Below are 57671 nucleotides of genomic sequence, written 5' to 3' on the forward strand. Positions count from 1 at the left end.
GGAGAGTTAATGGTAACTTGGACATTTATGGATGATTGTCAAAGAGAGATTACAGCTACCAAAACAGTAACTGTATTACCAGCACCAGCAGCAGAGTTTGCACCAGTAGAAGATGAAGAGATTACATGTGAAGAAGCTAATGTATACGAAGCTACATATTTATCTTACACTAATGACGCTGGAACAGAAGCTTGTTTAATTGAAGGTGAAGTTTTAGGAGAAATCTCTGGTGAATACAATGAATGTGGAGGAACATTAACAGTAACATGGTTCTATAAAGATGATTGTGAGCGTGAAATCACAACTAGCAAAACAGTAACTGTATTACCAGCTCCAGTAGCTGAGTTTGATCAAGTAGATGACATAACTATTGCTTGTGAAGATTTAGCAACATATGAGCCAGCTTATTTAGCATACTCAAATGGAGGTACTGTTTCTTGTGAAATTAGTGGTGAAGTTCAAGGTGTTGCAGAGCCTTTTGATGGAAGCTGTGGAATGTTTGAAGTTAATTGGTCATTCACTGATGAATGTGGAAGAACGATTACAGCTAATCGTACTGTAACAGTTATCGATGAAACAGCTCCAGTATTAGTAGGTGAATTACCTGAAGGTATTTCTAATATTGATGCATGTTATGCTGATCACCCAACTGAACCAACTGAAGAAGAGATTGCTGCATTATTTGAAGACAATTGTGGTAATGTAAATGTTACTAAAACAGTTGTAAGTCTTGGTGATGATTGTGATTGGGCAGTTATGTTCAGATACGAAGTTCAAGATGATTGTGGTAATTTTGCAGCTCCAGTTAAAGTTTACTATAACGGAGGAGACAAAACTGCTCCTGAGTTAACAGGAACGTTACCAACTGGTGAAACAGGAATGGAATTATGTTTTGATGAAATTCCAGAAGCACCAAAATCAAGCAACTTAGCTGAGTTATATACTGAAAACTGTAGTGAAGTTATCGTAACTGAATTAGAACCAGTTATTACTGGAGATAATTGCTACTGGACTGCAACTTATACTTACACAGTAGAAGATGCTTGTGGAAATAAAGCTGAGAACATTGTAATTTACTACCAAGGAGGTGATACTACACCACCAGTACTTGAAGGAGATGTTCCAATGGGTCAAAATTCATTAGACTTATGTATAGATTCTGATTTAGGAGAGCCTTCTGAGGAAGATATCGCTGCGTTATATTCTGATAACTGTTCAGAGGTAATCACTGTAAACAAAATAGAAAAAGTTTACGGGACAGACTGTGAGTGGATTAGAGTATTTGAGTACATAGCTATGGATGAATGCGGAAATGAGTCTGATATCATCAAAGTTAACTATCAAGGTGGTGATCAGTCACCTCCAGTATTTGACTTAGAATGTCAATTAGAAAGTTTCGAAATATTTACATCTAATGGAGCTGATTGTCCTGCTGAAGCTGGAATATCTCTTAACGTTGGAGATGAAATAGATGCATTCACATCATGGACTGTTGGTGGTGTTGAAATACTACCTATTGGAAGCTGTGTAAGTGATAACTGTACTGATCTTGGAGATATCATTATACGTGTTATCGGTAAAACTTCTACAGATGACAATTGTATCAATATGTTATCAATTTCATTTGAAGCTGAGGATGCTTGTGGAAAAATTTCTGAGCCATTTACTTGTACTTACAAAGTAATTGATGATGAAGCTCCTGAAGCACCTGCAGATGAAGAATTTACTTATGAGTGTACAGATGATGTACCAGAAGCTATTGACTTAAAAGCTATCGATGCTTGTCAAGGTGAAATAGAAGGTGTGTTTAGTGAAACTAGTGATGGGCAAACTTGTCCTGAAACAATCACTCGTACATGGACATATGATGATGGATGTGGAAATGTTTCTGTAACTACTCATGTTATTACAGTGAATGATGTTACTGCTCCAGTATTAGAGTGTCCTGAAGATGTTGATTTTGGTGTAGTAACTGAAACTCCAACAGGGTTTGCTGATAAAGCATTCTATACAGATAACTGTATAGCTGATGGCGCAACTCATGATTATACTGATAGTGAAATAACTGAAACAGTTAATAGTTCTTCAGTAGAAGGTGAGTATATCTTCACTTTTGAAGAAGGTTACTTATTAAATTTAGGTAATGCTCCTACAGGAACTTCTAATGGATATCCACATTATACAGGTATTATTACAAGTCCAAGTGGAGATGTGTTACCTAACTATGGAACTATTTTAGTAGTGTACAATCCAAATAGTGGTGAGTATGACATTCTTCAAGACTTTGGAGGAAATGATATTCAGCCAGCAGGAAGTGCAGATGCTGATGCATTTGACGGATGTGATGCGGCAGCTTGGACATTTACATCTAACACTGGACATAACAAAGCATTTACTTTAGAGTGCCCAGTATATTCAAGTTCTGTAACTTACACATTTACTCGTACATTTACTGCTGCAGATGATTGTGGTAACGAAGATGAGTGTAGTGTAACTTACACATGGACAATTGAAGTAGGTTGTGATGAAGAAGCTCCTGTTATTGAGTGTCCAGACGATGCTAACTTTGGTGAAAATCCAGATTTAGATAATAATGGTGTTCCTTATGGTGTAGCTACAACAGCTAACTATACTGATAACATGGATGAAGATGGAGTAACTACTACATATACTGATGAATTATCATCTGAAGAGTACTATGGAGAGTCTACTAATTTTGATATCTCATGTATACAAAATGGTTCACTGTTTGCGCTTGTTCATTTCGAAAGAACTGGATATGCTGAAGATGGTTACGCAATATATGCTGATGGTTATAGAGAAGATTATCCACAATATACTTATGATTTATACTACAATCATTCAACTAATAGATGGGAAGTATATGAATATGATAATGGTTATCTTTTAGGTCTAGTTTGGTATAATGTTACTGAAGATACTGCTCCTTCATGTAATCCATCAGACTGGGATATTGATGGTAGTGTATGTGACGGAATTTATGTTGATTGCGGTTACTACTATCTTGACTATACAGAGTATACATTAACTAGAACTTTCACTCAAACGGATTCATGTGGAAATGAAGGAGAATGTTCAGTAACCTATACTTGGGTTGAAGGTACAGAAGCTGAAAACAGACAAAGTAATGAGACAACTTACTCTACTACATCTAATGGTGCACAAATCTATGCAGGTGAAGTATCAGAGGAAAGGGTAAGTGAAGCTCTAGACTTTACAGCTTATCCAGTACCATTTGACAAAGAAGTTAATATTTCATACACATTTGACTTTGAAACTAATGTAACTATTGAGTTATTTGACACTAAAGGATTACTAATCTTAAGTGATACTAATAACAGATACGTTGCTGGTTCAAAAGGAAATACTAGATTTGATTTATCTAGAACGTCTAACCAAATGTTCTATGTTAAGTTAACAACTAGTCAAGGTTCAGTAACTAAGAAGATTGTATCTTCATCAGTTAAGAGACACTAATTATTAGGCAATAGCCAAATAAATGTTGATAGAAAAAGGCAGCTAGAAATAGCTGCCTTTTTTATTTGTGTATATTCAATATATTAAACTGTAGGGTAGCTGTATTGGTAGTTACACTTTATTTAAATGCCCTTTCAAAGCAATAGTGTATTAATGATTATTTAAAGTATGTACTAATAGATGTTTGTACACAAACCTAAACCATAATTTCATTTAGGTAGGTTATGTTTAAGGTTTATTGCTTTAAGATAGTTTCACTATAAGACATAAAAAAAGCTCATTATAATAAATGAGCTTTTAGTTTTATATATTAAAGAATTAAGATTCTTCTGAGTGTTGTTCTGACTTTTCAATAGTTATGGTTAGTTCATTTGTTTTAGAGTCTAAATCCATTAAAATTGTGTCGCCTTCATGTAATTGAGAATTGATAATTTCTTCAGCTAATGCATCTTCAATGTATTTTTGAATGGCACGCTTTAATGGTCTTGCACCATAATCTTTATCAAAACCTTTTTCAGCAATATAGTCTTTAGCTTTATTACTTAATTTAAGATCATAACCAAGATCTTTAATTCTAGCTATTAGTTTTACTAGTTCAATATCAATAATCTTATCTATATCTTCTTTTTCAAGAACATTAAATACCATTACATCATCAATCCTATTTAAGAATTCAGGAGCAAAAGCTTTTTTAAGTGCATTTTCTATAATACTTCTAGAGTTATCTTTAGCTTGAGATTCCTTAGCTGATGTACCAAAACCTACACCTTGACCAAAGTCTTTAAGTTTACGAGCACCAATGTTAGAAGTCATTATAATAATGGTATTTCTAAAATCGATTTTTCTTCCAAGACTATCGGTTAAGTAACCATCATCCAATACTTGTAGCAACATATTAAATACATCTGGATGCGCTTTTTCAATTTCATCAAGAAGCACTACAGCATAAGGTTTGCGTCTTACTTTTTCAGTTAGTTGTCCACCTTCTTCGTATCCAACATAACCAGGAGGTGCTCCAATTAATCTAGAAATAGCGAATTTTTCCATGTACTCACTCATGTCAATTCTTACAAGTGCTTCTTCGCTATCAAATAACTCTCTAGCCAATACTTTAGCTAACTGCGTTTTTCCCACACCTGTTTGACCTAAAAATATAAACGACCCAATAGGCTTGTTGGGATCTTTAAGTCCAGCACGATTACGCTGAATAGCTTTAACAACTTTTGAAACAGCCTCATCCTGACCAATAACTTTACCTTTTATAAGTTCAGGCAGTTTAGCTAATTTGTTACTTTCAGTTTGAGCAATTCTATTAACAGGAATTCCAGTCATCATAGATATTACATCTGCAACGTTATCTTCAGTTACAATTTCTCTATGCTGTTTGGTTTCTTCTTCCCATTTTTCTTGTGCTATGGCAAGGTCTTTTTCTAAACGCTTCTCGTCATCTCTAAGTTTTGCAGCTTCTTCATATTTCTGCTTTTTAACCACAGAATTTTTAGTAGCCTTAACTTCTTCAAGCTTCTTTTCTAATTCAAGAATTTGCTTAGGTACATCAATATTGGTAATATGAACTCTAGAGCCAGCTTCATCTAAAGCATCTATAGCTTTATCTGGAAGGAAGCGTTCAGTCATATACCTATTCGTTAATTTCACACAAGCTTCAATGGCTTCTGGTGTATAATCAACATTATGATGGTCTTCGTATTTTTCTTTAATATTGTTTAAAATTTCAATAGTTTCTTCAACGCTAGTAGGCTCAACAATTACTTTTTGAAAACGACGCTCTAAAGCACCATCTTTCTCGATGTATTGTCTATACTCATCTAGTGTTGTAGCACCAATACATTGAATTTCACCTCTTGCTAAAGCGGGTTTAAACATATTTGAAGCATCTAAGCTACCAGTAGCTCCTCCAGCTCCAACTATGGTATGAATCTCGTCAATAAAAAGTATGATGTCGTCGTTTTTTTCTAACTCATTCATCACAGCTTTCATACGCTCTTCAAATTGCCCACGGTATTTTGTGCCAGCAACTAAGCTAGCTAAGTCAAGCGTTACAACACGTTTGTTAAAAAGTATGCGAGACACTTTACGTTTTACAATACGTAAAGCTAACCCTTCAGCAATTGCAGATTTACCAACTCCTGGTTCTCCTATTAAAAGCGGGTTGTTCTTTTTACGTCTGCTTAATATTTGAGATACACGTTGTATTTCTTTTTCTCTTCCAACAACTGGGTCGAGTTTACCATCTTCAGCAAGTTCAGTAAGGTCTCTTCCAAAATTATCTAAAACAGGTGTTTTAGATTTTTTTGTTGTTTTTGATGAAGATTGTCCAAAAGGGTTTTGTTTAGAATCATCCTCGTCGTTAATATCATCGTCTGAAAAAGACTCAGCTTTTGGCGATTCTATAAAATCATCATCGTTTGTAATCATAAATTTAAATTGTTCTTTTACGTTATCATAATCTACTTTAAGCTTATTTAAAAGCTTAGTAGTAGGGTCATTTTCGTTTCTTAAAATGCACAATAATAAATGTGCAGTATTAATTGATGTACTTTGAAATAGTTTAGCTTCTAAAAAAGTAGTCTTTAAGGCACGTTCAGCTTGCCTAGTTAAATGTAGGTTTTTCTTTTCGTTTGAAGCAGATGATATATTTGAATTTGCAGGGCTTAATATTTCTACCTTGCGCCTTAGATGATTTAAATCAATTTCTAAAGCTCCAAGTATATCTATCGCTTTTCCATTACCATCACGAAGTAGCCCCAACATTAAATGTTCGGTACCTATAAAATCATGGCCAAGGCGTAATGCTTCTTCTTTACTGTAAGCAATTACATCTTTGACTCTTGGGGAAAAATTATCATCCATGTTTAAAATCCTTTCTGCATTAAAAATAATAAAAACAAATAGATAATGTCAAAAACTATACCTTAAATGTTTTTATAGTAGCTAATAGAGTGAAAAAACTTCAAAAGTTCAAAACATTTAACAGCATACTTATTAACTAAAATAGTAGGTAATATTGTTAATAAAAAATGTCAAAAAAGGTGCTTAAAGGTGGCTCAAACACTATCAAAATACTTATATTAGCACGATTTGAAAACCTACAAAATTCTAATAATTTTTATATATGGCAGAAGGAGAAAAACTCATTCCAATTAATATTGAAGATGAAATGAAGTCGGCTTACATTGATTATTCAATGTCAGTCATTGTGTCACGTGCATTACCTGATGTAAGAGATGGTTTAAAGCCTGTACACAGACGTGTTTTATATGGAATGCATGAACTAGGTGTTAGATCTAATACCGCACATAAAAAATCGGCAAGAATAGTTGGTGAAGTTTTAGGTAAGTACCATCCTCATGGTGATACCTCTGTTTATGACACTATGGTACGTATGGCTCAAGAATGGAGTTTGCGTTATATGCTTGTTGATGGTCAAGGAAACTTTGGTTCTATAGATGGAGATAGTCCTGCAGCAATGCGTTATACTGAAGCGCGTATGCGTAAAATATCTGAGGACATGTTGGCAGATATTGACAAAGAAACTGTAGATCATAAATTAAATTTTGATGATACTCTACAAGAACCAACGGTTCTTCCAACAAGAATACCAGGACTTTTAGTTAATGGAGCATCTGGTATTGCAGTTGGTATGGCTACAAACATGCCTCCACATAACTTAAGTGAAGTTGTAGATGGTACTGTAGCTTATATAGATAACAATGATATAGAAATTGATGAACTAATTACTCATATTAAAGCACCAGATTTCCCTACAGGGGGAACTATATATGGTTATGATGGTGTTCGTGAAGCTTTTAAAACTGGTCGTGGGCGTATCGTAATGCGTGGTAAAGCCAATATTGAAGAAGTTCAAGGTAGAGAATGTATCATTGTATCTGAAATTCCTTATCAAGTGAATAAAGCAGATATGATAAAAAAAACTGCTGATCTTGTAAATGATAAAAAGCTTGATGGTATTTCAACCATTCGTGATGAGTCCGACAGAAATGGTATGCGTATCGTTTATGTACTTAAGCGTGATGCTATTCCTAACATTGTTTTAAATAAGCTTTATAAATACACTGCGTTACAATCTTCTTTCAGTGTAAACAATATTGCACTAGTAAATGGTAGACCGCAATTATTAAACTTAAAAGAGTTAATCCATCATTTTGTGGAGCACAGACACGATGTAGTTGTACGTCGTACTACTTATGAATTGCGTAAGGCAGAAGAGCGTGCTCATATCTTAGAAGGATTAATTATAGCTTCTGATAATATTGATGAAGTTATTGCATTAATTCGTGCATCTTCAAATGCTGATGAAGCTCGTGAAAAGTTAATTGAACGCTTTAAGCTTTCTGAAATACAAGCTAAAGCAATCGTAGAAATGCGTTTACGTCAATTAACAGGACTGGAGCAAGACAAGTTACGCTCTGAGTATGATGAATTGATGAAAACCATTGAAGATTTAAAAGATATTCTTGACAAAAAAGAGCGTCGTATGGATATCATTAAAGAAGAGCTTCTTGTTGTTAAAGAAAAGTATGGTGATGAGCGTCGTTCAATAATTGAATATGCAGGAGGAGATTTAAGTATCGAAGATATGATTCCTGATGAGCAAGTAGTAATAACTATTTCTCATGCTGGTTACATTAAGCGTACATCGCTTACTGAATACAAAACTCAAAATAGAGGAGGAGTTGGTCAAAAAGCTTCAACCACTCGTAATGAAGATTTCTTAGAACACCTTTTTGTTGGTACTAACCACCAATACATGTTGTTCTTTACCCAAAAAGGAAAATGTTTCTGGATGCGCGTTTACGAAATTCCAGAAGGTAGTAAAACATCTAAAGGTAGAGCAATTCAAAACCTAATAAATATTGAGCAAGATGATAAAGTAATGGCTTTCATTTGTACTCAAGATTTAAAAGATGAAGATTACATCAATAGTCACTATGTAATAATGGCGACTAAAAATGGTCAGGTTAAAAAGACAGCTTTAGAGCAATATTCTAGACCTCGTACTAATGGTATCAATGCCATTACTATTAAAGAGGATGATGAATTGCTAGAAGCAAAATTAACTACAGGAAACAGTCAAGTTATGCTAGCCTTAAAGTCTGGTAAAGCAATTCGTTTTGAAGAAGCTAAAACAAGACCAATGGGTAGAAATGCATCTGGAGTTAGAGGTATTACTTTAGCTAATGATAAAGATGAAGTAATAGGTATGGTTGCTATTGAAAACCCTATGGAAGAAACAGTTCTAGTTGTTTCTGAAAACGGTTACGGAAAACGTACTTACATTGATGATCCTGAAGATGGAGAAGCAGTTTACCGAATCACCAATAGAGGAGGTAAAGGAGTTAAAACAATTTCTATTACTGAAAAAACAGGTCATTTAGTAGCTATTAAAACAGTTACTGATGATGATGACTTAATGATTATCAACAAGTCAGGAATAGCAATTAGGTTAAGTGTTTCTAACTTAAGAACTATGGGTAGAGCAACTCAAGGCGTTAGGTTAATTAACTTAAAAGGAAATGACTCTATCGCTGCTGTTGCCAAAGTAATGAAAGATGAAAACGAAGAAGAAATTGACTCTGAAGTTGAGAATTCAGAAGCTCAAACTGAAGATGGCACAACTCTTGATAATTCACAAGACGAAAACAATTAATAACACTAAACATTAACTAAAAATGAAAAAACAAATAGTAGTTGCTTTAGCACTTTTACTAGGTTCTTTTACATATGCACAAAAGGATGAAATAAAAGCAGCTGAAAAAGCAATTAAATCTGGTAATTATGCTGATGCTAAATCGGCTATTAATTCTGCAGAAGCTTTAATAGCAAATGCAGATGATAAGACCAAGGCTAAATTTTACTTTATAAAAGGTCAAGCATTGTATGCTAATGGTAATAGTTCAGATGCTGATATGGATGCTGCAATTGAGAGTTTTGATATGGTTAAAACCATTGAAGAACAATCTGGAAAATCTAAATACTCAGGCGATGTAGATGAAATCAAGCAATCTATGTTATCGAAATTTTTAAGTGCAGCTAACAGTGCCTTAGAAAAGAAAGATTATATCAGCTCATCTAAAGGTTTTGAAAAAGCATACAAAATGTCTCCAAAAGACACGCTTTATTTGTATTACGCTGCATCTACAGCTGTAACTGCAAACGATTATGAAACATCTTTAAAGTATTATGAAGAGCTAAGAGATTTAGGGTATTCTGGTGTTGAAACAAGATATGTTGCAGTTAACAAAGAGACCAATGAAGAAGAAACTTTTGACACAGCTACGTTAAGAGATATTTCTGTAAGAGCAGGTTCTCATATTAAGCCTGGAGTTAAAAAAACTGAATCAAAATCTGCTGAGATCATTAAAAACATTGCATTAATTTATGTAAACAATGGTGATAATGAAAAAGCTGCTACTGCAATAAAAGATGCAAGAAAAGAAAACCCAGATGATTTAAGTCTTTTGTTAACTGCAGCAAACGTTCAGTTAAAAATGGGAAACAAGGAAGAATTTAAAAAACTGATAGAAGAAGCAACTTTAAAAGATCCTGATAATGCTGAGTTACAATATAATTTAGGTGTTATCGCTGCTGATGCTGGAGATATAGATGCTGCAAAAAAATATTACTCTAAAGCTTTAGCATTAAATCCAGGTTATGTTGACGCTAATAATAACATGGCTGTAGCAATATTAGGTGAGGAGCAATCAATTATTGAAGAGATGAACTCTTTAGGTAGTTCTGCTGCTGATAATAAAAGATATGATGAACTTAAAGAAGCACGTTTAAGCATTTACAAAGAAGCTGTTCCTTATTTAGAGGCTACTTTAAAGCTTAAACCAAAAAATATTGATGCTGCTAAAACATTAATGCAAATTTACAGTGCAATTGATAATACTGTGAAGTTTAAAGAAATGAAAGCTTTAGTTGAAAAACTTGAGAGTGGAAACTAAACATCAATAATAAACATAAAAAAGCCGCTAATTAATTAGCGGCTTTTTTTATATAATCTTTTTAATAACTCTTAGTTTATGTGTGTGAATGCGTCTATCAGTATTATAAATACCACTATGATCTAACCTATCTATTCTTACTTTTCCATGAGCATGGATAATGTAGTTGTTTTCCATAATAATACCTACATGTACAATGTTGCCTTCATCATTATCAAAAAAAGCTAAATCTCCTGGTTCACTTTCTTCAATGAAGCTCAAAGCTTGACCTTGTGTTGCCTGTTGAGAAGCGTCTCTTAATAGTTTATAACCATTTAGCTTATAAACCATTTGAGTAAATCCAGAACAATCAATACCAAAGGGTGTTTTTCCTCCCCATAAATAAGGAGAGTTTAAGTATGTAAATGCTGTTGAAATTAAATTTTCCTTAGGAGTTACTTTATCAATAACATTTCCGTCATGCGAATGATTAAGAATGGATAGTCCGTTTAAGCAAGAACCTATAGGAATAGTAAAAAGGTTTTTAGCATCATCTTCTACGAATTCAACTAAATCAGAAGAAAGGATAGGGGTTTGACTTTCTAGTGTTGAGTAAGATTCATTATCAATCTCAACATATTGTTTATTGTCAATCCATCCCTCATATTTATCATGAGCTAGACGAATTCTACTCCAAAACTTACGTTGTTCTAAAACTTTAAAGAATTCTCCATACAACACTTGAGAGACCAACTCACTTCTATCTGATGGCTCAAGTCTAAGAGGGATAATGCTTAAATTACAAATTCCGTATTGCATTAAATGTATTTAGTTGCGTTCAACTACAATTGCCGATGCACCACCACCACCATTACATATAGCTGCAGCACCAATTTTTGCATTGTTTTGTTCTAATACGTTTAAAAGTGTAATTATAATTCTAACACCAGAGCATCCTAATGGATGACCTAAAGATACAGCACCTCCATTTACATTTACATTACTATCATTCAACCCAAGAAGTTTAATGTTAGCTAAACCAACAACCGAAAATGCTTCGTTAAATTCAAAAAAGTCAACATCGTCAATAGCAATACCAGCTTTATCTAAAGCTTTTGGTAAAGCTTTTGCAGGAGCTGTAGTAAACCATTTTGGTTCTTGTGCAGCATCAGCGTAACCCTTAATAGTCGCTAAAGGTTTTAAACCTAAAGCATCAGCTTTTTCTTTACTCATTAATACCATTGCTCCAGCACCATCATTAATGGTTGATGCGTTAGCAGCTGTTACAGTTCCATCCTTTGTAAAAGCAGGACGTAATGCAGGTATCTTCTCCATTTTCACATTGGTAAATTCTTCATCTTTACTAATAACTATTGCATCTCCACGACGTTGAGGCACTTCAACAGGAACAACTTCATTATCAAATTTTCCTGCTTCCCAAGCAGCAGCAGAACGTGTGTAAGATTGAATTGCATAAGCATCTTGGTCTTCACGTGAGAAACCGTATTCAGTAGCACATGCATCAGCACAAACTCCCATTGCATTTTGGTCGTATGCATCTACTAAACCATCTTTTTGCATACCATCTACTAATGAGGTAGGTCCAAATTTAGTACCAGTTCTTGCATGTAAATAGTGAGGTATTAAACTCATGTTCTCCATTCCACCAGCAACAACAATATCAGCATCACCTAGAGCTATAGATTGAGCAGCTTGCATAACAGCTTTCATACCTGAAGCACAAACTTTGTTTACGGTAGTACATGGAACAGAATCAGGAATTCCAGCAAAAATTGCGGCTTGTCTTGCTGGTGCTTGACCAGTTCCTGCCTGTACAACATTTCCCATTAAAACTTCATCAACTAATTTAGGTTTTAAATTTATTTTATCTAGTGCGCCTTTTATTGCTACAGCTCCTAGTTTTGGAGCTGGTATTGTAGATAAACTACCTAAGAAACTACCTATTGGAGTTCTTGCTGCAGATACAATTACTACCTCTTTACTCATTATAATATACGTTTGTTTTTTATAGGTGTAAAATTAATCATTTTTTTGTAGAGTTAAGAATGAAAACACTATTATAAAACTAATATTACTTTCAAATTTTATTACATTTGATAGCATAGTAAAAAGGCTTTATGAAGGAATTGATAAACAAATGGTATAGAAATCACGCACTTATCTATAAGGTGCTTTTATTTTTAAGTACTACATTTTTAATAGTGTATTTGTTTCCTAAAAGTGGAAAGTTTAAATACAATTTTGATAAAGGAAAACCTTGGCAGTCAGAAAATTTATACGCTCCTTTCAATTTTGCAATTAAAAAAACTGCAGAAGAATTAAATGAAGAAAAAGCTACAATTGAAAGTAATAGTACTGTTTATTTTAATATAAATGAAACTACTAAAAAAGATGTTTATAAAGCTTATATTGAAGAGTTTGACAAGGTTTTTTCCGACAGTATTTCTATGGCAAATACTTCATTATACTCAATAGGAGAGTCTGTTTTAAATCAAATTTACTCATTTGGTGTTTTAGATGAAGAATATAATTATGACTCTAATAAAAAAGTAGTTTTACTTAATAATCAAAAACAAGTTGCTACCACTTTTTATTCTGAACTCACAAAAACTGATGCATTTAGGTCTATATTAGAAAAGGCTTTACAAAACTCTAATAACGCAAGTTATACAACAAATTTTGTGTCTTTGTTTTTTGATATCGTAAAGCCAAATTTAACTTTAAATAGTTCAATAACTGATAATGCGCTTCAAGAAGAACTAAATAGAATATCACCAACAAGAGGAAGTGTTGAAAAAGGAACACTGTTAATATCAAAAGGAGAACTTGTTGAAGGTAAAAAATACGATGTTTTAAAATCTTTAGAGTCCGAATATGAATCTCAAGTTTGGAGTGAGTCTAACTATAATTGGGTAGTTTTTGCCTATGCTTTACTAGTTGCTTTAGCGTTATTGATGCTGTTACTGTTTTTAAGAAAATATAGAATGAAGGTGTTTTTAGATAACACTAAGGTGACATTTATTTTCTTCAATATTATTTTAATGGTATTGCTTACAACATTGATAATTAATTACAATGCTAAATATGTTTATGTAGTTCCGTTATGTGTTTTACCACTGGTTTTAAAAGCATTTTTTGATGCACGTTTAGGTTTATTTGCTCATGTACTAACAGTTTTATTATTAGGTTTTATAGTCCCTAATAGTTATGAATATATGTTTTTGCAAATTATTGCAGGAATTGTAACCATACTTACAGTTTCTGAATTGTATAAAAGAGCAAATCTATTCATATCTGTTGGTCAAATTACCCTCATATACATTATAGCATATTTTGCGTTTTTTGTAATTCATGAAGGAAGTATAACCAATATTCAACCAGAAACATTTGGTTTATTCATTTTATGCGGTTTAGCAACCTTGTTTGTGCAACCGTTAATATATATCTATGAAAAAGTGTTTGGTTTAGTATCTGACGTATCATTGTTGGAATTATCTGATACAAATACAAAATTACTGAAAGAGCTTTCAAATAAAGCACCAGGAACGTTTCATCACTCCTTAAACGTTGCAAATCTAGCCGAAGCGTGTGCAAACGAGATAGGAGCCAACGCAATGTTGGTAAGAGTAGGAGCATTATATCACGATATAGGAAAAATGAAAAATCCTACTTACTTTACAGAAAATCAATCAACAGGAATTAATCCTCATGACGAATTATCGCCTAAAGAGAGTGCTAAAATTATCATTGACCATGTAATTGATGGAATAGAAATTGCTAAAAAAAATAATCTTCCTGATAGAGTTATTGATTTTATTAGAACACATCATGGTTCAAGCTTGGTGTACTATTTTTATTTAAAAGAAAGAGAATTAAATGAAGATTTAGAAAAAGATGATTTTAGATACCCTGGACCAAAACCATTCAGCAAAGAAACAGCTATACTTATGATGTGCGATAGTGTTGAAGCTGCTTCAAAGAGTTTAAAAGAACCTACATCTACTAAAATAGATAAGTTTGTTGAAAACATTATAAGTAAGCAAATGGAAAGTGGTCAGTTTTTAAATGCTAACATTACTTTCAAGGAAATTCAATCTATCAAAAAAATTCTAAAAAGTAAACTCGCTAACATTTATCATTTAAGAATAGAATATCCTGAATAAAAAAAAAGCCATATCAATCGATATGGCTTTTTGTGATCGCGACAGGATTCGAACCTGTGACCGTCTGCTTAGAAGGCAGATGCTCTATCCAGCTGAGCTACGCGACCCTTCAAGAATCTAATCGATTCTGAATAAAGTCGGGGTGGCAGGATTCGAACCTGCGACCTCCGCGTCCCAAACGCGGCGCGATAACCGGGCTACGCTACACCCCGAAAATTGCGGAGAGACGGGGATTCGAACCCCGGCAACACTTACGCGTTGACAGATTAGCAATCTGCTCCATTACCACTCTGGCACCTCTCCAATGCATTATAAAAAGAACGTTCCTTAAATGCGGATGCAAATGTAACTTTTCATTATAAAGAACGCAACTATTTTTTAAACTTTTTATTCAAAAAAATATTTCGAAACCTCATAGTTTATCTCATTAAAACTGCTAATCACTTTATTAGCTTTAGAGTAGTCCTGATTTTTTGAGTGTTTGCTATCGTATCCAACACAAAAAATATCAGCTGCATTTGCTGCTAAAATACCGTTTGTCGAATCTTCAATAACAATACAGTTCTTTTTATCATGACCAGAAAGTTCTGCGGCTCTCAAAAATATTTCAGGATGTGGTTTTGAAGCTTTTAGTTCTGCACCACAAATTTTTGCTTTAAAATATTTATCAAGGTCAAATTTATCAAATACCTTGTTTATAGTGCTTCTAGATGCTGAAGAGGCTAAAACTAAAGTGATCTCATTGTCATGATAATCCTTAATAAGCTCATAAACGCCATCTAACAATTGTAAGCTATTGTCAGTGTCAAATAAGGTGTTAAAATGTTTACGTTTAGTAAGTTCTAAGTCAACTGGATCTTCATCTAAACCAAAATGAGTACATAAAGCTTTACATACATTTTTTGTGGATTGTCCTGTAAAAGATTCGTAGTGTTCAGTGGTAACATTTAAACCAAAGTCTGAAAACATAGAATGGTAAGCTTTATGGTGTAAAGGTTCGGTGTCTACAATTACACCATCCATATCAAATAATACAGCTTTTAACATGTTGTCAATTTTTGTGCGAATATAATGATGATTATAGCTTTAGTCATCAATCAAACTCATTTAATCTAAGTTTTTGTGTTAATTGTGACTTATAATTAATTGAAAAAGAGAACGCTAAACTACTTATTTATGTTAAAAAATGGTAATCAAATGCTTAAAAAATGGTTATTTGTCGAATAAATTAAACACTTTATCGAATATTTTGACCAGTTGAGAACTTTTTTAACATATATTTGCTGCAAATATTTTCATTTAAACCCCAAATCGAATGAAACCTAACTTAACCAACAAAGCTATTGCTTTTGCAATAGTATGTACTACATTTTTTAATTGTTCTATAGAATCTATAGACAATTCACAATCAGAATCATTGATAGTTCAAGAAGAGATTCAAACTGTAACAGAATCTACTACATGTAGTGGTTCTAATCCAACAGCTAGAATAACAAACAATGGAACTGTTATTGTCGATTTTGAAATACTTACAATTGATGGAACATTATTGGACAGTGAGTATAGTTTAGCTCCAGGAGAAAGTTCTTCATGGAAAACTTTTGATCAAGGAGATATTATTTTTTCAATTACCAATGAAGATCCAAACATAAACGACTTGAAAGTTGCTTATAACATGAGCGCTTGTATGGAATTTGATATGGAGATTGGACCAGATAACTTGCTAACAACAGCAACACCTGAATCACTTTAAGATACTTTTTTACAAATAATCACAATTTTTTCATTGTGAAGGTTTGTTGTAAAAAAGACATAAGTATCGCCTCCATCTTTAATTTTGAATTTTTTTCGAATTTGCTGAACCGCTTCAGGAAAGTTTCGAGTACTGATATTAGCTTTTTCATGCAGCTCCTTTTTTAGGAGCTGCTTGTTATATGGTAATACACGTTCAATTTTAAAGCGTCTTCCTGGAAATTCAACCAAGTCTTGTAAAGTGTATAAATGAGTATGTTGATGAAGCTTTAAAACATTTAATTGTTTTGAAACAGATTTGAAACCACCAGATTTTAATACTGCTGCATTGGGCTCGTATAAATAGGTTAGTGGCTCACTAAAGTTGGTTGTTATTGCTTGTTCTTCATTTAATTTAAAATCAAATGTTTCTTCAGCAGTTTTATTAATGTTTACTGTTTTAATCGTGGTTTCTGCTTCAAATCCTTTTTCTAAAATCCAAAGTAGCTCTTTAACCTCGTTGTTAACAGCAATAACATGTATGGTTTTCACGTAATTCAGTTCGCTAATTCCAACTGATATATCTAATAATGGAGAGGTTTTTATCATTACATTATTAGTATGATTGAAAATAGTGTTAAGGTGCTTTGGTACATCAGGTAGGCAATCTTTTAAAAAAAACACTTTACCCTTTGTGTCATGTCTTCTTGAAGGATCAATATAAACCCAGTCGTATTTTTTATTATTGTTTAATAATTGAGAAACTCCATCATTAGTTATCGTTTCAATAGTATTAACTCCTAGTTTTTTATAGTTATGCGAGACAAGTTCAGAAAGCTCACTGTTAATTTCGCAGTGAGTAACTTCTTTGAATTTTTTTGAAAAATAATAACAGTCAATTCCAAAACCTCCTGTAAGGTCTATGATAGAATCACCAGTTATTAAACTCGATTTATATTTAGCAGTTATTTCAGAAGATGTTTGCTCAATATTTAGCTTGTTTGGATAGTATATTTTTTTGGTATTAAACCATGTTGGAAGCTTTGTTTTACAGCGTTTTTTTGCTTCTATTTGCTCTACTAGTAGTTTTATGTCAACATCAGAATGATGATTCTTTTTTAATAATAAATCGGCAGTGTTAGAATTTATGTTTTCATTTATAAATTCTTGATTTATAGTATTTAAAATATTTTTATTCAAAGTAAAACTACAAGTCTTTAGTAAGTTTTTTTACGACTTTATTTTCTGAAAGAAACTCTTTTAAAATCACTTTTATAGCAGTGTAAGCAGGTACTGCAATGATAAGACCTACAACACCAAAAAGGATTCCAGCAATTAGAATAACCAAGAAAATTTCCAATGGATGGGATTTTACACTTTTTGAGAAAATTATTGGCTGACTTCCAAAGTTATCAATCAGTTGTCCTATAATAAAAACTAGAAGTACCCAAAACGTTTTTGGCATAATCACTTCGCTAAAGCTTGCACCAAGATTACTTGTCATTGTTAGCGTAATCATTAAAGCAGCTCCAACCAAAGGACCAACATAAGGGATAAGGTTAAGTAATGCACATAAAAAAGCAATAACTACAGCGTTTTCAACACCAATTATTAATAATCCAATAGTATAAATTATAAACAGAATTAAAATTTGAAATATAAGGCCAACAAAATAACGCGAAAGCAAGTCTTTAATTTTGGTTGAAGAATTGCTCCATCTAGTTTCCTTATCGTCTGGAATAAAGGTCATAATTCCGTTTTCAAAAAGACGACTATCCTTTAAGAAGAAAAACGAAATGAATAAAACCGAAAACAGTCCAATTCCAAAACTACCTAATCCACTAGCTAGCGAGTTTAAAAAATTAGGAATTAGTGCGTAATCAATCTTATTTAAAAGATTAGATTCTTTTATAGACTTTTCAACATCAATATTATTAATTTCAAAATAGGTGAGTGCCTGATGGTATAAATCTTGAATGTTACTCTGTAACTGATCAATATCTAATAATGACAAATTATGACTTTGCTTAGTAATTAAAGGAATAAACAATCCTATGAGCCCAATTAAAAGCCCTAAAAAAATAGCCATTGTAGTAATAACAGCTACAGTATTATTGAATTTTAATTTCTTTCTTAAAAATAAAACTATAGGTCTACCGATTAATGAAATAACAGCTGCAATAGCAATGTAAACTATTACGGCTTGAATTTTATACAAAAAAAACAATGTTAGCGCTATGCCTAAAACAATAGCTAATGCGCGTAAAATTCCGTTGGAAATAGTTTTTGAATTCATAAAGTAAAGATATAAAATCTACTACATTAATTGCTTGGTGATTTCATATAAAGCAATTGTTGTGGCTTGTACCACATTCATACTGCTGTTTTGTCCAAACATATTAATATGCAATGCGTGGTCACATTGTTCTAAAAGTGACTCTGAAACACCAAAATTTTCATCTCCAATGATTAGAGCGATAGGTTGATTTTGTACAAATTGATGATTATGTATTGGTTTACTAATAGATGTAATTTCTAAAGCAATTATTTGGTAACTTTTGGCTTTTAGGGAAGTTATTATCTCGAGCGTGTTTTTTGCAAACTCGTAGTTTACAAACTTTTCGGTTGAGCGTGAAGTTTTAGTGACTTTTCTGCCAATGGTAATGCCTTCACCACAAAACACAATATTTTCAATTCCAAAAGCATCAGCTGTTCTAAACAAGCTGCCAATATTTGGTGCGTTGTTAATGTTATCGCAAACAATTGTTATTGGGAACGTACGTTTTGCAAAGTTGCTTGAGTAATAATCTAATTGCAATGGATAAAAATTAATACGAAATTAGTAAGCAACCTGAATCCGTTTTACAAAAATCATGATCACAATCTAAAATTATGGTTACTTCATTTGTTTTAAAAACATGATTATTTATAGAATAAAGAGGAAGGATGATAAAAAAGATTCCTAATAGAAAAAAAGTAAATCTTAAAATTAGTGATGTAGATTTTTCTTCAGGTATTTCAAAATTAAATGGATTTTGCGAATTAAAATGCATAATATCAAAAATACTAATTAATTTCAATAATAAATATAATAATTATAGGTATTACAATGCATAATGTAGCAACTAAATAAGCAATCTTCTTTTGCTTCTTTGTTAATTTACTATGCGAATCTTTATTTAAAGAATATTCTGAATAAAAATCAAATATTGAAAATATTATTTTCAGAATATCATTCATAAATTAAATTAGTTTTCAAAAGCATACTTTACAATGTTTGCTCCCATTTTTAAAGATTTTTCTCTTACCTCTGGTGGGTCGTTATGAACTTCTGGGTCTTCCCAACCATCACCTAAATCGCTTTCAAAAGTAAACAGTAAAACCAATCTACTTTCATGAAAAATACCAAAAGCTTGCGGACGTTTGCCATCGTGTTCATGAATTTTTGGTAAACCGTCAGGAAATTTATAAGCAATATTGAATATATCGTGTGATTTTGGCAATTCAATCAATTCTGCGTTAGGAAACACCTTTTTAAGTTCTTCAGTAACATAAGGTCGCATTCCGTAGTTATCATCAATATGTAAAAAACCTCCTGAAATAAGATAGTTTCTAAGGTTTTCGGCATCTTCATCACTAAAAAACACATTTCCATGTCCTGTCATGTGCAGTAATGGATATTGAAAAATATCAATGCTACCGACTTCAACAGTTTGCGGATTTGGATTTATTCTAGTATTAATGTTGTTATTGCAAAAGTTAATAAGATTAGGTAATGCTGTTGGGTTACTATACCAATCGCCACCACCTTTATATTTTAAAACAGCTAATTCTTGAGATAAACCCAAAGTAGAGTATAGAAAAACGATGATTAAAATTAGGTGCTTCATATTATTGATTTACAAAAGCTACAGAATGGCAAGCTACAATTGCAGCAGTTTCTGTACGCAATCTTGTGTCTCCCAAAGTTACAGGAATAAAATTATTTTGAAGTGCCATTTCAATTTCTTTAACACTAAAATCACCTTCTGGCCCAATAAGTATAATGATGTCTTGAGTTGGTTTTAAAAGGTCTTTTAAAGATTTTTTATCAAGCTCCTCACAATGTGCAATAAATTTTTGTCCGTTAAACTCTTGAGAAATGAAGCTTTTAAACGATATAGCGTCATTTAATTTTGGCATAAAAGCACTCAACGACTGTTTTGTAGCAGATTGAATAATCTTTTCAAAACGCTCTGATTTTATGACTTTACGTTCGCTATGGTCGCAAATAATAGGAGTGATGGTGTCTATTCCTATTTCGGTAGCTTTTTCTAAAAACCACTCGTACCTATCATTCATTTTTGTTGGAGCAACCGCTAAATGCAAATTGTAGTTGTGTTTTTGCTGTAGGGTTTTAGATATAATTTCTGCCATACAGTTTTTTATATCTGCTACCTGTATTTTGGCAGTGAATATATAACCGTTTCCGTTGGTAATATGGAGTTCATCTCCAACCGATTTTCGCAATACCTTTATAATATGGCGACTTTCATCTTTTGGAAACGTAATTTGAACAGCGTCTTCAGTTAATTCAGGATTATAAAATAACTGCATTATTAGTAAGTTGGTTCGGTAATTTTAAGCACTTTAATTTCTTCAATAAGCTTAGTGTCATACGTTTTTACGACTACGTAATAAGCGTTTTGAGTTGGCACATCAACTGAAAAAATATCATTTACACTATGCTTTCCATTAATAATTTGATCTTCAAATTCTGGAAACATATCACCTTGTGTAAACCACCCTAAATCACCTCCACGTTTTGCATTATCATCCATTGAGTAGTGTTTTGCAAGGTCTTTAAAACGGTAGCCTTCATTGTATTTTGAGATAATATCAGCTCTCATGTCATCAATATCTTCCATTGATTTTTTATTGCCATCAAGAAAAATATAACTCACTCTATAATACGGAATCTCTTGTTTTTCAATAACCTTATAATGGGTTTTATCCATTTCGTTTTTATAGACTTTTTTTCCACCTTTATTAAGCTTAAAAAGATCTTTGGCTAACCTGGTATTATGTTTTTCTTTATTGAAGGTTATAATTTTTCCTTTAAGCGCTTTATTGCTTTCAATAAATTTGGTAGCAAGCGTTTCATCTTCAATAGAATCTAATTTCTTTTCGATGCTATTTTGCCCAACAGCAATCATTGTAAAAAAGCCAAATGCAATACACAGTAAGTTTTTTGTCATAATGTAGGATTGTTAAGGTTTCAGTTCAAAATTAAACCTATTGTTGAAACATAAAAGGTCTTAGGTTTTAAGTTTTTAAGAATTGATTGTTTATAACTTGATTTTGAGCCACTTTTTATTTTAAACTAATCAAAACTAAAAAGTTCAAAAATCCTAAAAGTAGCTTGCATGATTTATAGTTTTAATCGAGCAGAGGCAACAACATTGTTTTGTGAAAATTCACCCTCTAAAAACTTTAAATGCCCAACAATAGCAATCATTGCAGCGTTATCTGTGGTGTATTCAAATTTTGGAATATAGGTAGTCCAGCCAAATTTCTTCTCGCCATCTTTTAGTGCTTTTCGTATGCCAGAATTTGCAGACACACCACCACCAATAGCAATGTGTTTGATACCAGTTTCTTTACTGGCTAATTTCAGTTTATCAATTAAAATACCAATAATAGTATATTGTATAGACGCACAAATATCATTGAGATTTTCTTCAATAAAATTTGGGTTTGCTTTGGTTTCTTTTTGAATAAAATAAAGAATTGCAGTTTTAAGACCAGAAAAACTAAAGTTTAATCCGTCAACTTTAGGTTTGGTAAACTTAAACGCTTTTGGGTTTCCTTGTTGTGCTCTTTTGTCAATTTCAGGACCAGCAGGATAGCCCAAGCCTAATATTTTTCCACTTTTATCATAAGCTTCACCAACAGCGTCGTCAATAGTTTCTCCAATAACTTCCATGTCAAAGTAGTTAGACACTTTTACAATTTGTGTATGTCCACCAGAAATGGTCATTGCTAAAAACGGAAATTCAGGTTTATTAAAATCTTCTTCATCAATAAAATGAGCTAAAATATGTGCTTGCATGTGGTTAACATCTATTAAAGGAATGTTTAAACCATAAGCCAATGACTTTGCAAAAGAGGTTCCTACAAGTAGCGAGCCCATTAAACCAGGACCACGAGTAAAAGCAATAGCATTAAGCTGAGATTTTTCAACACCTGCTTTTTTTAGTGCTTGTTGTACAACAGGAACTATATTTTGTTGATGTGCTCTCGAGGCTAATTCTGGTACAACACCTCCATATTCTTCATGAATTTTTTGGTTTGCAACAACATTGCTTAAAATCCTTCCGTTAAGCATAACCGAAGCTGCTGTATCATCACAAGATGACTCAATTGCTAGTATGTAAATATTTTGTGAAGCCATTAATATAAATTAGGCACAATAATTGTTAATTTTGGCTTCAAAGTTATAACTTTAAAACGTATCAAAAAATTTTTAAAAATAGTATCAAAGCTCCTGGCAATTCTTTTGCTATTGTTCATCATTTTGGTGTTGATACTTTCTATTCCTGCTGTACAAACGCGTTTAGGTAAACATGCAACAAAACTGGTTAACGAAGAATTTGGTACAAATATCAATATTGAAAAAGTAGGATTACAGTTTAATGGAGATGTAGAGTTAAAGCATATTTATGTTGAAGACTACAAAAAAGATACGCTTATTAATATTGCCGAATTAAACACATCAATCATTAATTTTAGAAATCTTTACAATGGCAAACTTGCCTTTGGAGATATTGATATTATTGACCTTACCTTTAATATAAAAACTTACAAAGGCGAAGACCAAACTAATTTAGATGTGTTTGTTGCAAGGTTTGATGAAGAAAATCCTAGTAATGAAAAAAGTGGATTTTTACTTTCATCCAGTGACGTGTCTATTTATAATAGTACGTTTAGAATGCTAGATGAAAACAAGGAAAACCAAAAAATACTTGAATTTGATAACCTTAACATTAATGCAACTGACTTTTTGATTGATGCAAGTGATGTAAGTGCTCGAATCAATACTTTATCGTTTAGAGATAGTAGAGGATTGTCAATTCAAAATATGGTTACAAATTTTGAGTACACATTAGACCATATGTCGTTTAACGATTTGAGTATAAAAACTGAAAACTCAAATCTTAACGGAAATGTACGATTTGATTATAAGCGTGAAGATTTACAAGAGTTTACCGATAAGGTGAATGTCACTGCAAATTTTGAAGATTCAGAGCTGTTTTTAAACGACCTTAATACATTTTATAACGAGTTTGGTGTTTCTCAAAAAGCAAACTTTACCGTTGATTTGTCAGGAACACTTAATGATCTTTATGCTGAAGAGCTAAAGCTTAATACAAGTTCGCGTACTAGAATTTACGGAAACATCAATTTTAAAAACTTGTTTAATAGCGAAGATGATAACTTTTCAATGGACGGAAAGTTTGATAACCTTTCATCAAATTACTACGATTTAAGAGCATTATTACCAAATATATTAGGAGAGTCTATTCCTTCAATATTTTCTAAACTTGGAGATTTTAATATCAATGGTACATCTCACATAACATCTACAACTATTGATGCCGATTTAGATATTTATACAGATTTGGGTGAAATAAGTTCCAATCTAGAAATGACTCGTGTTAATGATATTGACAACGCGAGTTATAAAGGTAATGTGGTGTTTAATGATTTTGATTTAGGAAAATTGCTAGATAATCCTGAAATAAAAACCACCTCATTTAACCTTGATGTGGACGGAAAAGGATTTACGTTAAAAAACCTTTACACCAACATTGAAGGTCAGATTTATGAATTGGATTTTAACGACTACAATTACCAACACATAACCGTTTCAGGAGAGTTAGGGAATAATATTTATAATGGTCTTTTAAAGTCAACTGACAAAAATTTCAAGTTCACGTTTGATGGTTTAGCAGATTTATCTAATGAGATTAAAGCTTTAGATTTTAAAGCTAATGTTGAGTATGCAAACCTTAATGCATTAAACTTTATTAAGTCCGACAGTATTTCAGTATTTAAAGGAAATGTTGAAATGTCAATGAAAGGTTCAGGGATTGATGATGCTTATGGTAGTTTAAATTTTAAAAACACCACCTACATCAATCAAAATGACGAATACTATTTTGAAGATTTTGACATCTCATCTACATTTCAAAATAAAAAACGAACAATAGCTATAAATTCTCCTGATATTATTGAAGGTACTATCAGTGGCGATTTCAAGTTTAAGGATATTGGTAAGCTAGTTGAAAATTCAGTGGGAAGTATTTATACCAACTACGTTCCTAATAAAATTGAAGGTAACCAGTACATGGACTTTAATTTTAAAATCTACAATAAAGTAGTTGAAGCCTTTTATCACGATTTAGAACTTGGTAAGAACACTTTTGTAAAAGGTAGAGTAGAGAGTGATGAAAAAGGCTTTAAGCTAACATTCAAGTCGCCTCAAATACGTTTGTTTGATTATTTTGCTAACGACATTTCGTTAAGTATCGATAACAGTAACCCTTTATTTAATACTTATGTAGAAATCGATTCGCTCAACACAAAGTATTATAATGTGTCTAAATTCAGTTTAATTAACGTTACACAACGCGATACGCTTTTTGTAAAATCTGAATTTAAAGGAGGTAAGGACAATACAGATGAGTTTGACCTTAATATGTATTACACTGTTGATGAGAATAACAAATCGGTTATAGGATTTAGAAAATCAGATGTCGTTTTTAAAGGCAACACTTGGAATATTAATGACGAAAAAGATAATCTGCATAAAATAGTTTTTGATAGAGACTTTAAAGAGTTTGATATTGAAAAGCTAGTAATGAATAATTACAATGAGCAAATTGAGTTGTCAGGTGTGGTTAGAGATTCTACCTACAAAAATATAAACCTAGGATTTACTGATGTTGACCTTTTAAAAATAACACCAAGAATTGATAGTTTAAACCTTGAAGGTTTAGTAAATGGAAAGGTAAATATTCTACAAGAAGATGGTGTGTACTTACCAACATCAAACCTCGACATCACTAACCTTAAGGCAAATGATTATGATTTAGGGTCTTTAAGTGCTAACATTACAGGAAATCAATCTCTAACCAATTATAAGGTTGATGTTAAACTTATTAATGATAATGTAAAATCCTTTGTGGCTAATGGTAATATTGATGTTGGCGACTCATCATATATAGATTTAAACTTAAGTTTTGATGAATTTTTACTTAATCCGCTAGATCCTTTTGGAGAAGGTGTTATTACCAATATTCGTGGTTTAGCAACAGGACGAGCAACTGTAACTGGTAATCTCAAAAACCCTGATATAAATGGTCGATTGTTATTAGATAATGCAGGATTGAGTATCCCTTATTTAAATGTAGATTACAGTTTTGATTTTGATTCTGAAGTAGAGCTCAAAGAGCAAAAATTTATATTCAATGATGTGGTTTTAACAGATTCTGAATATTTCTCTAAAGCAACACTTAATGGATTTATTGGTCATAATAGTTTTTCCGATTGGACTCTAGGGCTAGATTTAGAAACCAATCGTTTCTTAGTTTTAAATACTGATGATGACGAAGAAGCACTTTACTATGGAACCGCATTTGCAAGAGGTTTTGCAAGCATTTCTGGGCCAACAGACCAATTGGTTATTGACTTTGAAGGAAGTACCGAAAAAGGAACTGTCTTTAAAGTACCACTTAACGACTTGGAAACTTATGGAGACAACTCATACATTCACTTTTTAAGTCCTGAAGAAAAGGAAGCACGCAGAAAAGGAGAGGAGTATGTTGAGACCGAAATAAAAGGATTGGAACTCAATTTTGACCTAATTGTAACTCCTGATGCTGATATTGAAATTGTTATAGACCGAAACTCTGGTAGTACTATTCAAGGTTCAGGAAACGGATACTTATTTTTTGAAATAAACACCAATGGTAAGTTTAATATGTGGGGAGACTTTGTGGTAAACAAAGGTGTTTACAATTTTGCTTATGGAGGTTTAATACAAAAAGAACTTGTTGTTGAACCAAACGGAAGTATTCGTTGGGAAGGCGACCCAATGAAAGCACAAATAGACTTAAAAGCAATTTATAGTACATCTGCTAATCCTTCAGTATTATTAGACAACCCAATTAACAGAAGTATTGATGTAAATGTCGAAATAAGCCTAACAGGACAATTGGAACAACCTGAACCTAATTTTGCATTTAGTTTTCCTAATGTAGACTCTACAATTAAATCAGAGTTAGAATATCGATTAGAAACAAGAGAAAGTAGAGAGTTTCAAGCCTTAAACTTATTGTCTTTTGGTGCATTTGCTAGTGAAATCAGTTTAGGTCAACAAGCCTATGGTACCATTGCAGATAGAGTAAACAGTTTATTTAATAGCTTGTTTGAAGACGAAGATGGTAAACTACAAATAGGTGTCAATCTTCAACCTGGAGAGCAAACTCCAGACTATCAAACAGATGATAGATTAGGCTTTACATTAAGCACTAAAATTAATGATAAAGTATTCTTTAATGGTAAGGTTGGTGTGCCAATAGGTGGTGTTAACCAAACAGTAATTGCTGGTGATGCTGAGATAGAAGTACTATTAAATGATGATGGTACGCTTTCGGCAACGTTTTTTAATAGAGAAAACAGCATTAGAAACTTTGGAGAAGAAATTGGATACACACAAGGAGCAGGTTTATCATACAATGTCGAATTTGATACATTTAAAGAGTTAATCAACATTATTTTTTCTGGAAAGAATAAAAAGAAAAAGAATGCAAAAAAGACATCTGATAATGGCCCAAAAAAGAAAGACGACAACTTCCCAGATTACATCAATTTGAAGTCAGATTCGCAAAATAACGACTGATTTTTCAACTCACTTTTTCACATTTTTAATTTTTTTGTTAACGAAATCGTTTGAATTTTAACATACCGATAAAAATTTGCAGAAACCTTATTTTTATTGCTATATCTTTGCTAAGTTTACTTTTTATAATGTCGAATTTAATGAATAAAAACATAAAAAAAATTGCTGTTTTAACATCAGGTGGAGACTCTCCAGGAATGAATGCAGCAATTCGATCTGTAGTTAGAACTTGTGCATATCATAATATAAATTGTGTAGGAATTTATAGAGGATATCAAGGTATGATTGAAGGCGATTTTAAAGAAATGGATGCTCGTAGTGTAAAAGGCATTATTAACAAAGGAGGTACCATATTAAAATCGGCAAGATCAAACGAATTTAGAACTGTAGAAGGTCGTAAAAAAGCTTACGAAAAACTTAAAGAAGCTAATGTTGATGCGCTAGTTGCTGTTGGAGGTGACGGAACGTTTACAGGAGCAATGATTTTTAGTAGTGAATATGATTTTCCAGTAATGGGAATTCCAGGAACTATTGATAACGATATCTTTGGTACTTCACACACTTTAGGTTATGACACTGCTTTAAACACTGTAGTAGATGTCATTGATAAAATTAGAGATACTGCAAGTTCACACAACCGTTTATTCTTTATTGAAGTAATGGGACGCGATGTTGGACATATAGCACTAAACGCTGGAGTTGGTGCAGGAGCAGAAGAAATTTTAATACCTGAAGAAGATTTAGGATTAGAACGTTTACTAGAGTCTTTACGTCGTAGTAAGCGCTCAGGAAAATCTTCAAGTATTGTTGTAGTTGCTGAAGGTGATAAAATAGGTAAAAACGTATTTGAGCTTAAAGACTACGTTGATGAAAACTTAGCCGAATACGAAGTACGAGTATCTGTTTTAGGTCATATGCAAAGAGGTGGTTCACCTTCTTGCTTTGACAGAGTATTAGCAAGTAGAATGGGAGTAAAAGCTGTAGAAAGCCTTTTAGAAGGAAAATCAAACTACATGGTTGGTTTACTCAATGATAAAATGGCACTTACACCATTAGACCAAGCTATAAAAGGACAATCAAAAATTAATTTAGAATTACTACGTGTGTCAGATATCATGACCACTTAAACCTTAAAATAAGAATATGTCAAATTTAAAATTAGGAATCAACGGATTCGGAAGAATAGGAAGAATAGTTTTTAGAGCAACTATTAACAGACCAGATGTAGATGTTGTAGCAATCAACGATTTACTAGACGTAGAACACTTAGCGTACTTATTAGAGTATGACTCTGTTCATGGTAGATTTGATGGTACAATTGAAGTTAAAGATGGAAACTTAGTTGTAGATGGAAAAACAGTAAGAATTACTGCTGAAAGAGACCCTAAAAACTTAAAATGGGACGAAGCTGGAGTAGATATCGTTGCTGAGTGTACAGGTATTTTCACAACTTTAGAAACAGCTAACTATCACATTGAAGCTGGAGCTAAAAAAGTAGTAATTTCTGCACCAAGTAAAGACGCTCCAATGTTTGTAATGGGAGTTAATGATAACGAATTAACTGCTGACCACAAGATTGTTTCAAATGCTTCTTGTACTACAAACTGTTTAGCACCTTTAGCTAAAGTATTAGACGACAACTTTGGTATTGAAGAAGCTTTAATGACAACTGTTCATGCAACAACCGCAACTCAATTAACTGTTGATGGACCTTCACGTAAAGATTATAGAGGCGGAAGAAGTGCTTTATTAAACATTATTCCTGCATCTACTGGAGCAGCTAAAGCTGTTGGTAAAGTAATTCCTAAACTAAACGGTAAACTTACAGGTATGGCATTTAGAGTACCTACTGCAGATGTTTCAGTGGTAGACTTAACTGTTCGTACTCAAAAAGAAACATCTTTAGAAGAAATTAAAGCTGTTTTCAAAAAAGCGTCTGAAGGAGACATGAAAGGTGTGTTGGGTTACACTGATGAATTAGTAGTATCTCAAGACTTTGTAAGTGATGCTCGTACAAGTATATTTGATGCTGATGCAGCTATTGAATTAAATTCAAAATTCTTTAAAGTTGTATCATGGTATGATAACGAATTTGGGTATTCCAACAAACTTGTTGACTTAGCTCAAAAAGTACACTCGTTATAATAATAATTTAATTCCGTAGAGTTTATAGTGCTTTACGGAATTTTTTTTACATAAAATTTATGATATTAATTGTTGATAGTGGTTCTACCAAATGCGATTGGATAGCAGTAGATAACAATGGTAACCAATTACTAGAAAAGATAAGGACCAAAGGGCTCAACCCAGCAATATTAAAAGAAAAAAAGCTTTTTAAGATTATTAAAGCTAGCGAAGAATTAATGACTGTTAAAGATCAAGTAACAGACATTTATTTTTATGGAGCTGGTTGTGGTACAGAAAACCCAAGATTACTACTTACCCAAGTATTACGCTCTTTGTTTTTAAAAGCAAATGTAGAGGTAAAAGAAGATACCATGGCTGCTGTAAGAGCTACTATTAATACTCCAGATGAAGCTGCCGTTGTTTGCATTATGGGTACTGGTTCTAATTGTAGTTATTACGATGGTAAAGAATTACATCAACGTGTTAAATCATTAGGTTACACCTTAATGGATGATGCTTCTGGTAATTATTATGGTAAAGAATTAATACGAGATTATTATTATAATCATATGCCAGAGCAAATAAAAGTGGCTTTTGGAGATAAGTATAATTTAGAAGCCGATTATATCAAATACAATTTATATAAGCAACCAAACCCTAATGCATATTTAGCTAATTTTGCTGAGTTTATGATTCTTAATAAAGATTCTGAATACATAAAAGAACTAATAAAAAAAGGTGTTAGGAGATTTGCAAAAAACATGATTCTTCAGTTTAAAGAAGAGTTGAAAACTGCACCTGTACATTTTGCAGGTTCAATAGCATTTTTCTGTCAAGATGAAATTAAAGAAGTTGCTGAAGAGTTAAACTTTAAAGTAGGAAACTTTGAAAGAAGACCAATTGAAGGTTTGGTTAACTTCCACACAAACGCTTCATAATTTAGTAATACAATGGAAATAGCAATAATTGCTCATGATGGTAAGAAAGCTGAAATGGTTCAGTTTTTAAATCAGCATAAAGACATATTATTAAGCAAGAAAATAAATTTAATCTCTACAGGAACCACTGGAAAAAAAGTAAAAAAAGCAGGTTTTGAAGTTACAAGACTGCTATCTGGTCCTTTAGGTGGAGATGCTCAAATTGCTGCTAGAGTAGCAGAAGGACAATGTAATATGGTATTGTTTTTTAGAGATCCTCTTGAAAAACATCCTCACGAACCTGATGTGCTTATGTTAATGCGTTTATGCGATGTACATGATGTACCATTAGCTACCAATCCAGCAACAGCAGAACTTTTAATGAAAGCACTTTAAATTAATAAAGTGCTTTTTTATGTGTAGAAATTAAGGATTATAGACTTGATTTTCCTGTTCGGCAACTCTAATAAACGTAGTGCGTTTAGTAAGTTCCTTTAAGCGTTCAGCACCAACATAAGTACAAGTGCTTCGTAAACCACCTAAAATATCTTGTAGCGTGTTTTCTACATTCCCTCTATAAGGGACTTCAACTGTTTTGCCTTCGCTAGCTCTGTATTCGGCAACACCACCAACATGTTTTTCCATTGCAGTAGAAGAACTCATTCCGTAAAACTGTTTATAAGGTTTACCATTGCGTTCTATAAGTTCGCCACCACTTTCATTGTGTCCAGCAAGCATGCCACCAAGCATTACAAAATCTGCAGCAGCACCAAACGCTTTAGCTATATCACCAGGAATGGTACAACCACCATCACTAATAATTTGTCCACCTAAACCATGAGCAGCATCAGCACATTCAATAATTGCAGATAACTGAGGATAACCAACACCTGTTTTTACCCTTGTGGTACAAACGCTTCCTGGTCCAATACCAACTTTTACAACATCAGCTCCAGAGAGCAACAGTTCTTCAACCATTTCACCAGTAACCACGTTACCAGCAATAATCACCTTATCAGGATATTGGTCTCTGGTGCGTTTTACGAAATCAACAAAGTGTTCAGAATAACCATTAGCTACATCAATACAAATGAATTTATATTGCGGATTAAAATTTAAAATTGAAGCTAGTTTTTCAGAATCTTGTTGTCCTGTTCCTGTGCTAATCGCTAAATAATCTTCAATACCTTCTGGTGCATTAGATGAAAACACGTTCCAGTCGGTAATAGAGTAGTGCTTGTGTATTGCAGTAAACAATTTATGTTTTGACAAGGCCAAAGCCATATCAAAAGTGCCAACGGTATCCATATTGGCAGCCATAATTGGGATGCCTTTCCAGTTGACTTTACTGTTTAAAAAGGTAAATTCTCTTTCTAAATTAACCTGTGAACGACTCTTTAGTGTAGAACGTTTTGGTCGAATCATAACATCTTTAAAACCTAGTTTTATTTCATATTCAATGCGCATAATGGATATAATTGGGTTACTATCAAAAATACAAAACTCAAGTGGATGTTTTTGGTTGACTTATTAACAATTTATACAATAAGTTAGACCGATAAAATGTATATTAGGCATTGTTAAATATTGTAATCGACAAATAGATTAGCTTTTAATATGACTAAATATTATAAGGAAAAAGCACTTTTGGCAACAAAAAATAAGATTGATAGCATAAAGCGAGATGCTGATTTTTTTAAAAGAAATTTAAACAGATTTATTGTTTTTGGAACTTTAGCTTCTTTTGTAGCTCCAAATTATGGAAAAGACAAACCGCTTTATGCAGAATTAAATGTGTCGTATTATGATTTAGTAGTCTTTTTTGTAATTGTATTTGCTTCAATTTGTTTTATTAGTTACATCATATGGAAAGTTCAAGATAGGACAAGAATGCGTAAACTACTAAAGCGTAAAAAAGAATTAGAAGAAGAAATAAAGAGTTATGAGTGATTTATTAACAGCTATTAATGTTAAGTTTGATGTCATGAAATTTTAAGATTGAATTTTAAAAATAAAAAAACTAACTTCGTTTAACTCTCGATATAAATTATTAAAACAATTCATATCTAATTATTGGCAACCATTTAAAATCACTCTACTCATTAAGAAATTTTGAAGATTATTAATTTCATTTGTAGCAAATCAAAATACTTTAAAATATAAATAAATCATAAATATTTCACTTATAAGTAAAATAACTATATATTTGCAAGCCGTATGTTCTCGAAATGTCAATTAATTAAAATACCTCAATTCAGTGGACCAAAGGGTTCTGTTTACACTATATTAATTGACGATGAAGAAATTACAGCGTTCAAAAATTTCGTAATGATGAATAATTCATTTAAAAGTGAAATAAAAGATATAGTTGGACGTTTAAAAACTATGGGGTTTAAAACTGGTATGAGAGAGGACTTTTTTAAATTGTACGAAGGTAACCCTGGAGACGGCGTTTGCGCATTGTTTGACAAAGAAGACAGTAACTTAAGATTGTATTGTGTTCGTTACGGCTCTCAAATTGTAATACTTGGAGGTGGAGGTCACAAACCAAAATCCATTAGAACTTTCCAAGAAGATGAAAATTTAGAGAAACAAAATTTTATCCTAAGAGACTTATCAAAACTAATTACTGAAAAAATGCAAGACAAAGAAATTTGGTTTAGCGAAGATGGCTTAGATTTTGAAGGTGACTTAACAATTGAAAACTATAATTATGAATAAATCTGCACAAGAGAATTTTGACTTTATAGACGATATTTTGGAAGAAATATCGCCTGTAGAAATGAAAAAAATCGAACAACGTATGCTTAATGCTGAAAAAATCCGTAAAGCTATGGATGCCAAAGGTTGGAACAATACCAAATTATTAGAGGCATTGAATATGAAAAGCCTAAGCATAATAACTAAATGGCTAAGTGGAACTCATAATTTTACTCAAGACACTTTAGTAGAAATTGGTGAAGTTTTAGGGATTAATTTCTTTGAACCAGCAGAACAAGGAATTACTATAGAATTTAGTTTTCCAGTATTAAAAAATAAAACAAGTGGATTTGATTCATACAGCAGTCTGGATTATATTTTAAATGCTAATCAAATTAATTTGTCAAATTCATTTAATAATAATTGCACAGAATATCAAGCTTAAATTATGTCTGAAGAAAAACCATTTAATTTTCAAATAAAAGGTATCGAAATTCTTGATACGAGTATTATAAGACCAAAAAATAAAATTGATGGTAATACGGTATTTGGATTTGACTTACAGGCACAGCACAGTTTTAATTTAGAAAGAGAATTAGTTATAGTAACTTGTAATATTGATGTGTTAGATAACAATTCTAAGGATAAATTAGGTCACGTTAATGCAAGTTGCTTATACTATGTTGAGAATTTCAAACAGTATTTTGACGAGAAAACAAGCGCACCAAGTTTACCTCAAGGTGTTGTCACAATGCTGAATTCTATTTCAATTTCTACTGTTAGAGGTGTTATGTATGGAATTTTTAGGGGAACATTCTTAAATGGAGCTATTTTACCTGTTGTTAACCCTAATATGCAAATAAAAAAATAAAAAACGGTAGCCAACAATGGCTATAAGTAATTGTAAGTAATCGCATACTTACGAAAATCCTCGCAGATTTTCAGTTTGGTGCGTACTTGCAAAGTTTTGTGTTAAACCACGCAACTACTCATAGCCGAGACCGTTCAAGCACATTCGGCTAAAGCCGACCAATGTTGCTACATTGCTTCGCAATTCTCGCCCCATTGGAAATGTGCTTGAACGCTGCGCTATGCCAAATTGCTACTAGGTATATCAAATAACATCGACTTTAACCGCACTTCGAGTGAAAACGTGCAAGAACAATAGCTATACGCAATTTGATGTGGTTTAACCTGTATTTTTAAAAATTTGTGAATAAATTCACTATTTTTAAAATCCAAAACCACACTACGCATAGCGCAGCGTTAGCATTCATTGGTAAAAACACTTAAAACATCAACAATCTATTTGACTTATTCTATGAAAAAGCACTTTGTTTATATAATAATTTCGATACTTTTTATTATAAGTTCAATATTTCGTCTCAATTACATTGTTAATACTGTGGCTTGTAGACACGGATGCATACCTGTAATCGCTTTTTTACTTTTCATAATTGGAATAATATTGTTGTTAATTGGTATAATTTTATTCTTTAAATCTAAAAGAGTGTAATTATATTATTTGGAAAATAGAGATTGTGGAATCGGAAATTAAATTTAAAAACCGAATAATATGCGGAATTTAGCAAGTTGCAGAATTGCTTACTCAATCGGAATTGAAAAAGTTTACGGAATAAATCGCTGACCGAATTCACTCAAACGCTAGAAAAATAAAAAACGGAATTGAATCAAATAATTAATAGTCTGAATAAAAACAACGAAATGCCAACAACGTGTATAGCTCATTGTGGCTGAATTCCTAATCGGAATTCATTGCAATTTGCTATCTTTCGGTTACGGCGGAAAATCCTCGCGGATTTCCCGCAACAAGCCATACACAAGACCGTTAAACGAACCTCGTGTTATTTCACTGCAATCATGCTAATTTCCACGTTTACAAACTTAGGTAAATTGGCAACTTCTACAGTTTCTCTTGCAGGAGCAGTGTCTGGATTAAAATAAGTTCCGTATACCTCATTTATCTTTGAAAAGTTATTCATATCACTAATGAATATTGAGGTTTTTACTACGTTTTCAAAGGTCATATCTGCAGCTTCCAAAACCGCTTTCATGTTTTCCATTACTTGCTTGGTTTCGGTTTGAATGTCATCTAAAACCAACTCCATAGTTTCAGGATGCAATGCAATTTGCCCTGAAGTATATAAAGTGTTTCCTACAAGTGTAGCTTGGTTATAAGGTCCAATAGGAGCAGGAGCTTTGGTAGTGTTGATTATTGTTTTCATAACGTAGTTATTATAATTGTTGGTCACGTTGTTTACGCTTATCGTATTTAAGGTCTTTAAGCAAGCTAGATTTTATTCCAATAAAGAAATTCCATGAACTTCTGGTGCTAAAAGGAATCCAGCTAAAGTTCATTCGCCAACTCAATAAATCTCTTTCAAATCGTAATTGCGTATAAGTAAATCCGTTGTTTTTAAAATCATAACCAGACGACGCACCAACGGTCCATCTAGGAGAAATTTCTACATCACCAGAAAACATTAACGAGTGTGATGATATTTCGTTTTGTCTAGCAGAGTTGGAGTAATTTACAGCGTAGGCTAAACGCAAGTTCCAAGGAATGACATAGTTGTATAATTCGCTTGGTTTTTCTTCTCTGTCATCTCTATCATCATCAGTTAAACGTTGGTCTGCAAAATCTTCGGGTTTACCAAAAAGGTCATCGGCACGACCACCACTTCTTATGGACTCTTGTATAGCTCTATCGTTTGAATTATCGTCATCACTTTTTCCTGAAAAACTCTTGTTTGAAAGGCTATAACTCATGTTTATACTTGCTGAAGTTAACCTAAACAGACTTCCTCCATTATTAATATTGAGCTTATCTATTCGTTGATTGTTATTGTTTAAGGCATAAGGATCAAGTGTTGCTCCAAAGTTAATACTCATTTTATTATCGAATATTTGAGTACCACCAGACATACGTACAGGACTTAATTTAATAGAGTCTGCAGCAAAATTATATGACGTAGAAAAATTAAGGTTGTTAAGTAGTATGATTTTTTTAGGTTCTGTTTTGGTTGAATCCCTATCTCTTACTTTTGCTTCAATATTGTTGGAAAGTGATATTCCCATTGAGCTTGCGTAGTTTTTATTAGGAGATCCAAAAATAGATTGTTCAAATCTGCTATATTCTACTTCTCTAGATGTGGTTCCATCTGCATCAACAATTTCATAAGTGTCATAATATTGATCAAAAGCAGGATTAATACTATAACTTATTGATGGTCGCATAACATGTCGTATCGCCTGAATTTTAGTGTCCTTTCCTTCTTTGGTAAAATCGTACATACCATAAATAGTAGTACCAATACTTGTGCTAAAATTATAAGTCCTAAAACTATCAAAGGTGTTTTTTTGAATAGTTACTTCTTCCTCAAGAGCTGCATCGTAGTATTTTCTAACAGTATTAAAGGTCCAGTTTTCTTCAAAATTTGTGCTGGCACTCATACTAAAGTATTTAAACACTTTAAAGTTTGTGGTTAACGGAATACTGTGTTGTACACCCATTTTGGCATCATCAAACATTTCTTTTTTAAAGAACAACGAATCGGTAGTTTGAATTCTGTTTTCAGCTCTTACATTATACTGAAAGTTGATGTTATCTATAATTCCTTTTTTAGTTCCAACTTTAGGTTCAAAAGGATAAATTCTACTCACACTACCTTGAAACGTAGGTAATGTCATGTTGATTTGCTGAGTGTTGGTGTTTTGCGAGTGTGTCGCAGTCATATTCAAATTTACTTGTGGCTCGCCTTGAAAAGATTTTGAATATGAAATAGAGGATGATAATGTGTTATTTAAAAAGTTAGACGAGTTTAACTGATTAATAGACTGCTGATAATATCTACTACTACCTAAGTTTACAGAAGCCGAAAAACGCGAACTTGGGCTAGATTTTCCATCTTGTGAGTGTGACCATCTTATATTGTAAACCGAAGTTTTTGAATAATCAGGGAATCCTCGTTCGCTACTAATTAGGTTTTCATACCTAAAACTCAAGTTACCTCTAAACTTGTAGCGCAACGCATAGTTAGATTCTATTCGCATTCCGTAACTACCATTAGTGTAATAATCTCCTAAAACTGCTAAATCAACATAATCATTAATAGCAAAATAGTAACCACCATTTTGTACAAAATACCCTCTGTCATTCTGTTCTCCAAACGAAGGAAAAATAACACCAGACGTTTGTTTCTTAGTCATTGGGAAGTAAGCAAAAGGCAAACCAATAGGTAGTGGCACATCATAAATAAACATGTTGGTAAGACCTGTTACCACTTTTTTACCAGGTACAATTTTAGCTTTACGCATTAAAAAGTAATATTCAGGGTCGTCAAGATTTTCTGAAGTGGTAAACTTACCGCGTCTTATAAAATATACTGAGTCGTTTTCCTTTTTAGTTAAGTCAGCAATAATAGTTCCTCCGCTTTGTTCAGTCTTGGAATTAAATATTAATGCTTTTTTAGAATCGGTATTAAAGATAATAGAATCAGGTTCTACAACATTTTGACCTTGTTTAAACACAGGAGCTTGACTATATCCTGTAGAATCTTTTAATCGGCCTGCATACACTAGATTTTTATTGTAGTCAATTACAATAACTCCAGCTTTTATTTCCATATCTTCATAATACACTTCTGCTTGATTATAGAGATATATTTTGTTTTCCTTTTGGTTTATAGATACGTAGTCTTTGGCTTTATAGTTAACCTTACCGGATAAAAACTCCTTTTTCTTAGGAATACTATCAGAAGTAATGGAGTCGTTTTCTTTTAAATTTAAAGGTTGACTAAATAAAGAGTCCGATACTAGCGACAAAGTATCTCTTTCAGTTTTTGGAGTAATGGGTTCGGTAGATTTTGGTAAATCTTGAGAAAAGCCCAAAGTGTTAATAAACACTGTAAAACTTAGGGTAAAAAGTATTTGAAAGATGTTTGTACGCAATGCTTTTAAATGTATTTTTGTAAAAGTATGGCTCGGTTTTTGAATTGCCAAAATTACATATATTTTTTTGTGATTACAGTTAATTCGACCAAAATTTAAAAATTAAAATAAACCAAGTTAGTCAGCCGTTTAAACACATATGAGAACGTACATATTTTCCATAATCGTATTATTTATAGTTTATTTAACACCTGCACACGCATTTCAAAAGGATAAAGACCATTTTGTAGTGGTTTTAGATGCTGGTCATGGTGGTCATGATCCTGGTAATTTAGGAAGTGGTTATAAAGAAAAAGATATCGCTTTAAAAATTGCTTTAGAAGTAGGTAAGGAGTTATCAAAACATAAAGACATAAAAGTAATTTATACACGTAAAACAGATGTTTTTATTGAGCTTCGTGAACGTGCAGCCATTGCTAATAGAGCAGATGCCGATTTGTTTGTGTCTATTCACTGTAATGCACATCACTCTAGTGCAAATGGCACCGAAACGTTTGTTTTAGGAGCAGCAAATACGCAACGAAACTTTGAAATTGCTAAAAAAGAAAACGAAGTAATTTTCTTAGAAGCTAACTATGAAATACACTACGAAGGGTTTAACCCTAATTCTCCTGAGTCATCAATAGGCTTGGGTGTAATACAAGAAGTATATACTGAAAACAGTATTAAATTAGCAAGACTTATTGAAGATAATTTTTCTGGGAAATTGTCACGAAAAAGTAGAGGCGTAAAGCAAGCTAGTCTTTGGGTGTTACACAACACCTATATGCCAAGTGTGTTAATTGAAGTTGGTTTTTTAACCTATAAACCTGAAGGAAAGTTTTTAAATTCCTCTAGTGGTCAAACATCAATGGCTATAGGTATTAGAGATGCTATTTTAAGTTATAAAGATGAATTATCATTAAATGTAGGTGAAAGTATTTTTTCTGATAAATTACCAGATAAACTACCACCTATAGAAAACGAAACCATACCAGAGACTAAAGAAGTCTTCCCAAATATTGTGTTTAAAGTTCAAATAGCAGCAAGTTCTAGACAACTAGAGCCTAAACCTTACAACTTTAAGGGACTAGATAATATCTCTAGAAAAAAGGAAGATGGCTTGTATAAATATTATTACGGTTATACTTCAGATTATAACGAAGTGCAAAGACTTCAAAATGAAGCTAAAGCTAAAGGCTATACTACCTGCTTTATAGTAGCTTATAGAGACGGAAACAAAATAGATGTTTCAGAAGCTATTAAAAGTACCTCTAATTAGAAACATTCTTTATATATTTATCATTAATTTTGTGTAACCAAACACACTGAACATTGAAAATATCAAGAGAAGTTAAAACAGCTATACTGGTCATATCAGGAATTGTTCTGTTTATTTATTTATTCAATTACTTAAAAGGTGAAAATCTTTTAGATTCTTCAAGAACCTATTATACTGTTTATGATAATGTTGAAGGACTTGCACCTTCTACGCCTGTAACCATTAATGGCTTTAGTGTAGGTAAGGTTCAAGATATCTCTTTTACTGATGATGGATCAGGAAAATTATTGGTAAAATTACTTGTTGACAATGATTTTAAATTTTCTAAAAATAGTAAAGCTCAACTATACGATTTAGGTTTAATAGGAGGAAAAGGAGTAGCAATTATACCAGCGTTTGATAATGCCGAAATAGCAAAAAGTGGTTCGTATTTAGAGTCTAGTGTTAAAGGTGGTTTATCTGAATTGGTTAATCAGCGTTTAACTCCTTTACAAGAGAAAATTGAAACTATGATGGTGAGTGCAGATTCGTTACTGTCTAATTTAAATGATGTGTTTGATGAAGAAGCTAAAGCAAATTTAAGAGGTAGTATTGCTGGTTTAAACCAAACCATTTCTTCTTTCAAAAGCACGTCTGAAACCATAAACAAATTATTAAAAGACAATCAAGAAAGTTTAAACAGTACGTTAGCCAATGCTGAAAACTTAACCAATAACTTGTCAAAAATAACCGATTCAGTTGCCGATGCCAATTTAGGTGCAACCTTAAAGAATTTACAACAAACCGTTAACGGACTCAATAGCGTGTTGGCTAGTATAGATAATGGTGAAGGTACTATTGGTAAGTTATTAAAAGACGATGCTTTATATAAAAATTTAGAAGGCGCTTCAAAAGAAATGGAGTTATTGCTATTAGATATAAAACTACATCCTGCACGATACAGACGTATTTTATCTAAAAAGGAAATCCCTTACCAAGCACCTACTGAAGAACAAATGAATTAGATTATTTCTACTATGCAATTTATACCAAACATACTTTTTGCTATAGCACTTATTCTTGGAATAGGATTTTTTGCAAAAAATGTCAAAAAACTTATTCGTAACATCAAACTAGGACAAGATGTTGATGTAAGCGATAATAAATCACAACGATGGAAAAATATGACCATGATTGCTTTAGGGCAAAGCAAAATGGTAAAACGTCCAATTGCAGGTGTACTTCACGTTATTGTATATGTAGGCTTTGTAATTATCAATATTGAAGTACTTGAAATAATTATCGACGGACTTTTTGGAACGCATCGCCTATTTTCAAAAATGGGAACTTTATATGGTGTTCTTATAGGCACTTTTGAAGTATTAGCAGCATTAGTATTTGTATCAGTTGTAATATTCTGGGTTAGAAGAAATGTTATTAAACTACAACGTTTCTGGAAATCTGAAATGAAAGGTTGGCCAAAAAATGATGGTAACTTCATTTTATATTTTGAAATGGTATTGATGACTTTATTTTTAGTTATGAATGCTACCGATGTTCATTTTCAAGATATGAATTCAGGTAATGTGATTAGTCAATACATAGCGCCTTTGTTTTCTGGATTAGCAGAATCTACATTGCATATTATAGAGCGTAGTGCTTGGTGGCTGCATATTTTAGGAATTTTAGTGTTCCTTAATTACTTATACTATTCAAAGCATTTACATATTTTACTTGCATTTCCAAACACTTACTACGGAAAAGTAAATCCAAAAGGACAATTAAACAACTTAGAAGCAGTTACTAACGAAGTTAAAATGATGATGGACCCAAATGCAGATCCATTTGCAGCACCTGAAGAAGGCGCAGAAGACGAGGTTCCTGCAAAGTTCGGTGCTAGTGATGTGCAAGATTTAAACTGGGTACAACTACTTAATGCTTATACATGTACTGAGTGTGGTAGATGTACAAGCGAATGTCCTGCTAACCAAACAGGAAAAAAATTATCGCCTCGTAAAATCATGATGGATACTCGTGATCGATTAGAAGAAGTTGGTAAAAATATCGATGCTAATGGAGGTGAATTTAAAGATGATGGAAAACAACTCTTAGGAGATTATATCTCTACCGAAGAACTTTGGGCATGTACAACTTGTAATGCATGTACAGAAGCGTGTCCTGTAAGTATCGATCCATTATCAATTATTATAGAAATGAGACGTTATTTAGTAATGGAACAAAGTGCTGCTCCAATGGAGCTTAATAATATGATGACCAATATTGAAAACAATGGAGCACCTTGGCCATATAACCAAATGGACCGTTTAAATTGGGCTAACGAAGAATAATATTAGGGTATGAGCGAGAAACTAAAAGTGCCTACAATGGCAGAGTATATGGCAGAAGGTAAACAACCAGAAATTTTATTTTGGGTTGGATCTGCTGGTAGTTATGACGATAGAGCAAAAAAAATATCAAGAGCTTTTGTTAAAGTACTTCACAAAGCCAATGTTGATTTTGCAGTATTAGGAACCGAAGAAAGCAATACTGGAGACGTAGCTAAACGCGCAGGAAATGAGTTCTTGTTTCAAATGCAGGCAATGACTAACATTGAAATACTTAATGCTTACGAAATAAAACGCATAGTAACTGCGTGTCCACATTCATATAACACCTTAAAAAACGAATATCCTCAATTAGGTGGTGTGTACGAAGTATTACACCACACTCAATTTATTGAAGAATTGATGAGTTCTGGTCGTTTAAAACTAAAAAGTGACTCTACTTTAAACGGAAAGCGTATTACGTTTCATGACCCTTGCTATTTAGGAAGAGCTAACGAGGTGTATGAAGCACCTAGAAACCTACTTAAAAGTTTAGGTGTTGATTTAGTAGAAATGAAACGCAACCGAAGTACTGCTTTATGTTGTGGTGCTGGAGGAGCTCAAATGTTTAAAGAACCTGAAAAAGGTGATAAGGACATTAACGTGCTACGTACTGAAGACGCACTTAAAACAAATCCGAGTATAATTGCTACAGGTTGTCCGTATTGTAATACAATGATGACTGATGGTGTTAAAGCTAAAGAACGTGAATCTGATATTAAAGTATTTGATATTGTTGAAATCATAGCAAATAGCGAGGAGCTTTAATAAATTAAAACAAAAAAATGCTAGTAGATTTTGATACATTACCAGACGAATCTAGAGTTTGGATATACCAAGCCAACCGTTCATTCAATGACGAAGAGCTTGCTCAATTAGAAGAACAATTAAGTCAGTTTATTCAAAACTGGACTGCTCACGGAAGCAATCTTCAATCAGGATACAAAATTGTTTATAAACGATTTATAGTAATCGCATTAAACCAAAACTTTAATCAAGCATCAGGATGTAGTATTGATGCTTCAGTGCATTTTATTCAGCAATTAGAAAAGCAGTACGATGTAGATTTAATGGATAAAATGAATGTGTCTTACAAACAAGGAGAGTTTATAGCATACAAGCCACTTATGGACTTTAAAAAGATGGCTAAAGACAAAGCTGTGTCTAAAAACACCATTGTATTTAATAATTTAGTGACTAACATTGCTGAGTTTAAAGACAGTTGGGAAGTACCTGCAAGCGAGAGTTGGCATAGTCGATTTTTAAATTGAAAAATTAACCTTGTTTTTACACGCCAAAACTTTTATAATTCAAATAGTTTAGTCATTTTTACTTCTCTTTTTAACGAGATACATAGTTCAAATGGCAAACGACATCTTTTTACTTAACATTTCAGGACAAGATAAACCAGGTTTAACTTCAGCTTTAACAGGTGTTTTAGCACAATATGGAGCAAAAGTTTTAGATATTGGTCAAGCTAATATTCATGATACTTTATCCTTAGGTATTTTGTTTGAAATAGGTACAGGTAAAAAATCGGCTGCAGTTTTAAAAGACTTACTTTTTAAAGCTTATGAACTTAATATCACTGCTAAGTTTACACCTATTTCTTTAGAAGATTATGAAAGCTGGGTGAACCTTCAAGGTAAAGACCGTTACATTGTGACTATTCTTGGTGAACGATTAGCAGCAGAACAAATCTCAGAAGTCACCAAAATCATTTCTGATAAAAATTTAAACATTGACTCTATAAAACGTTTAACAGGGAGAACCTCTTTAGTTAAAGAAGAAGAATATCCAAGAGCATCAATTCAGTTATCAATACGAGGAAAAATTGATGATAAGCAAGAGCTAACAGCTAGATTTGTTCAGATTTCAAAAGATTTGGATGTAGATATCGCTTTTCAGGAAGACAATATATTTAGACGCAACAGACGCTTGGTGTGCTTTGATATGGACTCTACCTTAATTCAAACTGAAGTTATTGATGAATTAGCAGAACTTGCTGGTGTAGGAGAAGAAGTAAAAGCTATCACAGAATCTGCTATGCAAGGTGAAATTGATTTTAATGAAAGCTTTAAAAGACGTATGAAGCTATTAAAGGGACTTCGTGAAGAAGTGCTACAAGACGTTGCTGAAAGATTACCGATTACAAAAGGCGCAAGACGATTAATTGATACACTACACAACTACGGATTTAAAACAGCAATCCTTTCAGGTGGATTTACATATTTTGGAGATTACCTTCAAAAAAAGCTAGACATAGACTACGTGTTTGCAAACCAATTGGAAATTAAAGATGGTGTCTTAACAGGTGGTTATCTTGGAGAAATAGTTGATGGCAATAAAAAAGCTGAATACTTACAGTTATTGGCTAAAAAAGAAGGAATAGATATTAGTCAAACCATTGCTGTTGGTGATGGAGCCAATGATTTACCAATGCTAAATCTTGCTGGTTTAGGAATAGCGTTTCACGCTAAACCTAAAGTAAAAAATAATGCACAAAGTTCAATTTCTAGTATTGGTTTGGATGGTGTATTGTACTTATTGGGTTATCACGACAGACATATTGACTTGTTGGATTAGAAGAATAATAAAAGTAAAATGAAAAAAACAGTATTTGAAATTACCAAAATGGATTGTCCATCAGAGGAAAATCTCATTAGAATGAAATTAGATGGTATTTCAAGTATTGCAAATTTAGACTTTGATATTCCGAATAGAAGGCTTTCTGTATTTCATACAGAAGAAATTAATCTAATCGAAAAATCTATTGCTGAGCTTAATTTAGGAGCAAAGAAAATTTCAACAATTACTACTAGTCAAACCACATTCAAGGAAAACAAAAACCAAAGAAAAGTACTTTGGTCAGTACTAGTAATCAATTTTGTCTTTTTTGTTGTAGAAATGACTACAGGCTTGATTTCGAAATCTATGGGACTAGTAGCTGATAGCTTAGATATGCTTGCAGATAGTTTTGTGTATGGTATAAGCTTATTTGCAGTTGGAGGCTCAATGACAAAGAAAAAGAGTATAGCTAAACTTTCTGGTTATTTTCAAATTACACTTGCAATAATTGGTTTTGTAGAGGTTTTAAGACGTTTTTTTGGAGCAGAAAATCTTCCTAATTTCACAACAATGATTTATGTGTCAATTCTTGCATTGATAGCCAATGGTATTTGCCTATATATTTTACAAAGGTCCAAGAGCAAAGAAGAGGCACATATGAAAGCAAGTATGATTTTCACTTCAAATGATATAATAATTAATTTAGGTGTTATTGTAGCTGGAATTCTAGTTAATTGGTTGAATTCTGGTAAACCAGATTTAATTATCGGTTCGGTTGTTTTTATATTAGTAGTTCAAGGTGCTTTTAGAATTTTAAAATTAAGCAAGTAGATAATATATTGTTAATTATCTTCTTTATAAATCTATCTTAAAGTCCTTCAAACTTCTTTGTAAAAATGGTATTTTGGCATAGTTTTTAATTCATTATACCAAAAACTTTAATGTATGAGATGCATTTTCTCCCTTATATCTATCATATACCTCTCTTTTACTACTATAAGTTGTGCTCAAGAAGAGAAACAACAAGCATTACCACAGCAAGATTTAACAAATCCATTGCTTCATAAAGATGTTGAAGCACAACAAAAATGGGTTGATAGCATTTACAATGCTATGTCTTTGGAAGAAAAGTTAGGGCAATTGTTTATGGTTCAAGTGTTTTCTAATCAAGATAAAGCGACAAAAACCAAAATAGTTAAACTTATTAAAGACCAACACATAGGTGGATTAATTTATTCAAAAGGAGGACCAGTACGTCAAGCTAGACTTAATAACGAATTGCAGGCTGCTGCTAAAGTTCCGTTGTTAATTGGTATGGATGCAGAATGGGGTTTAAGCATGCGTTTAGATTCTACTTATGCATTTCCTTGGAATATGACACTAGGAGCTATTAGAGATAATGCATTAGTTGAAAAAACAGGTTATCAAATAGGAGAGCATAACAAACGTCTTGGAGTGCATTTTAATTTTGCGCCAGTAGTAGATATTAATACAAATCCTAAAAACCCAATTATCGGTAATCGTTCGTTTGGTGAGGATAGAGATAACGTTACCGAAAAAGCTTTAGCATTTATGAAAGGAATGCAAAGTGCTGGCGTATTGGCAAACGCTAAACATTTTCCAGGTCATGGTGATACCGAAAGCGATTCGCATAAAACATTACCTACGATTACATTTGATGAAAAACGAATTGATTCTATAGAGCTATATCCTTACAAAAAACTAATAAAAGAAGGCTTAAGCAGTGTTATGGTTGCACATCTTAGCGTACCTAGTTTAGAACCAAGACCAGGTTATCCTTCGTCATTATCTAAACACATTGTTACTGATATTTTAAAAGACTCACTTCAGTTTAAAGGATTAATTTTTACTGATGCGCTTGAAATGAAAGGTGTTGCTGATTATGTTGAAAAAGGTATAGATGGCAACAGTACTACAAAAATGCCTCAAGGAGGTGAAAATGATTTAAAAGCCTTTTTAGCAGGTAATGATGTGATGTTAATGTCTGAAAACCCTGAACAAGCCATAAAACTATTTGCTACTGCTTATACTGATAGTATTATTACTGAAGAACGATTATCGCATTCGGTGAAAAAAATATTGATGGCAAAATATAAAGTTGGTTTAAATAAGTATTCACCTATAGGAATCCACAATTTGGTTGAAGACTTAAATAGACTTAAAGATGATTTGCTGTACGAAAACCTTATGGAGAATGCGATAACGGTTGTGCGCAATAAAGAAGATATCTTACCATTACGAAAGCTTGATGAAAAGAAAATTGCTTATGTAAGCTTTGGAGATGATGATGGTACTCCGTTTTATGAGGAATTAAAAAAATACACTAAAGTACACCATGTTAAAGCCGAAAAGCTTGATGAATTACTTACTAAACTTCAAAATTATAATACAGTAATTGTTGGGTTACATAAGTCTAATGCTTCGCCTTGGAAAGACTATAAGTTTAAAGATCAAGAATTGGTTTGGTTGTACGAAATTGCAAGAACCAATAAAGTTATTTTAGACGTATTTGCACGTCCTTATGCGTTAATCGATTTGCATACTGTTGAAAACATAGAAGGTATTGTGGTTAGTTACCAAAACAGTACTATAGCTCAGCAAAAATCTGCTCAAGTAGTATTTGGAGCTGTTGCTGCAAAAGGCGCATTACCTGTGTCTACAGGCATTCATTTTAAAGTAGGCGACGGAATTACTTATAACAGTATAAAATCCTTGAGTTATGGCTTGCCAGAGCAAGTTGGTATGAGTTCTGAAAAGTTATCAAAACTAGATTCAGTGGCTAATTATGCTATTAGCAATCAAATGACTCCTGGTATACAGCTATTAGTTGCCAGAAAAGGGAAAGTGGTTTACAACAAAAACTTTGGAAAACATAGATACGAAGGAGATGACAAAGTAAAATTTGAAGATTTGTATGATGTAGCTTCTTTAACCAAAATTTTGGCAACACTACCATTGCTTATGGAGTTAGAAGAAAAAGGAGCAGTATCGTTAGACACTAAACTATCTAAAATTTTACCTGAGTATAAAAGTTCGAATAAATCTGACATTACCATAAAAGAAATGCTATCGCATTATGCAAGATTAAAACCTTGGATTCCATTTTATGCAGCCACATTAGATAGCGTCACAAAAAAACCAGATGCTAAATACTACCGAAGAAAATACAGCCCTAACTTTAGTATTAAAGTAGCAGAAGAAGTTTATCTACGTCACGATTATCCTGATTCTATACAAAAAATCATAAAGGATAGCGATTTACTATCAAGACAAAGGTATAGGTATAGCGATTTACCATATTATATTTTAAAGAAATATATTGAGAGCTATTACGACAAACCTCTTGATGAACTAGTTCAAGAACACTTTTACCAATCATTGGGAGCAAATTATACTACATACAATCCGTCACAACTTTTTAGTAACTCACAGATAGTTCCTACTGAAATTGACGACTATTACAGATATCAAGAAGTACATGGTTATGTACATGACATGGGAGCAGCAATGCAAAATGGAGTAGGTGGTCATGCAGGAATTTTTAGCAATGCTAATGATGTTGCCAAAATCATGCAAATGTTTTTGCAAAAAGGCTTTTATGGAGGTAAGCGATACTTTAAAACAGAAACTTTAGATAAGTTCAATAAATGTTACTATTGTCATAGAGATAACAGGAGAGGAGTTGGTTTTGATAAACCACAATTAGGTGAAGAAGGTCCAACCTGTGGTTGTTTATCCTTACAAAGTTTTGGGCATTCAGGGTTTACAGGAACCTATGCTTGGGCAGATCCTGAAGAAGAAATAGTTTATATCTTTTTAGCAAATAGAACCTATCCTAGAGCTGGAAAAAACTTGCTTTTAAGAGAAAATATTAGAACCGAAATACAACGTTTAATTTACGAAGCGATTATAGAATAAAAATGAAAATAGGAATTGTTTGTTATCCTACATTTGGAGGAAGTGGAGTTGTTGCTACCGAACTTGGTTTAGAACTTTCTAAACGTGGTCACGAAATACATTTTATCACTTACAGTCAACCTGTACGATTAGAATTATTAAGTACAAAAGTACACTTTCATGAAGTAAATGTACCTGAATATCCATTGTTTCATTATCAACCTTATGAGTTAGCATTATCTAGCAAGTTGGTAGATATGGTAAAACTTCATGGTATTGAAATACTACACGTGCATTATGCGATTCCTCATGCTTATGCAGCATATATGGCTAAAAAGATGTTGCAAGAAGAAGGTATTTATGTTCCTATTGTAACAACGCTTCACGGAACAGATATTACGCTTGTTGGTAACCATCCATTTTATAAGCCTGCAGTAACATTTAGTATCAACAAATCTGATGCTGTAACGTCAGTTTCTGAAAGTTTAAAAGAGGACACTTTAAGATTATTTGATATAAAAAATGATATAGAAGTTATTCCAAACTTTATTGATATTGGTAAATACAAGCATACGTTTACCGATTGTCAACGAGGTATGATGGCTAATGAAGACGAAAAAATAATTACCCACATTAGTAACTTTAGACCTGTAAAACAAATTACTGATGTTGTAAAGGTGTTTTATAATATTCAAAAGGAAATTCCTGCTAAACTAATGATGGTAGGAGAAGGTCCTGAGCGTAAACCTGCTGAACAATTATGCGAACAGTTAGGAATAAGCGATAAGGTTATTTTCTTTGGTAATAGTAATGAAGTTGATAGAATTTTGTGTTTTAGTGATTTGTTCTTGTTGCCTTCAATAACTGAAAGTTTTGGATTAGCGGCTCTTGAAGCTATGGTGTCTGGAGTTCCTGTTATTTCTAGTAATACAGGTGGAATTCCAGAGGTAAATATTGAAGGAGTTACAGGGTTTTTAAGTAATGTAAATGATGTGGAAAGTATGAGTAAAAATGCAGTTCATATTTTAAGTGATGAAGAACGCTTAGCAACATTTAAGCAAAACGCTAGGGAAGAAGCAGCTAAGTTTGATATTCATAAAATAGTTCCGCAATACGAAGCAATATATAAAGATACCTTGCAAAAATGTATGGTACTGTAAAAAAAGAAAAACCACCTTTTGCAAGGTGGTTTTTTTATAAAAGTAGTTTCTTAATTATTAGAATTGATATCTAATACCTAAGGCTATATCAAAATCAACATCGTCTCTATAGTCTCCAAAGCCTAACTCTGGTCTAAAGTCAAGTGACAATAGTAAAGGAATATCAAAATTATATTCAATACCTATATCACCAGCAGCAAAGATGAATGTTTCATCATCAAAATCATTGTTATCGAAGCTGTATGAACCAACTCCACCACCAGCACCAGCATACCAGTTAAAGCCACCATCTATATTCCAAACCCATTGGTATAAACCAGCAAGTTTAAAACCGTCGTATCCATTTCCACTTCGCCAACCTAAATCAAACTCTAATCGGTTATTATCACCTAATCCTCTTTGGTAAGAAACTTCTGCTCCAAATCCGTCACTATCACCTAGTCTAAGACCTATAGCGTTTGGAGAAATATCTTGCGCATTCGATAATGTAGTAAAGCCAATAAATGCAATGGCTAATAAAAATAATTTTTTCATAAATTTTAAAGTTTTAAAGTTTTAACGCAGCTACTTAATGTTTATTTTAGTTGAATAATAAATATAAGCAAAAAGAGCATGCATAGTATATATACGATAAAAATAAATATTAAGATGTTAAGAATATGCTAAAGAGCCTAAAAGACCAACTAGAAGGTGAGTTGTTTTTTGACGATTTAACAACGTCTATTTATGCTACTGATGCTTCTGTTTATCGTATGAAACCTTCTGCTGTTGCATACCCAAAAACAGTACAAGACATTAAAACACTTATTGCTTATGCCAATACAAATAACACCTCATTAATACCTAGAACCGCAGGAACATCATTAGCAGGACAATGTGTTGGCAAAGGTATTGTTGTTGATGTATCCAAGTATTTTACAAAAATTATCTCTCTTGATAAAGAGAACAAAACAGTTACTGTTCAACCAGGAGTGGTTAGAGATGTGCTTAACAATTATCTAAAACCCTACGGACTCTTTTTTGGACCTAACACATCAACATCCAATCGTTGTATGATAGGAGGAATGGTTGGCAATAATTCATCAGGGACAACCTCTATTCAATATGGAGTTACAAGAGATAAAGTTGTAGAATTACATACTGTGTTAAGTGATGGAAGCGAAGTGGTTTTTGGAGATCTATCCAAAAATGAGTTTAACACTAAAATGGCATTAAATACTTTAGAAGGTCATATTTACAAAAGTATGTTCTCTGAATTAGAACCTGAAACTGTTAGAGCCAATATAAAAGCTAATTTTCCAAAACCAGAAATTCATCGTCGCAATACTGGTTATGCCATTGACGAACTTATAAATACCGAACTCTTTGAAGGCGAACACCCTTTTAATATGTGTAAGCTGCTTTCGGGTAGTGAAGGTACTTTGGCATTCACAACGCAAATCACTTTAAAACTTGACGAGCTACCACCAACCAAAAGTATAATGGTAGCTGCACATTTTAGTACTATAAACAGTTGTCTTGATGCAGTTGCAGCTACTATGAACCACAACTTGTATACTTGTGAAATGCTAGATAAAACCATATTGGATTTAACAAAGCATAACAAAGTTCAGCAAGCTAACAGGCAGTTTATTAAAGGAGATCCTGAGGCTATATTAATGTGCGAAATTAGAGCAAATACCATTGATGAAGCTAAAAAACAAGTAGAAGCTCTAATAAAAACTATAGAATTAACAGGCTTAAGTTATGCTAATGTTATTCTAATGGATGACGCTATTGATAAAGCCAACGAACTTAGAAAAGCAGGTTTAGGTTTGTTGGGTAATATGATTGGTGATAAAAAGTCAGCTGCATGTATTGAAGATACTGCTGTTGCGCTTCCCGATTTAGCAAATTACATTAGTGAGTTTACACAAATAATGAATAGCTATAAACAAAAAGCTATTTATTATGCACATGCTGGAGCAGGAGAATTGCATTTGAGACCAGTTTTAAATCTTAAAAAGTCTGAAGATGTTATTTTATTTAGAAAAATAACCACTGATGTAGCAAAATTAGTGAAGAAATATAAAGGCTCTATGAGTGGAGAGCATGGAGATGGTATTGTAAGAGCTGAATTTATCCCGATGATGATTGGCGAGGACAACTACCAGTTATTAAAACGTATCAAATCTGCTTTTGATCCAAATAATATCTTCAATCCTGGAAAAATTGTAGATGCATATCCAATGGACGAATCTCTGCGTTATGTTACTGACAGAAAAGAGCCAATAGTTGAAACACTTATGGATTTTTCAGCATCAGAAGGCATTTTACGTGAAGCTGAAAAGTGCAATGGTTCTGGTGATTGTAGAAAATTACCTGAATTTGGAGGAACAATGTGTCCAAGTTATCGTGCTACTAAAAACGAAAAAGACACCACAAGAGCTAGAGCTAATGCATTGCGTGAGTTTTTAACACAATCGGATAAAGTAAATAAGTTTAATCATCATGAATTGAAAGAAGTTTTCGATTTGTGCTTGAGCTGTAAAGCCTGTGCTAGTGAATGCCCAAGCAGTGTGGATGTTGCTACTCTAAAGGCTGAGTTTCAGTATCAATATCAAAAGGCAAACGGATTTAAATCTAAAGACCGTTTTTTTGCACAATCCACTAAGTACAATAAACTAGCTGCTCAATTTCCAAAGTTATCCAATGCATTATTTCAGCAGAAATTCACATCAAGTATAATTAAAAAGAGAATTGGTGTTCATGCAGATAGAAGTTTGCCAAAAGTTACCAAGCCGTTTTCTAAGCTACAACAATATCAAACTAATACTATTGTTAAACCTATAAAAACGGTTTATCTCTTCGTAGATGAATTTATTAATTACTTAGAGTCTCATATCGCTCTTGATGCAAAAATCCTTTTAGAAGCCTTGAATTATAAAGTCGTTATAATCGACACTATAGAAAGTGGGCGAAGCTATATTTCAAAAGGGTTTTTAGTGGAGGCTAAAATATTGACTAATAGAAATATAAAATACTTTAATTCATTAATTACTGAAAGCACACCGTTAGTAGGTATTGAACCTTCAGCTATATTAACTTTTAAAGATGAATATATAAAATTAGCAGACGATAAAACATCTTCTGAAGCAATTGCAAAACACACCTTCTTAGTAGAAGAGTTTATCCAACAAGAAATCGAATTGGGTAACATAAAACCAGAGCAATTTACTTTAGAAGCAAAAACCATAAAGTTTCATGGACATTGTCATCAAAAGGCATTGGTAAATCAACTTTCTAGTTTTACAGTTTTAAATCTTCCTAAAAACTATAAAGTCACTATTATTCCTAGTGGTTGTTGTGGAATGGCAGGAAGTTTTGGTTATGAAAAAGAGCATTATAAAGTGAGTATGCAAGTTGGCAATCAAACCTTGTTTCCTGCTGTAAAAAAAGCCTCTAAAGATGTGATTATTTCAGCTAATGGAACTAGTTGTAGACATCAAATAAAAGATGGAACTTCTCGAGAAGCATTGCATCCAATCACTATATTAAAAGAAGCTTTATTAAAATAAAAACTACTTTTTGCTGTGTTGGTCAACGATAGTTATAGCAGCTATTAAGTCTTTTACTTCCATATCTTTAATGTCTTCATCAGCAAAGAATGGAGAGAGTTTGTCTTTACTGTAATTGTATATTTTCCAACGTTTAAATTGGTACTCTAAAGCGGTAAAATTTTCAACCCAATCACCAGAATTCAAATAGGTAGTTTTACCGTGTTTATTTTCTTTAATAATCATTTTAGGTTGATGAATATGACCACAAATAACATAGTCATAACCGTTTTCAATAGCTAAATCTGAAGCTACTTCTTCAAAATCATTAATGTATTTTACAGCACGTTTAACGCTGTTTTTAATCTTTTTGGATAGTGAGTATTTTTCTTTACCCATTCGTTCTAAACACCAGTTAGTAAAGCGGTTGAGAAGAATTAATAAATCGTAACCATAACCACCTAATTTCGCTAACCATTTTGCGTTTTGAATAGACACATCAAATACGTCACCATGGAAAATCCAAGCTTTTTTTCCGTCAAGCTCTAATACAATTTTATCAACTATAGAAATTTTTCCAATTTTGGTATCGCTAAATTTACGTAGCATTTCATCATGGTTCCCTGTAATGTAAATAACTTCTACACCATCTGAAGCCATGTCAATTATTTTCTTGATCACTCTTAAATGCGACTTAGGAAAATAACGTTTGCTAAACTGCCATATATCGATAATATCGCCATTTAGCACTAACTTTTTAGGCTGAATGCTGTTAAGGTAGGTAAGTAATTGTTTAGCGTGACAGCCATAAGTTCCTAGATGTACATCAGAAATTACAGCTACTTCTACTTTTCGTTTAATCTTCAAGGCAAATACTAGGTTTTAAATGCAAATAACACATTTATATATTACTTAATGTTTAAGAGCCAATTAATTAACCGTGAGTTTATGGTTAAGAGAATGTTATTAAATTTCCTTAGCTAAAGGCAGTCTTTATGAAATTCAATTTTTGTTTCTGTAATATTACATTTACATTAGCGTAAAATAAATGTATATGGCAGGAAATTCCTTCGGAAAATTATTTAAGCTTACCACATTTGGTGAGTCTCATGGAGTAGCAATAGGTGGTATTATTGATGGTTGTCCAGCAGGTTTAACTTTAGATTTTGATGCAATTCAAAATGAATTAAACCGAAGAAAACCAGGACAATCAGACATTGTTACCCAACGTAAAGAACCTGATACTGTAGAGTTCTTGTCAGGTATTTTTGAAGGTAAAACTACAGGAACTCCTATTGGTTTTACAATTCACAACACCAATCAAAAATCAAAAGACTATTCGCATATAAAAGATACTTACAGACCAAGTCATGCCGATTATACTTACGACCAAAAATATGGCACAAGAGATTATCGTGGTGGAGGACGTAGTTCTGCTAGAGAAACTGCAAGTAGAGTAGTAGCAGGAGCTATTGCAAAGCAAATTTTAAAAGACATAAAAATAAATGCTTACACATCTTCAGTTGGTGATATTTATTTAGAAAAACCTTATCAGGACTTAGATTTTAGTAAAACCGAAAGCAATACAGTACGTTGTCCAGACAATGCTGTTGCAGAACAAATGATTACTAAAATAAAAGCCATAAGAAAAGAAGGTGACACCATTGGTGGCACTGTAACTTGTGTGCTTCAAAATGTTCCTGTTGGCTTGGGAGAGCCTGTGTTTGATAAGCTTCACGCTGAATTAGGTAAAGCCATGTTATCCATAAACGCAGTAAAAGGATTTGAATACGGAAGTGGATTTTGTGGTACAAAAATGAAAGGTAGTGAGCATAATGATTTATTTAATGCTGATGGAAGCACAAAAAGTAACTTATCTGGAGGTATTCAAGGTGGAATTAGCAATGGAATGGACATCTATTTTAGAGTTGCTTTTAAGCCAGTTGCTACTATAATGCAAAATCAAGACACCATAAATAGTGAAGGAGAAATGGTAGAAATGCACGGAAAAGGAAGACATGATCCTTGTGTAGTTCCTAGAGCAATTCCAATTGTTGAAGCCATGGCTGCATTGGTATTAGCAGATTACGCACTTCTGAGAAGACAAGAGTCTCGCGATTGGTAAGAGTTAAGTTTAATTTAAATGAATTTCTGCTTTTGTAGAAAGTTTTAGTATGAAAAAAATAGCATTACACTGGAAGATTATAATAGGAATGATTTTAGGTGTCATTCTCGGATTTATTATGAATTCCATTTCAGGAGGAAAAGATTTTGTAACCGATTGGATTGCGCCTTTTGGAACTATTTTTATCAACTTATTAAAACTTATAGCTGTTCCATTAATACTTGCATCATTAATTAAAGGTGTATCAGATTTAAAAGATATCTCTAAGATTAAATCTATGGGATTACGCACAATTGCTATTTATCTGTGTACAACCATAGTAGCCATTGTTATTGGTTTGTCTATTGTAAATGTGGTAAAACCAGGAGTAGGAATGTCTGCCGATACACTCGAAAAAATTAAACTCAAATACGAAAATGACGCAGGTGTCACTGATAAACTAACAAAAGCTTCAGCACAGCAAGATGCTGGCCCTTTACAAGCGCTTGTAGATATATTTCCGAGTAATATTTTTACAGCTTTAGGTGAAGCTAAAATGCTTCAGGTAATTTTCTTTGCATTGTTTGTAGGTATTTGTTTGCTACTTATACCTGAAAAGAAAGCCAAACCTTTGGTTCGGTTTTTTGACTCACTCAACGAAGTAGTCATGAAAATGGTAGATTTAATTATGCTTTTTGCTCCTTATGCTGTTTTAGCTTTAATGGCAAATGTAATTGTTGCATTTGATGATACCGAAATTTTGCTTAAACTTCTCAACTATGCATTATGTGTAATTGTTGGGTTATTTATCATGATTGTATTCTATTTGATATTAGTAAAACTTTACACTAAAAAATCACCTATCTGGTTTTTAAACAAGATGTCACCAGCACAACTTTTAGCTTTTTCAACAAGTAGTAGTGCTGCAACGCTTCCTGTTACTATGGAACGTGTTGAAGAGCATATTGGAGTAGATAAAGAAGTATCAGGTTTTGTATTGCCTGTTGGTGCAACTGTAAACATGGATGGAACTAGTTTGTATCAAGGTATTGCTGCAGTTTTTATCATGCAAGTTGTATGGCCTGAAGGATTAACTATAACCAATCAATTAGTAATCATCGCTACTGCAATACTTGCATCTGTAGGTAGTGCAGCTGTACCAAGTGCAGGTATGGTAATGTTAGTAATTGTATTGGAATCTGTTGGTTTCCCTGCAGAATTATTACCTATTGGTTTAGCGCTTATTTTTGCTGTTGATAGACCTTTAGATATGTGTAGAACAGTTGTAAACGTAACAGGAGACGCTACTGTTTCAATGATGGTTGCTAAGTCATTAGGTAAATTACACAAGCCTAAGCCTAAAAATTGGGACGACCATTACGAACATGTTAAATAAAATAGCTACTTTTAAAATAGTCTAACTTACCAAAATCAAAACTATGAATGTTTGCTTTTTAATGTATCCATGGGAAAATATTGATCCAGAAAACGATACAAGCTTAGCTTTAATAAAAGAATGTGCAAAACGTGGTCATGGTGTTGCCTTGTGTTCGCCTGCAAATTTAACTATTAGAAATAGTGTTACTAATGCTTTTTGTACAGTTGTAGGTAGAATGGATAAAGTGCCCTCATCATTAAAAGCATTTTATAAAAAAGCCGAATTACGAGAAGAAATGTTGCCACTTGCAGGTTTTGATGCTATCTTTTTTAGAGCGAATCCGCCTTTGGATCCTATAATGCTTAACTTCTTGGATTCAGTTAAAGATGATGTGTTTATCATTAACTCTTTAGAAGGTATGCGCGAAGCAAATAACAAGTTATACACCGCAGCATTTGGTGATGCGCATAGCAACATTATTCCTAATACACACGTATCAAAAAACAAAAGGTATTTAATTAAGCAAATCAAGGAATCAAAAGCCGATAAAATGATATTAAAACCACTAAATGGATTTGGTGGTTCTGGTGTTATTCTTATTGAAAGATCAGCGATGAGCAATATCAATTCATTGTTAGATTTCTATATTTCAAATTCTGATGGAACTTCAAACTATGTTATTCTTCAAGATTATATAGAAGGTGCAGATCAAGGAGATGTTAGAATTTTAATGCTCAATGGAGAACCTGTTGGAGCCATGAAACGCGTTCCTGGAACCGACGATCATCGCTCTAATGTGTCTGCTGGTGGAAGCGTTCAAAAACACACACTTACTAAAGCTGAAAAAGCCTTATGCAAACAAATTGGACCAAAACTAGTTAAAGACGGTTTATACTTTGTTGGTATTGATGTTATTGGAGGAAAATTAGTTGAAGTAAATGTGATGTCTCCTGGAGGCATAACTTACATTAATAAAGTATATAAAAACAAAACCAAAGTTGAAGAAAAGGTTATTGATTTCCTTGAGAGTAAAGTACTTGATAATCTGGAAGCATTTAACCGTCGTTCGCGATTAAGAAAAACTGTAGAAGACGCTTAGTATATGCTACATGTTCCAAAGCCTTTAGTGTCTGTTCATTGGCTAAACCAACATTTAGCGTATGAAAATCTTATTGTTTTGGATGCTACTATTGGAAAAGTTACTGAAGCAAATTCTGATAGTAATTCTTCAAAACAGATAGCCACTGCACGTTTTTTTGACATCAAACAAAAATTTAGCGACACAAATGCGTCGTTTCCTAATACATTTCCTTCTGTAGAGCAATTTACAACGCAAACACAA

General features: G+C 32.8%; 44 protein-coding genes and 3 tRNA genes (1 of these 47 running past the window's edge). 28 read left to right on the forward strand and 19 right to left on the reverse strand.

Going from position 1 to position 57671, the window contains the following annotated elements; translation table 11 throughout:
* On the forward strand, positions 1 to 3498 hold a 3498-nt coding region (locus A8975_RS04820), incomplete at its 5' end, for a T9SS type A sorting domain-containing protein (protein ID WP_134198878.1).
* A 318-nt stretch (positions 3499 to 3816) separates the two neighbouring features.
* Here A8975_RS04820 and A8975_RS04825 read toward each other — a convergent pair.
* A complete protein-coding gene (locus A8975_RS04825) occupies positions 3817 to 6369 on the reverse strand; it encodes an ATP-dependent Clp protease ATP-binding subunit (RefSeq protein WP_134198879.1) in 2553 nt (850 codons plus the stop codon).
* Positions 6370 to 6631: 262 nt separating this feature from the next.
* Here A8975_RS04825 and gyrA point away from each other — a divergent pair, with 262 nt between their 5' ends.
* Both gyrA and A8975_RS04835 read left to right on the forward strand, forming a co-directional pair.
* Entirely contained in the window at positions 6632 to 9187 is a 2556-nt protein-coding gene (gene gyrA / locus A8975_RS04830; protein ID WP_129759972.1) for a DNA gyrase subunit A, read from the forward strand.
* Between the two features lie 22 nt (positions 9188 to 9209).
* Positions 9210 to 10487 (forward strand): tetratricopeptide repeat protein, encoded by a 1278-nt coding sequence (locus tag A8975_RS04835; RefSeq protein WP_131506602.1) that lies wholly within the window; start codon positions 9210 to 9212, stop codon positions 10485 to 10487.
* A gap of 48 nt (positions 10488 to 10535) precedes the next feature.
* Here A8975_RS04835 and A8975_RS04840 read toward each other — a convergent pair whose 3' ends face one another.
* Together A8975_RS04840 and A8975_RS04845 are read right to left on the reverse strand one after the other, a co-directional pair.
* On the reverse strand, positions 10536 to 11285 hold the full coding sequence (locus A8975_RS04840) for a C40 family peptidase (RefSeq protein WP_129759974.1): 750 nt from the start codon (positions 11283 to 11285) through the stop codon (positions 10536 to 10538).
* A gap of 9 nt (positions 11286 to 11294) precedes the next feature.
* Entirely contained in the window at positions 11295 to 12473 is a 1179-nt protein-coding gene (locus A8975_RS04845; RefSeq protein ID WP_134198880.1) for an acetyl-CoA C-acyltransferase, read from the reverse strand.
* A gap of 131 nt (positions 12474 to 12604) precedes the next feature.
* Between A8975_RS04845 and A8975_RS04850 the strand changes: the two genes are divergently transcribed.
* Positions 12605 to 14650, forward strand: a complete 2046-nt coding sequence (locus A8975_RS04850; RefSeq protein WP_134198881.1) for an HD family phosphohydrolase — start codon at positions 12605 to 12607, stop codon at positions 14648 to 14650.
* Between the two features lie 33 nt (positions 14651 to 14683).
* On the opposite strand, the gene A8975_RS04855 is transcribed toward A8975_RS04850, so the two are convergent.
* The 4 genes from A8975_RS04855 to A8975_RS04870 form a co-directional block, all read right to left on the reverse strand.
* Positions 14684 to 14757, reverse strand: a tRNA-Arg gene (locus A8975_RS04855).
* Positions 14758 to 14787: 30 nt separating this feature from the next.
* A tRNA-Pro gene (locus A8975_RS04860) sits at positions 14788 to 14862 on the reverse strand.
* A gap of 7 nt (positions 14863 to 14869) precedes the next feature.
* Positions 14870 to 14953 (reverse strand) — tRNA-Ser (locus A8975_RS04865).
* An 84-nt stretch (positions 14954 to 15037) separates the two neighbouring features.
* The gene (locus A8975_RS04870; RefSeq protein ID WP_134198882.1) at positions 15038 to 15697 is read right to left on the reverse strand and encodes an HAD family hydrolase; all 660 of its coding nucleotides are present in this window, start codon (positions 15695 to 15697) and stop codon (positions 15038 to 15040) included.
* 268 nt (positions 15698 to 15965) lie between these two features.
* Here A8975_RS04870 and A8975_RS04875 point away from each other — a divergent pair, with 268 nt between their 5' ends.
* Entirely contained in the window at positions 15966 to 16403 is a 438-nt protein-coding gene (locus A8975_RS04875) for a hypothetical protein (RefSeq protein ID WP_134198883.1), read from the forward strand.
* Here the strand turns inward: A8975_RS04875 and A8975_RS04880 are convergent.
* The 7 genes from A8975_RS04880 to tsaD form a co-directional block, all read right to left on the reverse strand.
* Positions 16400 to 17581 (reverse strand): THUMP-like domain-containing protein, encoded by a 1182-nt coding sequence (locus A8975_RS04880; RefSeq protein ID WP_134198884.1) that lies wholly within the window; start codon positions 17579 to 17581, stop codon positions 16400 to 16402. The two genes, A8975_RS04875 and A8975_RS04880, sit on opposite strands and share 4 nt — an antisense overlap.
* A 7-nt stretch (positions 17582 to 17588) precedes the next feature.
* Entirely contained in the window at positions 17589 to 18677 is a 1089-nt protein-coding gene (locus tag A8975_RS04885; RefSeq protein ID WP_134198885.1) for an AI-2E family transporter, read from the reverse strand.
* A gap of 21 nt (positions 18678 to 18698) precedes the next feature.
* Entirely contained in the window at positions 18699 to 19199 is a 501-nt protein-coding gene (locus A8975_RS04890) for a TrmH family RNA methyltransferase (protein WP_134198886.1), read from the reverse strand.
* A gap of 430 nt (positions 19200 to 19629) precedes the next feature.
* A complete protein-coding gene (locus A8975_RS04895; protein ID WP_134198887.1) occupies positions 19630 to 20271 on the reverse strand; it encodes a DUF4159 domain-containing protein in 642 nt (213 codons plus the stop codon).
* Position 20272: 1 nt separating this feature from the next.
* A complete protein-coding gene (locus A8975_RS04900; RefSeq protein ID WP_134198888.1) occupies positions 20273 to 20977 on the reverse strand; it encodes a 16S rRNA (uracil(1498)-N(3))-methyltransferase in 705 nt (234 codons plus the stop codon).
* Positions 20978 to 20979: 2 nt separating this feature from the next.
* Entirely contained in the window at positions 20980 to 21618 is a 639-nt protein-coding gene (locus A8975_RS04905) for a peptidylprolyl isomerase (protein ID WP_134198889.1), read from the reverse strand.
* A 173-nt stretch (positions 21619 to 21791) separates the two neighbouring features.
* Entirely contained in the window at positions 21792 to 22814 is a 1023-nt protein-coding gene (gene tsaD, locus A8975_RS04910; protein WP_134198890.1) for a tRNA (adenosine(37)-N6)-threonylcarbamoyltransferase complex transferase subunit TsaD, read from the reverse strand.
* A 105-nt stretch (positions 22815 to 22919) separates the two neighbouring features.
* Between tsaD and A8975_RS04915 the strand changes: the two genes are divergently transcribed.
* The 5 genes from A8975_RS04915 to A8975_RS04935 all read left to right on the forward strand — a co-directional run bounded on the left by A8975_RS04915 (position 22920) and on the right by A8975_RS04935 (position 30766).
* Positions 22920 to 27326, forward strand: coding sequence for a translocation/assembly module TamB domain-containing protein (locus A8975_RS04915; RefSeq protein WP_243832947.1), 4407 nt, complete (start codon positions 22920 to 22922; stop codon positions 27324 to 27326).
* Positions 27327 to 27466: 140 nt separating this feature from the next.
* Positions 27467 to 28453 carry a 6-phosphofructokinase gene (pfkA, locus tag A8975_RS04920; RefSeq protein WP_131506622.1) on the forward strand — a complete coding sequence of 329 codons (987 nt, stop codon included), beginning with the start codon at positions 27467 to 27469 and terminating at the stop codon, positions 28451 to 28453.
* A gap of 16 nt (positions 28454 to 28469) precedes the next feature.
* The gene (gene gap / locus A8975_RS04925; protein WP_134198891.1) at positions 28470 to 29471 is read left to right on the forward strand and encodes a type I glyceraldehyde-3-phosphate dehydrogenase; all 1002 of its coding nucleotides are present in this window, start codon (positions 28470 to 28472) and stop codon (positions 29469 to 29471) included.
* 59 nt (positions 29472 to 29530) lie between these two features.
* On the forward strand, positions 29531 to 30391 hold the full coding sequence (locus tag A8975_RS04930; RefSeq protein ID WP_129760009.1) for an N-acetylglucosamine kinase: 861 nt from the start codon (positions 29531 to 29533) through the stop codon (positions 30389 to 30391).
* Positions 30392 to 30403: 12 nt separating this feature from the next.
* Complete coding sequence (locus A8975_RS04935; protein WP_131506624.1) at positions 30404 to 30766, forward strand: methylglyoxal synthase; 363 nt, start codon at positions 30404 to 30406, stop codon at positions 30764 to 30766.
* Positions 30767 to 30796: 30 nt separating this feature from the next.
* Here A8975_RS04935 and guaC read toward each other — a convergent pair whose 3' ends face one another.
* Positions 30797 to 31837: a GMP reductase gene (guaC, locus tag A8975_RS04940; protein WP_134198892.1), complete on the reverse strand. Its 1041-nt coding sequence runs from the start codon at positions 31835 to 31837 to the stop codon at positions 30797 to 30799.
* A gap of 150 nt (positions 31838 to 31987) precedes the next feature.
* On the opposite strand from guaC, the gene A8975_RS04945 reads away from it, so the two are divergent.
* The 4 genes from A8975_RS04945 (at position 31988) to A8975_RS04960 (ending at position 33941) form a co-directional block, all read left to right on the forward strand.
* Complete coding sequence (locus tag A8975_RS04945) at positions 31988 to 32320, forward strand: hypothetical protein (protein ID WP_134198893.1); 333 nt, start codon at positions 31988 to 31990, stop codon at positions 32318 to 32320.
* A gap of 378 nt (positions 32321 to 32698) precedes the next feature.
* Positions 32699 to 33091, forward strand: coding sequence for a hypothetical protein (locus tag A8975_RS04950; protein WP_208325357.1), 393 nt, complete (start codon positions 32699 to 32701; stop codon positions 33089 to 33091).
* A complete protein-coding gene (locus tag A8975_RS04955; protein ID WP_134198895.1) occupies positions 33084 to 33515 on the forward strand; it encodes a multiprotein-bridging factor 1 family protein in 432 nt (143 codons plus the stop codon). Before A8975_RS04950 ends, A8975_RS04955 begins: the two co-directional genes overlap by 8 nt.
* Positions 33516 to 33518: 3 nt before the next feature.
* Positions 33519 to 33941 carry a hypothetical protein gene (locus tag A8975_RS04960; protein ID WP_134198896.1) on the forward strand — a complete coding sequence of 141 codons (423 nt, stop codon included), beginning with the start codon at positions 33519 to 33521 and terminating at the stop codon, positions 33939 to 33941.
* Between the two features lie 994 nt (positions 33942 to 34935).
* On the opposite strand, the gene A8975_RS04965 is transcribed toward A8975_RS04960, so the two are convergent.
* Positions 34936 to 35316, reverse strand: coding sequence for a RidA family protein (locus tag A8975_RS04965; RefSeq protein ID WP_134198897.1), 381 nt, complete (start codon positions 35314 to 35316; stop codon positions 34936 to 34938).
* A gap of 10 nt (positions 35317 to 35326) precedes the next feature.
* Positions 35327 to 38092 (reverse strand): putative LPS assembly protein LptD, encoded by a 2766-nt coding sequence (locus A8975_RS04970; protein ID WP_134198898.1) that lies wholly within the window; start codon positions 38090 to 38092, stop codon positions 35327 to 35329.
* Positions 38093 to 38180: 88 nt separating this feature from the next.
* Between A8975_RS04970 and A8975_RS04975 the strand changes: the two genes are divergently transcribed.
* From A8975_RS04975 to bshA, 9 genes are all read left to right on the forward strand, one after another.
* Positions 38181 to 39302 (forward strand): N-acetylmuramoyl-L-alanine amidase, encoded by a 1122-nt coding sequence (locus A8975_RS04975; protein WP_134198899.1) that lies wholly within the window; start codon positions 38181 to 38183, stop codon positions 39300 to 39302.
* A 53-nt stretch (positions 39303 to 39355) separates the two neighbouring features.
* Positions 39356 to 40306, forward strand: a complete 951-nt coding sequence (locus A8975_RS04980; protein ID WP_129760017.1) for an MlaD family protein — start codon at positions 39356 to 39358, stop codon at positions 40304 to 40306.
* A 12-nt stretch (positions 40307 to 40318) separates the two neighbouring features.
* A complete protein-coding gene (locus A8975_RS04985; protein WP_134198900.1) occupies positions 40319 to 41629 on the forward strand; it encodes a (Fe-S)-binding protein in 1311 nt (436 codons plus the stop codon).
* Positions 41630 to 41638: 9 nt separating this feature from the next.
* The gene (locus A8975_RS04990) at positions 41639 to 42433 is read left to right on the forward strand and encodes a (Fe-S)-binding protein (protein WP_134198901.1); all 795 of its coding nucleotides are present in this window, start codon (positions 41639 to 41641) and stop codon (positions 42431 to 42433) included.
* Between the two features lie 17 nt (positions 42434 to 42450).
* On the forward strand, positions 42451 to 42936 hold the full coding sequence (locus A8975_RS04995) for an ABC transporter ATPase (protein WP_134198902.1): 486 nt from the start codon (positions 42451 to 42453) through the stop codon (positions 42934 to 42936).
* Between the two features lie 91 nt (positions 42937 to 43027).
* Entirely contained in the window at positions 43028 to 44251 is a 1224-nt protein-coding gene (serB, locus tag A8975_RS05000; protein ID WP_134198903.1) for a phosphoserine phosphatase SerB, read from the forward strand.
* An 18-nt stretch (positions 44252 to 44269) separates the two neighbouring features.
* Entirely contained in the window at positions 44270 to 45064 is a 795-nt protein-coding gene (locus A8975_RS05005) for a cation transporter (RefSeq protein WP_134198904.1), read from the forward strand.
* A gap of 114 nt (positions 45065 to 45178) precedes the next feature.
* Complete coding sequence (locus tag A8975_RS05010; protein WP_134198905.1) at positions 45179 to 48172, forward strand: glycoside hydrolase family 3 N-terminal domain-containing protein; 2994 nt, start codon at positions 45179 to 45181, stop codon at positions 48170 to 48172.
* Between the two features lie 2 nt (positions 48173 to 48174).
* Positions 48175 to 49311 carry an N-acetyl-alpha-D-glucosaminyl L-malate synthase BshA gene (gene bshA, locus A8975_RS05015; RefSeq protein WP_134198906.1) on the forward strand — a complete coding sequence of 379 codons (1137 nt, stop codon included), beginning with the start codon at positions 48175 to 48177 and terminating at the stop codon, positions 49309 to 49311.
* A 57-nt stretch (positions 49312 to 49368) separates the two neighbouring features.
* On the opposite strand, the gene A8975_RS05020 is transcribed toward bshA, so the two are convergent.
* Positions 49369 to 49845: a hypothetical protein gene (locus tag A8975_RS05020; RefSeq protein WP_134198907.1), complete on the reverse strand. Its 477-nt coding sequence runs from the start codon at positions 49843 to 49845 to the stop codon at positions 49369 to 49371.
* A gap of 125 nt (positions 49846 to 49970) precedes the next feature.
* Between A8975_RS05020 and A8975_RS05025 the strand changes: the two genes are divergently transcribed.
* Positions 49971 to 52868, forward strand: coding sequence for an FAD-binding and (Fe-S)-binding domain-containing protein (locus A8975_RS05025; protein ID WP_134198908.1), 2898 nt, complete (start codon positions 49971 to 49973; stop codon positions 52866 to 52868).
* Positions 52869 to 52871: 3 nt separating this feature from the next.
* On the opposite strand, the gene A8975_RS05030 is transcribed toward A8975_RS05025, so the two are convergent.
* Complete coding sequence (locus tag A8975_RS05030; RefSeq protein WP_129760027.1) at positions 52872 to 53714, reverse strand: UDP-2,3-diacylglucosamine diphosphatase; 843 nt, start codon at positions 53712 to 53714, stop codon at positions 52872 to 52874.
* 187 nt (positions 53715 to 53901) lie between these two features.
* On the opposite strand from A8975_RS05030, the gene aroC reads away from it, so the two are divergent.
* The 4 genes in view from aroC to A8975_RS05050 are tightly spaced (at most 49 nt apart) and all read left to right on the forward strand, a layout consistent with a single transcriptional unit that may run on beyond the window.
* Entirely contained in the window at positions 53902 to 54972 is a 1071-nt protein-coding gene (aroC, locus tag A8975_RS05035) for a chorismate synthase (RefSeq protein WP_134198909.1), read from the forward strand.
* A 49-nt stretch (positions 54973 to 55021) separates the two neighbouring features.
* On the forward strand, positions 55022 to 56347 hold the full coding sequence (locus A8975_RS05040; protein WP_134198910.1) for a dicarboxylate/amino acid:cation symporter: 1326 nt from the start codon (positions 55022 to 55024) through the stop codon (positions 56345 to 56347).
* A gap of 43 nt (positions 56348 to 56390) precedes the next feature.
* Positions 56391 to 57428: a glutathione synthase gene (gene gshB, locus A8975_RS05045; protein ID WP_129760030.1), complete on the forward strand. Its 1038-nt coding sequence runs from the start codon at positions 56391 to 56393 to the stop codon at positions 57426 to 57428.
* A gap of 3 nt (positions 57429 to 57431) precedes the next feature.
* A protein-coding gene (locus A8975_RS05050; RefSeq protein WP_134198911.1) for a sulfurtransferase crosses the window boundary here: on the forward strand, positions 57432 to 57671 show its 5' end (the start). It continues 591 nt past the right edge of the window; 240 of the gene's 831 nt are visible here — the first part of the coding sequence; the start codon lies at positions 57432 to 57434; its stop codon lies beyond the right edge, outside the window.

This window comes from Meridianimaribacter flavus (assembly GCF_004366715.1).
In the GTDB taxonomy this organism is placed as follows: Bacteria; Bacteroidota; Bacteroidia; order Flavobacteriales; family Flavobacteriaceae; genus Gaetbulibacter_B; species Gaetbulibacter_B jejuensis.

Bases quoted from the DNA above. Each gene is read 5' to 3' on its own strand.
- A8975_RS04930 (WP_129760009.1), top strand. From the start codon at position 29,531: ATGATATTAATTGTTGATAGTGGTTCTACCAAATGCGATTGGATAGCA.
- A8975_RS05020 (WP_134198907.1), bottom strand. From the start codon at position 49,845: ATGAAAAAATTATTTTTATTAGCCATTGCATTTATTGGCTTTACTACA.
- gyrA (WP_129759972.1), top strand. From the start codon at position 6,632: ATGGCAGAAGGAGAAAAACTCATTCCAATTAATATTGAAGATGAAATG.
- guaC (WP_134198892.1), bottom strand. From the start codon at position 31,837: ATGCGCATTGAATATGAAATAAAACTAGGTTTTAAAGATGTTATGATT.
- A8975_RS04935 (WP_131506624.1), top strand. From the start codon at position 30,404: ATGGAAATAGCAATAATTGCTCATGATGGTAAGAAAGCTGAAATGGTT.
- A8975_RS04840 (WP_129759974.1), bottom strand. From the start codon at position 11,285: ATGCAATACGGAATTTGTAATTTAAGCATTATCCCTCTTAGACTTGAG.
- gshB (WP_129760030.1), top strand. From the start codon at position 56,391: ATGAATGTTTGCTTTTTAATGTATCCATGGGAAAATATTGATCCAGAA.
- A8975_RS04845 (WP_134198880.1), bottom strand. From the start codon at position 12,473: ATGAGTAAAGAGGTAGTAATTGTATCTGCAGCAAGAACTCCAATAGGT.
- serB (WP_134198903.1), top strand. From the start codon at position 43,028: ATGGCAAACGACATCTTTTTACTTAACATTTCAGGACAAGATAAACCA.
- A8975_RS04885 (WP_134198885.1), bottom strand. From the start codon at position 18,677: ATGAATTCAAAAACTATTTCCAACGGAATTTTACGCGCATTAGCTATT.
- A8975_RS04825 (WP_134198879.1), bottom strand. From the start codon at position 6,369: ATGGATGATAATTTTTCCCCAAGAGTCAAAGATGTAATTGCTTACAGT.
- A8975_RS04950 (WP_208325357.1), top strand. From the start codon at position 32,699: ATGATGAATAATTCATTTAAAAGTGAAATAAAAGATATAGTTGGACGT.
- A8975_RS04905 (WP_134198889.1), bottom strand. From the start codon at position 21,618: ATGACAAAAAACTTACTGTGTATTGCATTTGGCTTTTTTACAATGATT.
- A8975_RS04875 (WP_134198883.1), top strand. From the start codon at position 15,966: ATGAAACCTAACTTAACCAACAAAGCTATTGCTTTTGCAATAGTATGT.
- A8975_RS05005 (WP_134198904.1), top strand. From the start codon at position 44,270: ATGAAAAAAACAGTATTTGAAATTACCAAAATGGATTGTCCATCAGAG.
- gap (WP_134198891.1), top strand. From the start codon at position 28,470: ATGTCAAATTTAAAATTAGGAATCAACGGATTCGGAAGAATAGGAAGA.
- pfkA (WP_131506622.1), top strand. From the start codon at position 27,467: ATGAATAAAAACATAAAAAAAATTGCTGTTTTAACATCAGGTGGAGAC.
- A8975_RS04945 (WP_134198893.1), top strand. From the start codon at position 31,988: ATGACTAAATATTATAAGGAAAAAGCACTTTTGGCAACAAAAAATAAG.
- A8975_RS04995 (WP_134198902.1), top strand. From the start codon at position 42,451: ATGCTAGTAGATTTTGATACATTACCAGACGAATCTAGAGTTTGGATA.
- aroC (WP_134198909.1), top strand. From the start codon at position 53,902: ATGGCAGGAAATTCCTTCGGAAAATTATTTAAGCTTACCACATTTGGT.
- A8975_RS04835 (WP_131506602.1), top strand. From the start codon at position 9,210: ATGAAAAAACAAATAGTAGTTGCTTTAGCACTTTTACTAGGTTCTTTT.
- A8975_RS04965 (WP_134198897.1), bottom strand. From the start codon at position 35,316: ATGAAAACAATAATCAACACTACCAAAGCTCCTGCTCCTATTGGACCT.
- A8975_RS04895 (WP_134198887.1), bottom strand. From the start codon at position 20,271: ATGAAGCACCTAATTTTAATCATCGTTTTTCTATACTCTACTTTGGGT.
- A8975_RS04900 (WP_134198888.1), bottom strand. From the start codon at position 20,977: ATGCAGTTATTTTATAATCCTGAATTAACTGAAGACGCTGTTCAAATT.
- A8975_RS05025 (WP_134198908.1), top strand. From the start codon at position 49,971: ATGCTAAAGAGCCTAAAAGACCAACTAGAAGGTGAGTTGTTTTTTGAC.
- bshA (WP_134198906.1), top strand. From the start codon at position 48,175: ATGAAAATAGGAATTGTTTGTTATCCTACATTTGGAGGAAGTGGAGTT.
- A8975_RS04985 (WP_134198900.1), top strand. From the start codon at position 40,319: ATGCAATTTATACCAAACATACTTTTTGCTATAGCACTTATTCTTGGA.
- A8975_RS05040 (WP_134198910.1), top strand. From the start codon at position 55,022: ATGAAAAAAATAGCATTACACTGGAAGATTATAATAGGAATGATTTTA.
- A8975_RS04990 (WP_134198901.1), top strand. From the start codon at position 41,639: ATGAGCGAGAAACTAAAAGTGCCTACAATGGCAGAGTATATGGCAGAA.
- A8975_RS05010 (WP_134198905.1), top strand. From the start codon at position 45,179: ATGAGATGCATTTTCTCCCTTATATCTATCATATACCTCTCTTTTACT.
- tsaD (WP_134198890.1), bottom strand. From the start codon at position 22,814: ATGGCTTCACAAAATATTTACATACTAGCAATTGAGTCATCTTGTGAT.
- A8975_RS04960 (WP_134198896.1), top strand. From the start codon at position 33,519: ATGTCTGAAGAAAAACCATTTAATTTTCAAATAAAAGGTATCGAAATT.
- A8975_RS04975 (WP_134198899.1), top strand. From the start codon at position 38,181: ATGAGAACGTACATATTTTCCATAATCGTATTATTTATAGTTTATTTA.
- A8975_RS04850 (WP_134198881.1), top strand. From the start codon at position 12,605: ATGAAGGAATTGATAAACAAATGGTATAGAAATCACGCACTTATCTAT.
- A8975_RS04870 (WP_134198882.1), bottom strand. From the start codon at position 15,697: ATGTTAAAAGCTGTATTATTTGATATGGATGGTGTAATTGTAGACACC.
- A8975_RS04955 (WP_134198895.1), top strand. From the start codon at position 33,084: ATGAATAAATCTGCACAAGAGAATTTTGACTTTATAGACGATATTTTG.